The organism is Kerstersia similis, from assembly GCF_965139615.1.
Classification (GTDB): domain Bacteria; phylum Pseudomonadota; class Gammaproteobacteria; order Burkholderiales; family Burkholderiaceae_B; genus Kerstersia; species Kerstersia similis.
The window spans coordinates 227,440-284,731 of record NZ_CBCSIQ010000002.1; the positions used below are offsets into that span (position 1 = coordinate 227,440).

General features: G+C 60.0%; 51 protein-coding genes (2 of these 51 running past the window's edge). 20 read left to right on the top strand and 31 right to left on the bottom strand.

Translation table 11 applies throughout. The features are described 5' to 3' along the window. Together ACNA1V_RS02335 and ACNA1V_RS02340 are read right to left on the bottom strand one after the other, a co-directional pair. Window positions 1-2,036 carry the 5' portion of a hypothetical protein gene (locus ACNA1V_RS02335; RefSeq protein ID WP_415831968.1) on the bottom strand. 616 nt of this gene lie to the left of the window's left edge, so the window shows 2,036 of its 2,652 coding nt (coding positions 1-2,036); the start codon lies at window positions 2,034-2,036; the stop codon falls past the left edge of the window. Window positions 2,037-2,195: 159 nt separating this feature from the next. After that, window positions 2,196-3,470: a hypothetical protein gene (locus ACNA1V_RS02340; RefSeq protein ID WP_415831969.1), complete on the bottom strand. Its 1,275-nt coding sequence runs from the start codon at window positions 3,468-3,470 to the stop codon at window positions 2,196-2,198. 319 nt (window positions 3,471-3,789) lie between these two features. Here ACNA1V_RS02340 and ACNA1V_RS02345 point away from each other — a divergent pair, with 319 nt between their 5' ends. Beyond that, complete coding sequence (locus ACNA1V_RS02345; RefSeq protein WP_415831970.1) at window positions 3,790-4,266, top strand: hypothetical protein; 477 nt, start codon at window positions 3,790-3,792, stop codon at window positions 4,264-4,266. A gap of 48 nt (window positions 4,267-4,314) precedes the next feature. Here ACNA1V_RS02345 and ACNA1V_RS02350 read toward each other — a convergent pair whose 3' ends face one another. Beyond that, the gene (locus ACNA1V_RS02350) at window positions 4,315-4,731 is read right to left on the bottom strand and encodes a helix-turn-helix domain-containing protein (RefSeq protein WP_415831971.1); all 417 of its coding nucleotides are present in this window, start codon (window positions 4,729-4,731) and stop codon (window positions 4,315-4,317) included. Between the two features lie 141 nt (window positions 4,732-4,872). Here ACNA1V_RS02350 and ACNA1V_RS02355 point away from each other — a divergent pair, with 141 nt between their 5' ends. From ACNA1V_RS02355 to ACNA1V_RS02365, 3 genes are all read left to right on the top strand, one after another. Next, window positions 4,873-7,533 carry a FepA family TonB-dependent siderophore receptor gene (locus ACNA1V_RS02355; RefSeq protein ID WP_415831972.1) on the top strand — a complete coding sequence of 887 codons (2,661 nt, stop codon included), beginning with the start codon at window positions 4,873-4,875 and terminating at the stop codon, window positions 7,531-7,533. A 179-nt stretch (window positions 7,534-7,712) separates the two neighbouring features. After that, window positions 7,713-10,349 (top strand): [protein-PII] uridylyltransferase, encoded by a 2,637-nt coding sequence (locus ACNA1V_RS02360; RefSeq protein ID WP_415831973.1) that lies wholly within the window; start codon window positions 7,713-7,715, stop codon window positions 10,347-10,349. 78 nt (window positions 10,350-10,427) lie between these two features. After that, a complete protein-coding gene (locus tag ACNA1V_RS02365; protein WP_415831974.1) occupies window positions 10,428-10,907 on the top strand; it encodes a disulfide bond formation protein B in 480 nt (159 codons plus the stop codon). On the opposite strand, the gene ACNA1V_RS02370 is transcribed toward ACNA1V_RS02365, so the two are convergent. Beyond that, window positions 10,908-11,366 (bottom strand): Lrp/AsnC family transcriptional regulator, encoded by a 459-nt coding sequence (locus ACNA1V_RS02370; RefSeq protein ID WP_415832030.1) that lies wholly within the window; start codon window positions 11,364-11,366, stop codon window positions 10,908-10,910. It lies immediately after the preceding gene. A gap of 165 nt (window positions 11,367-11,531) precedes the next feature. Between ACNA1V_RS02370 and ACNA1V_RS02375 the strand changes: the two genes are divergently transcribed. Then, window positions 11,532-12,428, top strand: a complete 897-nt coding sequence (locus tag ACNA1V_RS02375; RefSeq protein ID WP_415831975.1) for an EamA family transporter — start codon at window positions 11,532-11,534, stop codon at window positions 12,426-12,428. Window positions 12,429-12,571: 143 nt separating this feature from the next. On the opposite strand, the gene ACNA1V_RS02380 is transcribed toward ACNA1V_RS02375, so the two are convergent. The 8 genes from ACNA1V_RS02380 to ubiA form a co-directional block, all read right to left on the bottom strand. Beyond that, window positions 12,572-13,624: a hemin-degrading factor gene (locus ACNA1V_RS02380; protein WP_415831976.1), complete on the bottom strand. Its 1,053-nt coding sequence runs from the start codon at window positions 13,622-13,624 to the stop codon at window positions 12,572-12,574. Between the two features lie 243 nt (window positions 13,625-13,867). Beyond that, window positions 13,868-14,842, bottom strand: a complete 975-nt coding sequence (gene epsC, locus ACNA1V_RS02385) for a serine O-acetyltransferase EpsC (RefSeq protein WP_415831977.1) — start codon at window positions 14,840-14,842, stop codon at window positions 13,868-13,870. Window positions 14,843-15,001: 159 nt separating this feature from the next. Continuing rightward, complete coding sequence (locus tag ACNA1V_RS02390) at window positions 15,002-15,703, bottom strand: ABC transporter ATP-binding protein (protein WP_415832031.1); 702 nt, start codon at window positions 15,701-15,703, stop codon at window positions 15,002-15,004. After that, entirely contained in the window at window positions 15,703-16,470 is a 768-nt protein-coding gene (gene livG / locus ACNA1V_RS02395; RefSeq protein WP_415831978.1) for a high-affinity branched-chain amino acid ABC transporter ATP-binding protein LivG, read from the bottom strand. The genes ACNA1V_RS02390 and livG overlap by 1 nt, the downstream gene beginning before the upstream one ends. Beyond that, complete coding sequence (locus ACNA1V_RS02400) at window positions 16,467-17,690, bottom strand: high-affinity branched-chain amino acid ABC transporter permease LivM (protein ID WP_415831979.1); 1,224 nt, start codon at window positions 17,688-17,690, stop codon at window positions 16,467-16,469. The genes livG and ACNA1V_RS02400 overlap by 4 nt, the downstream gene beginning before the upstream one ends. After that, window positions 17,690-18,613: a high-affinity branched-chain amino acid ABC transporter permease LivH gene (gene livH, locus ACNA1V_RS02405; RefSeq protein WP_415831980.1), complete on the bottom strand. Its 924-nt coding sequence runs from the start codon at window positions 18,611-18,613 to the stop codon at window positions 17,690-17,692. The genes ACNA1V_RS02400 and livH overlap by 1 nt, the downstream gene beginning before the upstream one ends. Window positions 18,614-18,801: 188 nt before the next feature. Then, window positions 18,802-19,623, bottom strand: coding sequence for a pyrroline-5-carboxylate reductase (gene proC / locus ACNA1V_RS02410; protein ID WP_415831981.1), 822 nt, complete (start codon window positions 19,621-19,623; stop codon window positions 18,802-18,804). A 40-nt stretch (window positions 19,624-19,663) separates the two neighbouring features. Continuing rightward, complete coding sequence (ubiA, locus tag ACNA1V_RS02415; protein WP_415831982.1) at window positions 19,664-20,548, bottom strand: 4-hydroxybenzoate octaprenyltransferase; 885 nt, start codon at window positions 20,546-20,548, stop codon at window positions 19,664-19,666. Between the two features lie 302 nt (window positions 20,549-20,850). Between ubiA and ACNA1V_RS02420 the strand changes: the two genes are divergently transcribed. Then, a complete protein-coding gene (locus ACNA1V_RS02420) occupies window positions 20,851-21,807 on the top strand; it encodes an NAD(P)H-dependent flavin oxidoreductase (protein WP_415831983.1) in 957 nt (318 codons plus the stop codon). A gap of 161 nt (window positions 21,808-21,968) precedes the next feature. Here the strand turns inward: ACNA1V_RS02420 and ACNA1V_RS02425 are convergent, their stop codons facing one another. Continuing rightward, window positions 21,969-23,081, bottom strand: a complete 1,113-nt coding sequence (locus tag ACNA1V_RS02425; protein WP_415831984.1) for a branched-chain amino acid ABC transporter substrate-binding protein — start codon at window positions 23,079-23,081, stop codon at window positions 21,969-21,971. 342 nt (window positions 23,082-23,423) lie between these two features. On the opposite strand from ACNA1V_RS02425, the gene ACNA1V_RS02430 reads away from it, so the two are divergent. From ACNA1V_RS02430 to cysW, 4 genes are all read left to right on the top strand, one after another. Continuing rightward, a complete protein-coding gene (locus ACNA1V_RS02430; RefSeq protein ID WP_415831985.1) occupies window positions 23,424-24,023 on the top strand; it encodes an RBBP9/YdeN family alpha/beta hydrolase in 600 nt (199 codons plus the stop codon). Window positions 24,024-24,105: 82 nt separating this feature from the next. Next, window positions 24,106-25,122: a thiosulfate ABC transporter substrate-binding protein CysP gene (cysP, locus tag ACNA1V_RS02435; RefSeq protein WP_415831986.1), complete on the top strand. Its 1,017-nt coding sequence runs from the start codon at window positions 24,106-24,108 to the stop codon at window positions 25,120-25,122. Window positions 25,123-25,187: 65 nt separating this feature from the next. Continuing rightward, complete coding sequence (gene cysT, locus ACNA1V_RS02440) at window positions 25,188-26,030, top strand: sulfate ABC transporter permease subunit CysT (protein ID WP_415831987.1); 843 nt, start codon at window positions 25,188-25,190, stop codon at window positions 26,028-26,030. A 3-nt stretch (window positions 26,031-26,033) separates the two neighbouring features. Next, window positions 26,034-26,870 carry a sulfate ABC transporter permease subunit CysW gene (gene cysW / locus ACNA1V_RS02445; protein ID WP_415831988.1) on the top strand — a complete coding sequence of 279 codons (837 nt, stop codon included), beginning with the start codon at window positions 26,034-26,036 and terminating at the stop codon, window positions 26,868-26,870. Between the two features lie 123 nt (window positions 26,871-26,993). Here cysW and ACNA1V_RS02450 read toward each other — a convergent pair whose 3' ends face one another. The 5 genes from ACNA1V_RS02450 to ACNA1V_RS02470 all read right to left on the bottom strand — a co-directional run bounded on the left by ACNA1V_RS02450 (window position 26,994) and on the right by ACNA1V_RS02470 (window position 32,159). Then, window positions 26,994-27,488: a Dps family protein gene (locus tag ACNA1V_RS02450; protein ID WP_415831989.1), complete on the bottom strand. Its 495-nt coding sequence runs from the start codon at window positions 27,486-27,488 to the stop codon at window positions 26,994-26,996. 159 nt (window positions 27,489-27,647) lie between these two features. Further along, on the bottom strand, window positions 27,648-28,595 hold the full coding sequence (locus tag ACNA1V_RS02455; RefSeq protein WP_415831990.1) for a LysR substrate-binding domain-containing protein: 948 nt from the start codon (window positions 28,593-28,595) through the stop codon (window positions 27,648-27,650). A 155-nt stretch (window positions 28,596-28,750) separates the two neighbouring features. Then, window positions 28,751-30,841, bottom strand: a complete 2,091-nt coding sequence (gene recG / locus ACNA1V_RS02460; RefSeq protein WP_415831991.1) for an ATP-dependent DNA helicase RecG — start codon at window positions 30,839-30,841, stop codon at window positions 28,751-28,753. A gap of 21 nt (window positions 30,842-30,862) precedes the next feature. Further along, complete coding sequence (locus tag ACNA1V_RS02465; protein WP_415831992.1) at window positions 30,863-31,249, bottom strand: Rid family detoxifying hydrolase; 387 nt, start codon at window positions 31,247-31,249, stop codon at window positions 30,863-30,865. Between the two features lie 130 nt (window positions 31,250-31,379). After that, window positions 31,380-32,159, bottom strand: coding sequence for a ferredoxin--NADP reductase (locus ACNA1V_RS02470; RefSeq protein ID WP_415831993.1), 780 nt, complete (start codon window positions 32,157-32,159; stop codon window positions 31,380-31,382). A gap of 235 nt (window positions 32,160-32,394) precedes the next feature. Between ACNA1V_RS02470 and ACNA1V_RS02475 the strand changes: the two genes are divergently transcribed. Then, entirely contained in the window at window positions 32,395-32,856 is a 462-nt protein-coding gene (locus tag ACNA1V_RS02475) for a GatB/YqeY domain-containing protein (protein ID WP_415831994.1), read from the top strand. Between the two features lie 186 nt (window positions 32,857-33,042). Here ACNA1V_RS02475 and ntrC read toward each other — a convergent pair whose 3' ends face one another. The 6 genes from ntrC to rph all read right to left on the bottom strand — a co-directional run bounded on the left by ntrC (window position 33,043) and on the right by rph (window position 39,860). Continuing rightward, a complete protein-coding gene (ntrC, locus tag ACNA1V_RS02480; protein ID WP_415832032.1) occupies window positions 33,043-34,527 on the bottom strand; it encodes a nitrogen regulation protein NR(I) in 1,485 nt (494 codons plus the stop codon). Continuing rightward, entirely contained in the window at window positions 34,527-35,585 is a 1,059-nt protein-coding gene (gene glnL / locus ACNA1V_RS02485; protein ID WP_415831995.1) for a nitrogen regulation protein NR(II), read from the bottom strand. The genes ntrC and glnL overlap by 1 nt, the downstream gene beginning before the upstream one ends. A 61-nt stretch (window positions 35,586-35,646) precedes the next feature. After that, the gene (glnA, locus tag ACNA1V_RS02490) at window positions 35,647-37,056 is read right to left on the bottom strand and encodes a type I glutamate--ammonia ligase (protein WP_415831996.1); all 1,410 of its coding nucleotides are present in this window, start codon (window positions 37,054-37,056) and stop codon (window positions 35,647-35,649) included. Between the two features lie 167 nt (window positions 37,057-37,223). After that, complete coding sequence (gene hemW, locus ACNA1V_RS02495; RefSeq protein ID WP_415831997.1) at window positions 37,224-38,444, bottom strand: radical SAM family heme chaperone HemW; 1,221 nt, start codon at window positions 38,442-38,444, stop codon at window positions 37,224-37,226. A gap of 25 nt (window positions 38,445-38,469) precedes the next feature. Continuing rightward, the gene (rdgB, locus tag ACNA1V_RS02500) at window positions 38,470-39,123 is read right to left on the bottom strand and encodes an RdgB/HAM1 family non-canonical purine NTP pyrophosphatase (RefSeq protein WP_415831998.1); all 654 of its coding nucleotides are present in this window, start codon (window positions 39,121-39,123) and stop codon (window positions 38,470-38,472) included. After that, complete coding sequence (gene rph, locus ACNA1V_RS02505) at window positions 39,120-39,860, bottom strand: ribonuclease PH (protein WP_415832033.1); 741 nt, start codon at window positions 39,858-39,860, stop codon at window positions 39,120-39,122. Before rph ends, rdgB begins: the two co-directional genes overlap by 4 nt. 118 nt (window positions 39,861-39,978) lie before the next feature. On the opposite strand from rph, the gene ACNA1V_RS02510 reads away from it, so the two are divergent. Continuing rightward, window positions 39,979-40,902 (top strand): YicC/YloC family endoribonuclease, encoded by a 924-nt coding sequence (locus tag ACNA1V_RS02510; RefSeq protein WP_415831999.1) that lies wholly within the window; start codon window positions 39,979-39,981, stop codon window positions 40,900-40,902. 376 nt (window positions 40,903-41,278) lie between these two features. Continuing rightward, window positions 41,279-42,199, top strand: a complete 921-nt coding sequence (locus ACNA1V_RS02515; RefSeq protein WP_415832000.1) for a LysO family transporter — start codon at window positions 41,279-41,281, stop codon at window positions 42,197-42,199. Window positions 42,200-42,311: 112 nt separating this feature from the next. On the opposite strand, the gene ACNA1V_RS02520 is transcribed toward ACNA1V_RS02515, so the two are convergent. From ACNA1V_RS02520 to ACNA1V_RS02535, 4 genes are all read right to left on the bottom strand, one after another. Further along, the gene (locus tag ACNA1V_RS02520; protein ID WP_415832001.1) at window positions 42,312-42,956 is read right to left on the bottom strand and encodes an OmpA family protein; all 645 of its coding nucleotides are present in this window, start codon (window positions 42,954-42,956) and stop codon (window positions 42,312-42,314) included. Window positions 42,957-43,125: 169 nt separating this feature from the next. After that, window positions 43,126-43,491 (bottom strand): pyrimidine dimer DNA glycosylase/endonuclease V, encoded by a 366-nt coding sequence (locus ACNA1V_RS02525; RefSeq protein ID WP_415832002.1) that lies wholly within the window; start codon window positions 43,489-43,491, stop codon window positions 43,126-43,128. Then, a complete protein-coding gene (locus tag ACNA1V_RS02530) occupies window positions 43,488-44,102 on the bottom strand; it encodes a response regulator transcription factor (protein ID WP_415832034.1) in 615 nt (204 codons plus the stop codon). The genes ACNA1V_RS02525 and ACNA1V_RS02530 overlap by 4 nt, the downstream gene beginning before the upstream one ends. Window positions 44,103-44,184: 82 nt before the next feature. After that, complete coding sequence (locus ACNA1V_RS02535; RefSeq protein ID WP_415832003.1) at window positions 44,185-46,254, bottom strand: sensor histidine kinase; 2,070 nt, start codon at window positions 46,252-46,254, stop codon at window positions 44,185-44,187. 121 nt (window positions 46,255-46,375) lie between these two features. Here ACNA1V_RS02535 and ACNA1V_RS02540 point away from each other — a divergent pair, with 121 nt between their 5' ends. From ACNA1V_RS02540 to ACNA1V_RS02555, 4 genes are all read left to right on the top strand, one after another. Continuing rightward, window positions 46,376-47,368 (top strand): TRAP transporter substrate-binding protein, encoded by a 993-nt coding sequence (locus tag ACNA1V_RS02540; RefSeq protein WP_415832004.1) that lies wholly within the window; start codon window positions 46,376-46,378, stop codon window positions 47,366-47,368. A gap of 91 nt (window positions 47,369-47,459) precedes the next feature. Further along, window positions 47,460-48,077, top strand: coding sequence for a TRAP transporter small permease (locus tag ACNA1V_RS02545; protein ID WP_415832005.1), 618 nt, complete (start codon window positions 47,460-47,462; stop codon window positions 48,075-48,077). After that, the gene (locus ACNA1V_RS02550; RefSeq protein WP_415832006.1) at window positions 48,074-49,399 is read left to right on the top strand and encodes a TRAP transporter large permease; all 1,326 of its coding nucleotides are present in this window, start codon (window positions 48,074-48,076) and stop codon (window positions 49,397-49,399) included. Before ACNA1V_RS02545 ends, ACNA1V_RS02550 begins: the two co-directional genes overlap by 4 nt. A 176-nt stretch (window positions 49,400-49,575) precedes the next feature. Further along, on the top strand, window positions 49,576-50,274 hold the full coding sequence (locus ACNA1V_RS02555; protein ID WP_415832007.1) for an aspartate/glutamate racemase family protein: 699 nt from the start codon (window positions 49,576-49,578) through the stop codon (window positions 50,272-50,274). A gap of 153 nt (window positions 50,275-50,427) precedes the next feature. Here ACNA1V_RS02555 and ACNA1V_RS02560 read toward each other — a convergent pair whose 3' ends face one another. Then, entirely contained in the window at window positions 50,428-52,056 is a 1,629-nt protein-coding gene (locus ACNA1V_RS02560) for an acyl-CoA synthetase (protein ID WP_415832008.1), read from the bottom strand. Between the two features lie 529 nt (window positions 52,057-52,585). On the opposite strand from ACNA1V_RS02560, the gene ACNA1V_RS02565 reads away from it, so the two are divergent. Together ACNA1V_RS02565 and ACNA1V_RS02570 are read left to right on the top strand one after the other, a co-directional pair. Next, complete coding sequence (locus tag ACNA1V_RS02565; protein ID WP_415832009.1) at window positions 52,586-53,239, top strand: response regulator transcription factor; 654 nt, start codon at window positions 52,586-52,588, stop codon at window positions 53,237-53,239. Between the two features lie 95 nt (window positions 53,240-53,334). Then, the gene (locus tag ACNA1V_RS02570) at window positions 53,335-54,312 is read left to right on the top strand and encodes a hypothetical protein (RefSeq protein ID WP_415832010.1); all 978 of its coding nucleotides are present in this window, start codon (window positions 53,335-53,337) and stop codon (window positions 54,310-54,312) included. 105 nt (window positions 54,313-54,417) lie between these two features. On the opposite strand, the gene ACNA1V_RS02575 is transcribed toward ACNA1V_RS02570, so the two are convergent. Beyond that, window positions 54,418-55,665 (bottom strand): MFS transporter, encoded by a 1,248-nt coding sequence (locus ACNA1V_RS02575; protein WP_415832011.1) that lies wholly within the window; start codon window positions 55,663-55,665, stop codon window positions 54,418-54,420. Between the two features lie 183 nt (window positions 55,666-55,848). Further along, window positions 55,849-56,346, bottom strand: coding sequence for an Lrp/AsnC family transcriptional regulator (locus tag ACNA1V_RS02580; RefSeq protein ID WP_415832012.1), 498 nt, complete (start codon window positions 56,344-56,346; stop codon window positions 55,849-55,851). Window positions 56,347-56,544: 198 nt separating this feature from the next. Between ACNA1V_RS02580 and ACNA1V_RS02585 the strand changes: the two genes are divergently transcribed. Continuing rightward, window positions 56,545-57,292, top strand: partial view of an alpha-keto acid decarboxylase family protein gene (locus ACNA1V_RS02585; RefSeq protein WP_415832013.1) — the start only. The gene runs 1,043 nt beyond the window's last position; only the first 748 of its 1,791 coding nucleotides appear in the window; the start codon lies at window positions 56,545-56,547; the stop codon falls past the right edge of the window.

Sequence of the window (57,292 nt, forward strand, 5' to 3'; positions counted from 1 at the left end):
GCAGCATTACTGGCATGTGCAAGCGCTACATAACTATTTCCAGACGTAAACGTCCCGGCCCACGGACCATCTGTCTGCTGCCAGACGGCATTCTGTTGCCCATGGGCGGCCGGTGCGCTCTCCAGAGCAATACCCCGGCCGGACTTACCACCTGCCTTGTCATTCAGATGAAAGGCATAGGCGATCACCAGGCTGTTGTCTTCATCCAGATAGAAATCCGCGTGGCCCGAAAGCCCATTGCGATTGAAATTGCCCTGGGCATCTAGCGGACTTTTCAGCGGTGTGCCTATGCCGCTCAGCACGGCATATACCGCGCCGTCCGCGACCTCGAAGGTCAAGTCCAGGTTGGTCGTTATCCGGTTGCAGGTATTCATCACATGCCGGACATCCTTGGTACTACGCCCCAGCCGTCCGGCCGCATCCAGTTTGCGCAAGCTATCGTGCAGCAAAAAGGTGGTATTGGCATCCAGCTGGCTGTCCATTTCAAGCGGCCAGTCACTCATCATGGTATCCATGTCGCACACGGCAAAAGCCACATCCTTGTAGGCCACGCTGCGCGTCACTCGGCGAAACTCACCTGTCTCATCCTGGGGCCGGAACCAGGCCAGCTTGTTGAAGCGCCGTGCCGCCGCGTAGGGCTTGCTGCTGCCGTCTGCCTCCACGGAATGCCAATGAGGCGTCCGGGTGAAATCGGTGGACACGATTTCACCGGGTGCATTGGTACGCAGCCCCACATGGCTGCCTGAAGCATCACGGTAGCGGTATAGAGCCAGCAAATGGCCTTGCCGGTTATGGAAAAGGCGCACTTTGCCAGACGCAGCGGCATCCCCGAAGCTGCCATCCTCAGCAACGTCATAGCTTTTTTGCTGACCAATGAGGACTTGTGTACGCTGGTTGCTTACCTTCACCTGCAATGCCATTTCATTGCCAGGCTGGCAGCCGTCCAGCGCACGCGCCAGATTTGCATCAGCGACAGCTGCCGCTTGTGGCGCCAGTGCCTGAGCATGGCGCAGATAGAACACCTGATTATCCGCCAGCGCAGGCTGGCCAGGGTCCGCCACCAAATAATTGGCCGGCTGGCTGCAGGCCACATATGCGATATCAGCAATTCCCTGGGCATAGCTGGCATCGCTCCCCACGGGTAGCCGCGTGGGCGACAAGGGTTCCATGGCGTGTTCCAGCATATAGCCCAATGGCTGCCGATCAGCACCCAGCACCGGGTGATAATCCAGCAAGGTGCGTTGCAGCTGCGCATTCCAGGATTGATAACCGCTGGTATAGCGATTACTGACACCGGCACTCTGCGCGCCCTGCCCCTGGTCGAACAGCACGACACGCCCGAATTTACTGCTGCCCCTGTCCAGATAATGCATGGAGATGACGGCTGCCAGCTGGCCGCTTTGCGGATGGCGGTAAAACTGCACATACCCACTGTTCTGGCCGCGGTTTTCATAACCGTAGCTGCCTGAATAACGGCCATCCGCGTCTATGGCATAACTGCCGAATTTCAATACGCCGGCAACATTGGTAATGCGGCGGCCGAGGTAGCCGCTGTCTTCGGTGCTCAAGGCCGCCGCATCGTCGCAACTGACCAGCAAAGGGTCGGCCAAGGTAAAGTCCGGCGGCAAGTCACCCGCGGCAATCGGCGGACCATAGGCCAATATGGCGTTCTGCTTTGCCGTTGTCGAGTTGACGCGGGTACTGGATCCGCACAGCGTATAGACCAATCCCGGCAGTCCGGCATATTCCCGGACGCCTTCTACCTTGCCGCTGCCAGTTTTTGAAAATTCGATGGGACGGCCTGCATCTTCTTCATCGAAGCTGAGTTCGTAAGCGCGCGCCACGCCCTGGGCATCGTAAAGATCCCTGGGCTCAAAGACACTGTGCCAACCTTCATACTGCGAGCTTTCAATGGCCAGATCGTTATTCTCTGGATCGCTGACGCTGCAAGCCTGCAATAAGCAGCAGACCAGCAGAAGGCCCATGGATCGTTTGAAATTTGGCTGCAAGCGGGCCTTGTCGCTCAAGTAAGCCATGGAGGAAAGCCATTCAGGTGTGCCGAGCCGCCGGGCACGCGACCGCACACGCCCCGGCAGAGAAAGATGAACCATTTTGTATTCTCCGTGCACCGCTGTAGCCACCGTGGCAAGCGGCGCCTGATACCGAAAGGCCGATGCCTTCCGGCCTGCGTCTGCTTAGTGCATCCGTGGTACCAGTCGGCCTTGCTCCAGGCTCAACTCAGGGTCATAACGCTTGTTCAATTCATTGGTCACGGATTGCATCCAGTGCCTGGCCGAGCCGAATGTCAACGAATTGTGTCTTCCGGTATAGGACCAGACGGCATTTTTTGTATAAGTTGCCAGACTGGATAGATTCGATATGTCCACCGCCTCGTAGGCCGCCCATTGTTCCTGTATGTCCGTATATTTTTTTGTCACCAATGAAATGTAACGATCGGTGTTCGGGTCTTGTGCAGCATTCTGAATATATTCATTAAGAAAGGCCACGCCTTCCGCCAGGCTGGGATTATTGATTGTTGTTTCAGTTGGCACATTGATGACAAACCAATCATTTTCCTTCCATTGAACCAGGCATTGCATGCTTTCCGTACGTACATTGGGCACCTTGGTACCTTTCTTCGCAATGGAAAAACGATTCTGACACATCATGGGGTAAGTTTTGTTTGTTTCCTCCAGTACATCAGAGTCGTAAATCATAAAGCCTGTATATACAAAATCTCCCAGAGAGAAGTCGGTTCCATTGCTGCCAGAATAATTATTATTCCAATCACCCTGGGTAAAATAACGCCCATACAATGAATACCCTTCCCGTGAATTGTCGGCTGCATCAGTTTTGAATAAGATAGCCTCATCAATTGCCCAGCCATCCCGAAATACACTAGGGGTCCGTGATAATTGCCTAACATCTTGCGATAGGATGATGAAAGGTAAATTCAGGTAGGTTTCATTTACCCCTTCTGATTCATTTTGTTTTCTTTGAACGCGCGGATAGCCTACTAATATGGCACCGTAATCTGCGACGAAGGCACGGCCTGACTCATCAAGCTTCAATGCGGAGTCCCGCGTTTCATAAAAAAATGGGATTCCTGCTGTCTTTAAAGCAGGATATGGCATTTCATAATATCCATCAGGATAAACAAAAGGGGCATAGATATTTAAATCCGCAGGAATGCAATCCTCTCCGCATGTCACAAGCTTCGGCGGATTAATATAAGAATCCAGCGTCCAATCCCCCAGCTTGCTGATATTCCCCACCCCCAGTTGCTCGACGCAATTGCCAACAACGTTTTTGCAGGCACCCACACTGACAGGGGCTTCTGGTTCCGGTTTTCCCGGTTCCTCCGTACCCGGCCCGATAGGGTTGGCGGTATCACTATCGCCACCGCCTCCGCAGCCATATAGAGCCACTGCCGCCACACTGGCAAGCGCCAACCGGGTGAAATAAGACATTTCGAGTTCTCCAAAAGGATTTCCAGCCGCAGGCGGATCCGGCCTACGGACGTCACAACGAAATGCATTATCATTATTACGATTGATTAATCCAATCGTAAAAACGATTATCAACAAAAAACGGGAAAACTCGCTGCTTCGACGCTAATGCGAGGTGAGAAAACTCCGGGCTTTTAGGGGCGGCGTTGGCGGACGGCCAAACAGAAATATACTGGATACAAAACCAGTCATTGAGGCCTGAACCATGCCGCCGTCTATGCAGCTATCCACTCGCGCCGCTCTGCGGCAGGACTATCTTCCTTCCGGCAAAGAAACCATCATGATCAAGCCCTCTTCGCCCTCCTTGCGTCCCTGCCAGCGCAAAGTTTTACCAGCGAAAGCCCTGGACATGCCAGTTGCCAATCGCCAGATACGCAGCCGGGATGACCTGTCCTTTACCCGCCGAGATGCCGGCGGACGGCTGATCAACTGGATGGTGCCTCAGCGCGCCGGCGAGTGGCATGCGCACTATGGCATCGGGGAAAACTGGTTCGACGAAATCGTGCAACTGGCGCGCCACGACCCGGAAGAAGCCTATACCGCGCTGCGCATGGCCGGGCCATTGCTGCTGCCATACATGAATTTCGGCCATGCCGAAGGTTTCTTCAATAGCATGGCTCAGTGGGCGGTTGCAGGCATACTGACGGCACAAGGCCAAGATCCAGCCTTGCCTTTCAAATTGCCGTCGCTGGGGGATACCGTGCATCCCGGCATGCCCTTCTATCGCCAGTCGTCGCCTGACACGCCGGCGCCATAGCGTACCGGGCGGGCAGTCACCTGCCCGGCCACGACCGCCGGTTTGCAATTATTCCGTCTTGCCCGTGGACGTACGCTCAACTGCGGCCACCAAGCCATCCACGATGCCGGCCAATGGCTCGGCCCATGCGGGCACAGGTTCTTTGGAACGGCGCAATACCAATTGTGCAAGCCTGCGCTGCGCCTCACTCGCGCTGTCATAGTGATCCAGCAGGTCATCCTGCTCCGGTGTCAGAGGCAAACGGCTGCTGGCGCCCTCTTCCTCGTTCCTGACACCATCGAGCAGCCAACGTATGGGGACGCGATACAGCGTCGCCAGGCGCGGAATGAAGGTCGAGGTCGGCTGCTCGCCGGTTTCAAGCGCAGACAACGTGGACTGCGCCATGCCTGCACGATCGGCCGCCTGTTTTTGCGAATAGCCCGCTTCCAGCCTGGCGTCGCGCAGGCGTTGTCCAAACTTGGTCATATCGGAATCCTGATCGAAATTTCCGAAATTATTGATATCGGGATTCTGATAGGAACAAAAGCCGCAATGGCGATTGGATGATAATCATTATTCCGATAGCATGGGGAACGCAATTCAGTTAAGAAACCGTTCCAGGCCAATATGTCATCCACCACTTCCCTGGCGCCGTCAGCCACTCCCCTGCTCAACACCCTGGCGGCGCTCACTGCTGCAACGCTGCTCAGCGCGACCTCACAGGTTCGGGCACAAGCTGTCGTGCCGGACCCTGAAACCGTCACCGATTTACCTTCAGCGATCCAGCCCGAGCACACACCGGCTAACCCTGCCAATCCTGCGGTATCGGGCGTCACCTCGAATCACGGCGTGACGGAACTGGACAGCGTCACCGTCGAAGGGCTGTATCAGCGGCGCCAGACGACTGGTCAGTCCGTCATTTCTTCCGAGGACATCCGCAAGATGCCAGTGACCAACGACCTGGCCGAGATCATCCGCAAGCAACCCGGCGCAGCCCTCACCACGGCTTCGACTTCGGGCCAGTATGGCAACAAGCGGCAGATATCCTTGCGTGGCATGGGGCCGGAAAACACCTTGATCCTGATTGATGGCCGCCCTGTGCTCAGTCGCAATGCTGTACGCATGGGATGGCGCGGCGATCGCAATACACGGGGTGACACCAATTGGGTGCCAGCAGAAATGGTCGAGTCGATTCGTGTCATACGCGGGCCGGCGGCGGCCATTTATGGCAATGGCGCCGCAGGAGGCGTCGTGAACATCATCACCAGGAAAGCCGGTGACACCTGGAATACCTCGCTTTCCACCACGCACACACGGCCGCAGGATGGCAAGGAAGGCGATGGGCAGCGCTACAACTTCAGCCTGATGGGTCCGTTATCGGACACACTCTCGCTACGCCTGTACGGCAACTACAACCGCATCGAGGAAGATGCCTGGGATATCAATCGCGAACATGAGGGCGACCGCAGCGAACTGCTCAAAGGTACGCATTGCGACGTCTATGGCAACCATTGCCGTACGGGCTACTACTCCTACGTCAAAACCTTTACCGCAGGCCGGGAAGGCCTGGTCAACAAGGATGGCGATATCCTGTTGAGCTGGCACCCATCGGCCAGCCAAACCGTGGCTGCCGGGTTTACCTATGGCCGGCAGGACAATCTCTATTCCGGCGAATCTGCCTACAACAATATTCAGAATGGCCAGATCGTCATCGATGGATTCAAAGACCCGCGTTACAGCCAGTATGGCGGCAAACAGGTGTACTACATGGGGACGGATGTCTCTGATCTGCTGGGCAAGACGACCAACAGCACGACGCGCAAGGCCTACTCCCTGAGCCATGATATCCGCTGGGATCATGCCAGCTTGCGCAGCTTCGTGCAGGTAGAAGATACCGATATCGACCGGTTGGTCGAAGGCCTGGCTGGCGGTGGTGCCGGCTCCCTGTTGTCCAGTACCACCAGCATCAGCCAAAAGGCGCTGACTTCGCGCACCCGCAGCAGCCTGCGCAGCACCACTCTGAAAAGTGAATGGTCCCGGCCTTTCGCACTGCTGGGCATGTCGCATTTCTTGACGGCCGGCATCGAATACCAGCACAGCCGCTTGACCGACCCCGAATCCATGTCGCAAAGCCTGCAGAACCTCAAGTTCAGTTTCAATGTCCCTGGATTTGACCCTGACCGTGCGCGCAGCCCACATAGCGCCGCATCTATTTGGTCCGTTTTCCTGTCCGATGAAATCGAACCCTGGGCAGGCGCCTTGCTGACCCCGGCCGTGCGCTACGATCATCACAGCCTGATCGAGAGCGCCATCAGCCCATCGCTCAATCTGCAACAGCAAGTGGGCGGCGGTTTTACGCTGCATGCCGGTGTTGGCCAGACGTACAAGGCGCCGAACCTGTACCAGTTGAACCCCGACTATCTGCTTTACAGCAATGGCAATGGTTGCTTCCACTTGCAACGCCGCTCCTATAGCGGCCAGGAACAGGTATATCGCTCACCCTGCTTCCTGCAAGGCAACGACAAGCTCAAGCCCGAAGCAAGCATCAATCTGGAACTTGGCCTGGCCTATCAAGGCGAGCGCTTGTCCGGCACCTTGACCTACTTCCACAATGATTACCGCAATCGCATCGAAGCCGGCACCAACCGGCGGCATTCGGAAAATACCTATACGCCTGACGGCCTGCTGGATCTGCTCAGTATCGACATCTATCGCTGGGTCAATGTCCGCAAGACCTTGCTGGAAGGCCTGGAAGGCTCCGTTCAATGGGACATCACTGATACGCTTCAGTGGAACAACGCGTTCAGCTACATGCATCGCTTCGAGACCTTTGACAAGGATCTGAGCAACGCCTATTACACTGCGGCGATCGAAAACACCATCAACGAAGGCAGGGCCTCCGACCTGATCGCCGTGCTGCCCAAATACACCCTGGTCAGCAATCTGAGCTGGCAAGCCAGCCCGGCGCTGATGCTATCTGTCACCGGCAGCTTCTATGGCAAGCAGAAGCCCGCACAGCTCAATGAGCACAACGTGGGAGACGGCTACTTCGCGCAAGATCTGGGGCGCGACGACCGTCGGGCGTACATGATCCTGGACTTCGCCGCCTCCTATGATTGGAGCCGCTACATGACGGTGTCCGCAGGCGTCAAGAACATGCTGGATCGTCGCCTGTATCGCCTGGGCAATGCAAACAGCTATAACCTGGCATCGGTTCGTGGCGCTGGTGCCAACACCTATAACGAACCTGGGCGCGCTTTCTATATGGGCCTCAATGCCCGGTTCTAACAGGCCGCCGGCTGCACCGCATTGAAGCAGAAAACGCACTGCACCGGCGCATCGCTGCGGCCTATTGGTGCAGGCCCGGGAATTCTTCAAGTCTGCAGCCGATTGAGGTAATTCCGGGCCAAACCCGCTGGCCGGGCTGCTTTATGATGACAGGCATGTCGCGCTCGGAATCTGCCACCATGCCTGCCCAACCTGACCTGTCTTCGATCAAAGAACGCCTGCTCGCCAGGCGCGCTGCTGCCATTGCGTCTTACCGCGAACATCGTCGCCCCGATGATCTGCTGCATGAGCTCCGGCTGATTGTTGACCAGGCTTTGCGATCGTTGGCAAAGGTATGCCCCTTGCCTGCGGATGCAACGCTTGCCGCAGTCGGTGGCTATGGACGAGGCGAACTCTATCCTTTTTCCGATGTGGATCTATTGCTGCTGCTTCCTCAGGCGGCCAGCGCCGAGGATGAGGAAAAGCTGGCTCATTGGGTGGCGGCACTTTGGGACATAGGCCTGGAGCCTGGGCACAGCGTGCGTACCGTCGAAGAATGCTGCAAAGAGGCGGCCAGCGACATCACCATTGAAACCTCCATGCTGGAATCCCGCTTTCTGCTGGGCAGCCGTCCCTTGATGCGCCGCTTCGAGGAGGCCATCCAGCAACAACTGGATCCGCGCCGTTTCTTCCAGGACAAACAACTGGAAATGGAACAGCGGCACAGCCGCTATCAGGATACGCCTTACGCCCTTGAACCCAATTGCAAAGAATCTCCCGGGGGGCTGCGTGACCTGCAGGTCATTCTCTGGATGGCGAAAGCGGGAGGATTTGGCGACAACTGGCGCGCCATCGCACGCAATGGCCTGCTGACCGACACCGAGGCCCGCGATTTGCGGCGCGCAGAATTGGCCTTCAAGGAACTGCGTATCGAACTGCATTTGATCGCTGGCCGCCGCGAAGACCGGGTGCTGTTCGATTACCAGGCGAAACTGGCCGAGGCCTATGGCATTGGTGCCCATGGCATGCGTCGGGCCAGTGAAGTCCTGATGCAGCGTTATTATTGGGCGGCGCGGCTGGTGACCCAGCTCAACACCATTCTGGTGTTGAACATCGAACAGCGCCTGTTTCCCCCCATTGGCCAGCTGTCGGTTCCGATAGACGAAGACTTCAGCAATGAAAACGGCCGCCTGGCCATTCGTCGTCATGATGCGTTTGAACGCAAGCCCGCCCTGCTGCTGCGCGCCTTCCTCTGCCTGCAACAACACCCCGAGCTTCACGGCATGACCGCCGCAACCTTGCGGGCGATCTGGCACAACCGCGACCGCATCGACGCCCAATACCGGCGCAACCCGGTGAATCGTCGCTTGTTCCTGCAGATACTGCAGCAACCTCGCGGTATCGTGCATGCGCTGCGTGCCATGACCATGCTGAATATCCTGCCACGCTATCTGCCGGTATTCCGCCGCATTGTCGGCCAGATGCAGCATGATCTTTTCCACGTTTATACGGTCGATCAGCATACGTTGGCGGTTATCCGCTACCTTCGGCGTTTCACCATGGCCGAGCATGCCCAGGAATACCCCCTGGCCAGCCAATTGATCGCGACGCTGGACAGACACTGGCTGCTGTATGTTGCAGCCCTGTTCCACGATATCGCCAAAGGCCGGGGCGGCGACCATTCGGAACTGGGGGCGCGCGATGTCCGGCGCTTTGCCATCGATCACGGCCTGGATGGCGAAGATGTCGAACTGGTGGAATTCCTGGTGAGACAGCATTTGCTGATGTCCACCGTCGCCCAGAAACGGGACTTGTCAGACCCAGAGGTCATCCGGGCGTTTGCCCAGCAGGTTGGCTCCGTTCGACGCCTTAAGGCGCTTTACCTGCTAACCGTTGCGGATATCCGTGGCACCAGCCCTAAGGTCTGGAACGCCTGGAAAGGCAAACTGCTGGAAGACCTTTACTACCGCACCCGCGAAGCGCTCGGCGGCAAGGATCCCGGCGATATCGACGCCGCCTTGGCACGCCGGCGCCAGGCTGCCATCGCCATCACCCAGGAAGCCGGGCTGCCCGATGCTGCGCGGGAGAATTTCTGGCGGCAACTGGATGTTGCCTACTTCCTGCGACACGACGCGGATGAAATTGCCTGGCACGCCATTCAGCTGCATGACCACGTTGCCGATACGCAAAGCATTGTCCGGGCACGCCCCGCCACCGGTGACGAAGGCCTGCAGATCCTGGTCTATACGCCCGACGGCAATGATTTGTTCATGACCCTGTGCGCTTACTTCGATACCAGCAATTTCAGCATTCAGGACGCACGCATCCATACGACACGCCAGGGCTGGGCACTGGACAGTTTCATCGTCCTGTCTGCCTTTCCGGAACATGATCTGCAAGCCCAAGCACGCCATGTGGAAAAGGAACTGACCGCCTGGCTGTCGCGTCGGCGTCATGAAGACTTGGCGGCCCCGTCATGCTCGCTGCATGGCAGATTGCGGCAATCCCGCCGGTCGCAAGCCTTCCCTTTGCGGCCCCATATCGAATTGCAGCCCGACGAGCGCAGCCAATCCTGGCGGCTGAGCCTGGTAGCCGCCGATCGTCCGGGCCTGTTGCATGATCTGGCCCAGGTATTCAGCAGGCACGAAATCAACCTTCAGACAGCGAAAATCATGACTTTGGGGGAACGCGTCGAAGATATTTTTGTCATTGACGGGGCGACGCTGGAAAGCCCGCGCAGCCAGATGCGTTTTGAACGTGATTTACTGGATATGCTGGGTGGCCGCTCTCATACTCGGTCACAGGAAACCGCACTGGAGCTTCCCGGCACGCGTTAAGCTGCGCACTGCGTGGCGCTATCCAGGCCCGCCCTGATCGTTCTGACGGAACACTTTCCACCTTTCGCATCACTGATTATGAAACTCTCATCACGCTGTCTGCTGCTTCTTGTCGCCGTGTTATCTTTTGCTGCGGTCGGTGCAGCGCTGATCGCCCAATACATGTACGACCTGCAGCCATGTGCCTGGTGTTCCATGCAGCGTCTGATCTACCTGGTGCTGGGGGTATTTGCCTTGATCGGCGCCTTGATCCCGGGCCAGGGCGTGGGCCGCCGTATCGCCGGCACCGCCGCGGCACTGCTGGGAATTGCAGGCATCGTGGCAGCCTGGTACCAGCACAGCGTGGCGGCACAGATGTTTTCCTGCGACCGTACCTTTGCCGATCGGCTGATGATTGAATCCGGCCTGGAAGAAGGCGCCAGCTGGCTGTTCGGCATCTATGCAAGCTGCATGGATGCGACGGCCTATGTCTTCGGAATAGAATTCGCGCTCTGGAGCCTGGGATTGTTTGTCGTACTGACCCTGGCGCTGATCTGGGCCTTGTTCAAACGTACTTGATCAGGCCTTCAGCGGTATCTGTAAACCCAATTTCAGGCAACCGAGCGCTACGGAAGTCCGAAAACGCCGTACGTTTTCGTCTCCACCGAACAGGCGCTCGGTAATCGCCTCAAAATCAGCCATGGTGGATGCCGTCAGCACCAGCAGATAATCGGCTTCCCCGGTAATGCTGTAGCACTGCTGCACTGCCGCTTCGGCCTGGATACGGCCACGCAAGCCCGCTGTTTTGGCGGGATGTTCGTCATGGACATGCACCTCTACCATGATGGTCAGGGGGCGCCCGAGCAAGCTTGCATTCAACACCGCTGTTTCCGCCAGGATTACCCCGCTATCACGCAAACGTGCAATACGCCGCTGCACCGCAGGCGCGGAAAGGTTCACGGCCTGGGCGATCTCCCGCTGTGCGGTCGTATTGTCGCGTTGCAGGATATCAAGAATGGCCAGATCAAAATCATCCATGCTCAGGTTGCCGCTATCCCGCGGGACGGAGGCGCTCGTGCTTTTTACGGAAGACACCGTAGTCGGTGTGGAAATCTTGTTTAACGGTGCCATATCGAGTGAAAGTTGCATGGGGCAAGGCTAATTAGAGCCGATATTTCCAGTATGGCGCAATAAAATTGCGTCATGTCCCAATCTCGTTACTCCGCCTTCCTGCCCCTGCTGGCCATCCTTGGTTCTGTCGCCTGCCTGGGCATAGGAACCTCATTGGCCAAGCGTACCCTGTTCCCTTTGATCGGCGCACAGGGAACAACCGCCATACGCGTCGGTTTTGCCGCCGTATTGCTATTACTGTTCTGGCGTCCCTGGCGCTGGCGCCTGACACACCGCGATACCCGGGCCATCATCTTTTACGGCCTTGCCCTGGGTGCCATGAACCTGTGCTTTTACCTGGCGCTGCGCACGATTCCATTCGGTATTGCCGTGGCGATTGAATTCGCCGGGCCGCTGGCGATTGCCATGCTGGCCTCGCGGCGGCTGCAGGATTTTCTTTGGGTCGCGATGGCCATTGGCGGGTTGTGGCTGCTGCTGCCATTGGGCCATGATGTCAGCAAGCTCGATCCCGTTGGTGTGATGTACGCTTTGGCCGCTGCATTCTTCTGGGCCACCTACATTGTTTTCGGCAAGCGTGTCGGCCATCTGCATGCCGGCCTGTCCGTGCCGTTGGGCCTGGCTGTTGCCACCTTGCTGGTGGTTCCGGTTGGTGCGGTGCATGCAGGCCTGGCACTGCTATCCCCTTGGGTGCTGCTGATCGGCCTGGGCGTAGCGCTGATTTCCAGTGCCATACCGATGATGCTGGAAATGGTGGCGCTCAAGCGTCTGCCCTCCCAGGCCTTCGGCATCATGATCAGCATGGAACCCGCGGTGGCTGCCTTGCTGGCGCTGATCCTGCTGGATGAACACCTGACGGCCCTCCAATGGCTGGCTATCGCCATGATCATGTCGGCCTCCATGGGATGCGCCTATTCCGCGCATCAGCAACGGCGCAAAACCGTCCCTGAAGCGGGGCTCTCCGCACCTTGACACGCAGCATGCCCACGGTTTTCAGAAGGCCTGTATCTTGACGCAAAAAACCCGGCAAAGCGCAAGGCTTTGCCGGGCGGATGCTAGCCTTGCTGCCCACCCCCAGAAAATTCCCGGGCATGGACGCAAGCAATGCGGACGGTTCAGGCAGCCAGGGGTTCGGGCGCCAAGGATACCAACAGCTCACGCCATGCAGCCAGTTCCGGCTTGCCCGGTTTACGGGCACCGAAGAACTGCGCAATGATTTCGCCGTTGTCGGCGTACAGTTCGAGCGAAGTCACCCAACCGTCGCTGGTCGGCTTGTTGACGATCCATGCCGAGGCGATGGCCGAGGTCTTCAGGTGCAGGTTGAAATCGGGATCCAGCACGTTGTACCAGTCGCCCATGGTCTTCAGGTTATGCACCGGGCCGCTGTGGATCTGGATCATGCCATGGTTACCCACGAAGCACATGATTTCCGTTCCGGTAGCCGCCGAGCCTTCCAGCACGCGCTGCAGCGTATCGGCCGGCACTTCCTGGGCCAGATCCTTGCCTGCCGCATGCAGCGCACCCAGGCGGCTGACCTTGAAGCGCTTGAGCAAGGGGAAAAATTCGTGCGTGTCTTTCATGTCCAGCCAGGCGCTGCGCAAAGCCGCTGCATCGCTGACGGTATCCGGTTCGACCGGCGTTTCGATAGCGGACAGCTGCGGCCACACCGGTTCGGCTGCACGGAACTTGGCGACCAGGGCTTCATACGCCTGAACATCGCTTTGCGGCTGCAGATAGACCTTGTGCACGGCAACGCCAGCGCGGTCAAAGAACTGCAGGCTGCGCAGTTCACCTTGCTTGACATCCCAGGCCGAGGCCCAGTCTTTGAAGAAGACGCGCAAGTCGATATCCGGGCCCAGCACCAGGCCAACGGGGCCTTCCGCCTTCACATCCAGATAGCTGCCTTTGCGCTCGTGCACGCACCAGTCATTGCGCGTCAAGGCCATGACGCGGCCCAGGCTGCCCAATTCGCGGAAAACATCTTGCGGACGTTCGTAAGACAGCATGGTGCTCTCGACACCACCAGCGCCAGCGGCGACCAGCTCGACTTCAGTAACGCCCAGTTCCGTCGCCATATCACGCGCGCGCAGTTGCGGCCGCGCCTGCTTGAGTTCGTCGTAACGGGCGCGCAACGCCTGGGCGCGAGAGGAAAAATCAGTATTGGTCATAGGATTTCCTGAAACAAACACAGCTGGGATGGGGCCGGAAGCCAGTCGTGCAGGACTTTGGGCAGCCTGCCCCATCCGCGCTTCCGAACCATGCCCTGAATATGGCATGGCAGCATTCTACCCAAGTAATCAGTGGCGGCGGCATTCTATGTGCGCACCGCCGCAGGATGCCGGAAAACATCCCGGGACAGGCTCAGGCCGCAACATGGGCTGCGGCCCGTGTACAGGGCGTTTCCGGCGTACTCATTCTTTGCGTGTGCCGTCTGAATCTGCATTGATGGCACTGGCCTGCGTGATATTGCTGCCAGGCGGCACGCTATTCGTCAGCCAGACGTTGCCGCCGATAATCGAGGCCCGGCCAACGGTAATCCGGCCCAATACGGTCGCCCCGGCATAGACCACGACATCATCTTCCAGAATCGGATGGCGTGGCAGGCCTTTCTTGAGCGCGCCGTCCGGCGTGGCCGGAAAACGTTTCGCGCCCAGCGTGACGGCCTGGTACAGACGCACCCGTTCGCCGATGATGGTGGTTTCACCGATCACCACGCCTGTGCCGTGGTCAATGAAAAAGCTGCCGCCAATCCGGGCACCCGGATGAATGTCTATACCGGTATCCGCATGGGCGATTTCAGCGATGATCCGGGCCACCAGCGGCGCATCCAGGCTATACAGCACATGCGCGAGCCGATGATGAATGATGGCCTTGACGCCTGGGTAGCTCAGCAGGACTTCATCCACGCTGCGCGCCGCCGGGTCGCCCTGGAATGCGGCAATGACATCGGTATCTATCATGCGGCGTACCTCAGGCAGGCTGGCCGCAAACTTACGGGCGACATGATGCGCCTGATGCGCCAGTTCTTCGCACGGCGCATGGCGCTGACGCGCCAGATAACTCAGCTCCAGCAGCACCTGACGTTCCAGCTGCCGCATCGCATTGGCCAATGTCAGCTGAACATAGGCGTCCTCGTTATCCTCGTGCAGGTCCAGGGGTCCCAGGCGCATGGGAAACAAGGCGCCGCACAGCATATTGACGATGCCGCGAATCTCTTCCACGGAGGGAAACTCGCGCGCGCCGCCCACTTCGCGCAAGCGCCCGCTGCGGCTGCGCCAATCCCGGCGCGCATCGCGCAGGCTGGCAACGATCTCTTGCAATTCCCAACCGCTCTCTTCCTGGCAGGGCGATTGCCGGATCTCTGGTTTGTCGGTCGATACACTCATGGGTATATCGTGCTCCCTATCTGCTACTCGGGCCATTAGCCGTCATGGATTGCCATCTGCCAGCCGGAACCGGCAGATGTTTGAAACAGCCATCGTAATGACTCTCGGGCCCCTGAAGGATTGAAACCCTGCCGCCGGCAAGGGCAAGCCCCCCCGATGTCAGGCGCCGAGATAAGCTTTGCGAACCTCGTCGTTGGCCAGCAAGTTGGCGCCGCTGTCAGCCAGCACGATGCGCCCGTTTTCCAGCACATATCCGCGATCCGCGACCTGCAGCGCCTTGTTGGCGTTCTGTTCGACCAGGAATACGGTAATCCCCTCTTCCCGGATGGTACGAATGATGTCGAAGATTTGGGCGATGATCAATGGCGCCAGACCCAATGTCGGCTCGTCGAGCAACAGCAATCTGGGCCGGGACATCAGCGCGCGGCCGATGGCCAGCATCTGCTGCTCGCCGCCGGACATCGTACCGGCACGCTGGCCGGCGCGTTCCTTCAAGCGGGGAAACAGAGAGAAGGCATGCTCTATCCCTTCATGCATTTCGTCCCGATTGGCAAAAAAACCGCCCATCTTGAGGTTGTCGAGCACGCTCAGATCGGGAAAGACTCGCCGTCCTTCCGGCGAAATGGCAATACCGCCACGCATAATGCGGTGCGTTGGCTCTTTGCTGATATCCCGGCCTTCGAAAAGCACCCTGCCGGATGTCGCTCGGGGCGTGCCGCAAATCGTCATCAGCAGCGTCGTTTTGCCCGCGCCATTGCTGCCGATCAGCGTCACGATCTCGCCCTGCGCAACTTCCACGCTGACATCGTCCAAGGCCTGGATGGCGCCATAGTGGGTATGGATATTCTCAAGCTTTAACATCATTCCTCACCCAGGTATGCCTTGATGACGCGCGGATCGTTGCGAACTTCGTCAGGCAGGCCGGTAATAATGGGTTTGCCATGCTCCATGACCAGGATGCGGTCAGAAACGCCCATCACCAGCTTCATATCGTGTTCGATCAGCAGCACTGAAACATTGAATTCCCGGCGCAGCCGATTCACCAGCCCCTGCAGCTCGACCTTTTCCTGCGGATTCAGGCCAGCCGCAGGCTCATCCAGCATCAGCAAGCGTGGCTTGGTAATCATGCAGCGTGCGATTTCCAGGCGGCGCTGGTGCCCGTAAGCCAGGTTGCCTGCCTCGCGGTTGGCGTACTGCAGCAAGCCCATGAATTCGAGCCAATACACTGCGCGCTCCTGCGCTTTCTGTTCCGCACGCCGATAGGACGGCAGCTTGAGCAGCCCGCGCAGCAAGCCGTTTTCGACCTGGGTATGCTGAGCCACCAGCAGGTTTTCCAGCACCGTCAGCTGCTTGAACAAGCGCACGTTCTGAAAGGTACGCACCAGGCCATACCGCGCCACCTTATGACTGGGCAGGCCTGCAATTTCCTGTCCCTGCATCTGCACGCTACCGCTGGAAGGCCGGTAAAAACCGCCAACGCAGTTGAACACCGTCGTCTTGCCGGCGCCGTTGGGGCCGATGATGGCGAACACTTCTTCCGGCTGGACATCGAAGGCAACGCCATCCACCGCCAGCAACCCGCCAAAGCGCATGCTCAGGTCTTGGACACTCAACAGAGGCGCGCTCATTTCTGCAACTCCACATGCGGACGTTGCACCGGCAGCAAACCTTGCGGACGCCATATCATCATCAACACCATGACCAGACCGAACAGCAACATGCGGTACTCGGCAAACTCCCGTGCCACTTCCGGCAGGATCGTCAGGATAATGGCCGCCAGGATGACGCCGATCTGCGAGCCCATCCCCCCCAATACCACCACCGCCAGAATCAATGCGGACTCGATGAAGGTAAAGGACTCCGGATTGACCATGCCCTGACGCGCCGCATAGAACGCACCGCCAAAGCCGGCGAAGGCCGCGCCCAGCGTAAATGCGGACAGCTTGATGCGGGTCGGATTCAAACCCAGTGAGCGGCAGGCGATTTCATCCTCGCGCAACGCTTCCCACGCACGCCCGACAGGCATGCGCACCAAGCGGTTGGAGACATACAGGGTGATCAGCGCCAGCACCAGCGCCATCAGATACAGATAGATCATCATGTGCTGGGAATCGAAATCCCAACCCATCATCTGATGGAAGCTTTCTCCTTCGCCTTTCACCCTGCGCGTCATTTCATAGCCGAACACGGTGGGCTTGGGAATACCGGAGATACCGTCAGGGCCGCCGGTCAGCGTGGTCATGTTGACCAGCAGCAAACGGATGATTTCACCAAACCCTAGCGTTACGATCGCCAGATAGTCACCGCGCAGCCGCAACACGGGGAAACCGAGCACAAAGCCGAACAGGGCGGCCATCACTCCGGCAAGCGGCAAAGCCTCCCAGAACCCCCAGCCATAGAAGTGATACAGCAAGGCGTAGGTATAGGCGCCCACCGCATAGAAGCCGACAAAGCCCAGATCCAGCAGGCCGGCAAAGCCCACCACAATATTCAGCCCCAGGCCCAGCATGATGTAGATCATCACGACGGTACCGATATCCACCTGGCTGCGATTGCCGAAGAACGGCCAGATAAAGGCCAGCAATATCAGCAGAATGCCCAGCCAGCGCTGGCCGCTAGCCGGCAAGACAGGCATGCTGGGCGTCTTGACGCCGCCAAACAGACGCGCCAGCAAGGGCTTGAATAAATGAAAAACGAAAACGATGCCGCAGCCCAGTACCACCAGATCCCATTCCGGGTTCAACGTCATCCCGGCCCCCTGGCGCACCAGCTGCAGGCCGAACACCGGCGTAATGATGACCGCCGTCATCAACGCCGCAATGATTGCGTTCTTGAAGGAGTTTGCCATCAGACTTTTTCCACTTCCGGTTTACCCAGCAGTCCGGTAGGACGGAACAGCAACACCAATACCAACAGTCCGAAAGCGACAATGTCCTTGTATTGCGAGGACAGGAATGCTGCAGCAAAGGTTTCCGCCAGCCCCAGGATGACGCCGCCCAGCATGGCGCCAGGTATGCTGCCGATGCCACCCAGCACGGCAGCGGTAAACGCCTTGATGCCAGCGATAAAACCAATATAAGGGTTGAGCTTGCCGATGGTAATGGCGATCAGCACCCCGCCTACGGCGGCCAACATGGCGCCCAGCACAAAGGTGAAGGAAATCACCCGATTGGTGTCTATCCCCAGCAGATTGGCCATGCGCATATCCTGCGAGCAGGCACGCGAGGCTCGGCCCATCCGGGAATGCTTGATGAACAGCGTTAACCCGACCATCATCACGACAGTGACCACAATGATCAGGATGCGCGAGTACGGCAACATGACGTCAAAGCCGGACAGATGGAACTGCAGCCCGCCGGAAATCAGCGCAGGCACGGCCATATCGCGGGAGCCCTGGCCCAAGGCGACCCAGTTCTGCAGGAAAATGGACATACCGATCGCGGAAATCAGGGCAACCAGCCTGGGCCCGCCACGCACCGGCCGGTAAGCAATGCGCTCGACGGCGAAGCCATAGGCGCCTGTTACCGCAACCGAAACAATCAGCATGATGGCAATCACCAGATACAGCGGCATGCCTGTCTGTGTACCGATGGCCGTCAAGGTGACCAGACCGACATAGGCGCCGATCATGTAGATTTCGCCGTGGGCGAAGTTGATCATGCCGATGATGCCATACACCATGGTGTAGCCAATGGCGATCAGCGCATAGATCGCGCCCAGCGATAAGCCGTTGAACAGCTGCTGGACAATTTGTGGGAGAAGGTCGGACATAGGAAAAAACTCAGCCTGCGCAAACCCCGGCACAAGTGCATGCAAGGGTTTGCGTGCGGATGGAAACGATTGGAAGCAACGCAAGCTGCGATGCCAAAACGGCAATTCTACATTCCCCTACTGCCATTGCCGTCTTTCAACAGGCCAATGAATAGCAGGTTTAGTAGAAACCCTTAAACAAACGTTCCCTAAGAACCCTGGCTGAGTTCTTCGGCACGACGCGCCGCAGCGGCCATGGCGTCGGCCACGATCGCGGGCCATTCGCGCTGCTCGAAAACCTGTAGGGCGGCCGCAGTCGTACCGCCAGGAGAAGTAACGCGCTGGCGCAGCACGGCAGGCGTTTCACTGGATGCAGCAGCCAGTTGCGCAGCACCCAGCACCGTCTGAATGGCCAGCGCCTGGGCATCCGCTTGTACCAGTCCCAGCCGCTCACCCCCAGCGGTCAAGGCTTCGATCAGCAGGAAAATATAGGCCGGTCCGCTACCGGACAAAGCCGTCACGGCATCCAGCTGTGCTTCCTGCTCGACCCAGGTCACAGTTCCCACGGCAGCCAGGATGGATGTCGCCAAATCCCGCTGCGCCTGCGGTACCGCTGCGCTGGCATACAGCCCGGAGGCCCCGGCACCGACCAGGGCCGGCGTGTTGGGCATGCAACGCACGAGCCGCAAGGCCTGCGCGCCGGCCAGCCATTGCTCGAAACGCGCCAATGTAATCCCGGCCGCAATGCTGATCACCAGCGTGCCGGGCGCCAGCCATGGACGCGTGGCCTCGACCACCTGCGCCATGACCTGCGGCTTGACGGCATAGATCCAGACATTGCATGACCGCAAGGTTTCGTCAGCACTGGCTGCCGCCGTGCTGCCCAGGCCTTGCCAGCGCGCGCGGATGTCTTCGTTGATATCAACGACATGGATATGATCAGCGGGACACAGCTTGCCCGCCAGCCCGGCACCCAGCGCAGCGGCCATATTGCCGCCGCCGATAAAGGCAATTCGCAAATCGCTAGACATGAAACACTCCCCCTCTTCCTGCCCCCGGCAGGTGCTAGTGTTATCCCAGCATGGTTTCCAGGAAAATCCCGGCAAAGACCGCAAAGCCGAACCAGGTGTTATTGAGAAACGCGCGGAAGCAGGCTGCACGATCGCGCCCGCGTATCCAGACCAGATGGCGCAACGCAATCATGGCCGCGACGGCCAGACCCGCCCAGAACCAGCTCTGATAGCCCTTCATGCCGCCGAAAATCCCCAGCAATGACAGTGTCGCCGCATAAAAGAACGCCACCATCGTCACATCCCAGGAGCCGAAGGTCACGGCCGAGGTCTTGAGTCCGAGCTTGATATCGTCCTCGCGATCCACCATCGCATATTCCGTATCGTAGGCAATCGCCCAGCAAACATTGGCAGCCAGCATGATCCAGGCTTCCAGCGGCAGCGCATTCTGCACCGCAGCGTAGCCCATGGGAATGCCAAAGCCGAAGGCAATCCCCAGATACGCCTGTGGGATGGCAAAAAAACGCTTCATCAGCGGATAGGTCACTGCCAGAAACACCGCGGGCAAGGACAACCACAGCGTCAAGGCATTGAGCGGCAAAATCAGGATCAACGACACCAGCGCCAGCGCGGCGGCAACCAGCAGTGCCTCTTTGCCGCTGATTTTGCCTGTGGTCAGCACCCGCTCCTGCGTACGGTCAACATGCCGATCGAAATCACGGTCGAAGTAATCATTGACGGCACAACCAGCAGAGCGCATCAATACCGTGCCGATAACGAAAACGATCAGGATGTACCAAGACGGCCGGCCTCCGCTGGCGGCCCAGAGCGCCCACAAGGTGGGCCATAACAGCAATAGCGAACCGATAGGCTTGTCCAGCCGCGTCAGCCGGGCATACAGGCCCAGCCGCTGGAAAAAATCAGGCTTCAAGGCTTCCATGGTCATCGAATAAATCCCCCTCCGGCACGGCACGGCCCGCATTTTTCGAACGATTTCATTGCGGTCAGCGCCAGTGAAGCGCACATTGTAACGGCTGCCCGATGATCGTTCAGCGCCGATTCAATGCTGAGCCTGACGCGACATGTCCGACGGAACGTTACGATGCGGATTGACGCGACGGCATCCACGCCCGGATCCGCGCACGGGTCGTTCAGCGCTGCATAATCGGCCACAATCCCGCACAGAAGCAAAGGCAGGCCAGCCCATCCCTGATGCTGTGTCCGCGCCCATGACAAGGAGAGAGATAGATGTCACAGCTGCCCCCTGTGCTCAGCCGGCTGAGCCTGCCCGTCATTGCATCACCGATGTTCATCGTCAGCACGCCCAGGCTGGTCATTGCACAGTGCAAGGCCGGCATCGTCGGATCCATGCCTGCGCTCAATGCACGGCCAGCTGCGCAGCTGGAAGATTGGCTGGCAGAAATCACTGAAAGCCTGGACGCCCATAACCGGGCCCATCCAGATCAACCGGCGGCTCCGTTCGCCATCAATCAGATCGTCCATCGTAGCAATGAGCGGCTGGAACACGACATGGCTTTGTGCGTCAAGTACAAGGTGCCCATCATCATCACCTCCCTGGGAGCCCAGCCGGAGATCAATCAGGCCGCCCATGGCTATGGCGGGATCGTCCTGCATGATGTGATCAACAACACCTTTGCCCGCAAGGCCATCGCCAAGGGTGCCGATGGCCTGATTGCCGTGGCCAGTGGCGCGGGCGGACATGCCGGCACCAAGCATCCGTTTGCATTGATCGAAGAAATCCGTGCCTGGTTCGACGGGCCGCTGGCGCTATCTGGCGCCATCTCCACCGGTAATGGCATTCTGGCGGCCCAGGCTATCGGCGCAGACTTTGCCTATATCGGTTCGGCTTTCATCGCCACCGAGGAAGCCCGGGCTGCCGACGCGTACAAGCAAGCCATCGTCGCAGGCAGCTCCGACGACATCATCTATACCAACTACTTCACCGGCATTCATGGCAACTACCTGAAACCGTCGATCATTGCGTCAGGCCTGGACCCCGACCACCTGCCCGTCAGTGACCCGACGCACATGAATTTCGGCGCAGACCGGGCCGCCAAGGCCTGGAAGGACATCTGGGGTTGCGGCCAGGGCATAGGCGCCGTGCAACGCGTGCAAACCGCCGCCGACTACATCGCCCAGCTGCAACGCGAATATGACCAGGCGCGGCGACGGTTGGCGCTCTGACACGCCCGGCACCCTGAGCGCCAAGTCGCCGGGCCTGTGCCCAGACACTCGGGGCGTCAGCAGAAGTTAGCGCATCCCCATGAAAAACCCCTCGACCGCCTTCGCATGGCGGTCGAGGGGTTTGCTGGTTTGCGTCCCCCCTTGGCGGAGGGATGCCAGGCTTACTGCACCAGCTTCTGGCTGCCGTCGGAGTGCCAGGAATAAACGGAGAACTTGAAGTCGTTCAGGTCGCCTTGCTTGTTCCAGGAAATGTCGCCGATCGGTGTCTTGAAGCTGTTGGCGTGCAGGTACTTGGCGATGACCTCGGGGTCTTCGCTCTTCGTTGCGTTGATCGCATCAAACAACGCCTGCGTGGCGGCATAGGCCTGCAGCTGGAAAGCGCCGCTGGGATTGCGACCCTTTTCCTTGAAGAGACGCACCACTTCCGCATTGGCCGGATCCGAGCTGAAGTCGGCCGGCAAGGTCAGCAACATGCCTTCGACCGCTGGGCCGGCAATGGCGTTGATATCCGGGTTGCCCGCGCCCTCAGGGCCCATGAAGCGTGCCTTCAGGCCTTGCTCCGCCGCCTGGCGCAGCAACAGGCCGAGTTCGGGGTGATAGCCGCCGAAATACACGAAATCAACACCCGCCGACTTCAGCTTGGTAATGACGGCGGAATAATCGGTGTCGCCAGCATTGATCCCTTCGAAGACGGCCACATCAATGCCACCGGCCTTGACGGTATCGCGTACCGCAGTAGCAATGCCCTGGCCATACGATTGCTTGTCATGCAACACCGCAACCTTCGAGGGCTTGAGCGTTTCGACAATAAACTTGCCCGCAGCCGGGCCTTGCTGGTCGTCACGACCGATCGTGCGGAAAATGAATTCATAGTCCTTGCCGTCGGTCAGCGCGGGCGCCGTGGCCGAGGGCGAGATCATGACCACGCCTTCGCTGTCATAGATATCGGCGGCGGCAATGGTGGCGCCGGAGCAGACGTGGCCCACGACGAAACCGATACCGGCATTCACCACGTTATTGGCCGCGACCGGGCCTTGCTTGGGTTCGCAGGCGTCGTCGATCACTTGCAGTTCGACCTGCTTGCCGTTTACGCCACCCTTGGCATTGTATTGCTCGACCGCCGTGAACACGCCTTCGCGCACCATATCGCCATACTGCGTCACCGCACCCGTTACAGGGCCGACAACGGCAATTTTCAGCGTATCCGCATTCGCGGCAGCCGCCAAACCAAACAAGGAGAACGCAATCGGTGCCAGTTTGAATACAGCTTTCATGTAACGGTTCCTCTAGTGATGCAATAGGGATGCGATGGAAGGAGCAGGCCACCTTTTGCGCGAGAACGCGCCGCGGGGCGTCCCGCCTCATGGTTTGAGCATACACGATGCCACGGCCACGCGGACGCCCGGCCTAACCCTAAGACTGTCGATTTCATGTAAAGCAATGTGGATAAACGCCGGGCTCGCCTACCCTCGGAACCAGGAAAGCCGCGCACCTCGGCTAACTTGTGGCCAGCCGCGAAACCCTGGCAGTAGCCTCTTCCATATATATCTTTGAAGCATATACAAAGGGCGAATTATTCGTTTGAGTTGCGTTCCCCGGCCTGCATCATGATCGGCATGCGACTTCAGACCATCATCATCCCCGGCTGGCGCAACTCTGACGCCGGCCACTGGCAAAGCCTCTGGGAAAGCCGACTTTCCAATGTCGTGCGTTTGCAGCAGGCAGACTGGGACACGCTTTCGCCGGCGGCCTGGGTGGAAACACTGGCGCGAGCCATCAGTGATTCGCCCACGCCTGCGCTGCTGGTTGCGCACAGCCTGGGCTGCATCACAGTGGCTCATTTGCCTGCCAGCCTGCAACGCCGTGTGGCGGGTGCCCTGCTGGTTGCGCCCGCCGACATCGAACGGCCCGGTGCGCATGAATCCTTGCGCCAGTTCGGCCCGATCCCGCTGAATCCATTGCCCTTCCAGAGCGTCGTCGTTGCCAGTGACAACGACCCCTACTGCACCCTGGATCGTGCCCGCCTGTTCGCCGACGCCTGGGGCAGCCGCTTGAATATTCTCCCGGAAGCCGGCCATATCAATAGCGCTTCCGGTTTCGGCAGCTGGCCCCAGGGCTTGAAGATACTGACGGCCTTGCGCCGCCGCGCCAGCTGGCGCCTGGTGCCTCCGGCCCCGAGAATTCCGCCCGTACCGGATCGTACGGTACACACCTAAGCCGCCGGCAGCCCTGCCGCCGCAGGCTGCTTGTCTTCCCTACTTTCATCTGCCGTATCCGCCTCTAGACTGGACCCACCACATGCTGAAACGACTCCTGACCCGCAGCCTCGCCATCGCCCTGCTCGGCGCCACTGCCGCCGCCGGCGCACAAACCAAACTCGGTACGGCCTCCTACGATATTTCCCGGGAACTGTTTGGCGCGATCAATCCGCTGTTCGTCGCTCACTGGAAAGAAACCAAGGGCGAAGACTTGAACATCGAACCTTCGTTCGGCGGCACTACCGCTCAGGCCAACGCCATTTTGCAAGGCCTGCCCATCAGCGCCGTCAGCTTCAATCAGGTCACTGACATCAACCTGCTGGCCAACCGTGGCTTTGTGGCCAAGGATTGGCAACAGAAATTCGCCAACAACAGTTCCCCTTACTACAGCACGATTGCCTTCCTGGTGCGCAAGGACAACCCCAAAAACATCAAGAATTGGGATGACCTGGTACGCGAAGACGTCAAGCTGGTATTCCCCAACCCGAAAACCTCAGGCAATGCCCGCTACACCTACCTTGGCGCCTGGCTCTACGCCAATGAAAAATTCGGCGGCGACGAAGCCAAGACGCGCGATTTCGTTTCCAAGCTGCTGGGCAATGTCGAAACCTTCCCCACCGGCGGACGCGGCGCCACCACGGCATTTGCAAACGAACAAGGGGATGTGCTGCTGACCTTCGAATCCGAAGTGAACAATATCGCCAAGTCCGAAGAGTTCAAGGCAAAAGGTTACGAAATCGTGGTGCCGCCGGTCAGCGTATTGGCCGAGTTCCCGGTAGCCGTCGTGGACCGTGTCGCCAAGCGCGAGAAAACGGAAGAAGTGGCACAGGAATTCTTGCAATTCCAATACACCCCGGAGATTCAGGCGCTGCTGGCCGACTACAATTACCGCGTGCATGACCCGGAAGTGGTCAAGGCTAACGCCGAACGTTTCCCCGAGGTTCGCCTGTTGAACCCGCAGGAAGTGCTGGGTGATTGGGACAACATCCAAAGCAAGCACTTTGCCTCCGGCGGCGTGCTCGACGAATTGCTGGCCCAGGCCGCCAGCAAACGCTGATCTCCGCACCGTCTGAAAGTCGATACTGACAAGGCGCCGCATGATGCGGCGCCTTTGCGCCTTACATGCTGCCAAAATTCTTCAATCGCCCTCCTTCGCTGCCCGGCTTCGGCCTGAGCTTCGGCATCAGCGTTCTATACCTGTCCCTCATCATCCTGCTGCCGATCGCCGGCTTGCTGATTTATGCCTCGGGCATGAGCTGGGCCGAATATTGGCGCGCCATCAGCGATCCGCGCGTGGTTGCCAGTTACAGGGTGACCTTGTACGGCGCATTTCTGTCCACGGTTTTCGCGACCCTGTTCGGCCTCCTGCTGAGCTGGATCATCGTGCGCTACGAATTCCCCGGCAAACGGCTGCTTGATGCACTGGTGGACCTGCCCTTCGCCTTGCCTACCGCTGTTGCCGGTCTGACGCTGGCGCTGCTGCTCTCCCCCCCGGGCTGGCTGGGCCAGTATTTTTCCGCATGGGGCATCAAGGTCGCCTATGCCTTTCCCGGGCTGGTCATTGCCATGGTGTTCACCAGCCTGCCGTTTGTGGTGCGTTCGGTCCAGCCCGTTCTGGCGGACGTCGGCCCGGAATATGAAGAAGCGGCGAGAACGCTGGGCGCGCGCGATGGGCAGATCCTGCGGCGCGTCATTCTGCCCGCACTGCTGCCCGCCATCATGACAGGCGCTTCACAGGCATTCATTCGCAGCCTGGGAGAATTCGGCGCGGTGGTAATGATCGCCGGCAACCTGCCATTCCGTACTGAAATCACTTCTTTGATGATTTTCATGCGGCAAGCCGAGAACAATTACCCGGCGGCGGCGGCCATTGCCACCGTCGTGCTGTTTGCTTCCCTGCTGCTGCTGTTTGGCCTGCGCATGGCCCAGAAGTGGCTGCTGCCCTGGTATCGGACGGAGGTTTAAGCCATGGTGCGCAATCAACAAGGCTGGAAAGCCTGGACCCTGATCACGCTGGGCGTTGTCGGCGCCGTGCTGCTGCTGGTGATGCCGTTGGTACTGATCTTCACGCAGGCATTGTCGCTGGGCTGGACAACCTTTGTCAGCAACGTGCTGGCTCCCGACACTGTCCATGCCATCAAGCTGACGCTGCTGATCGCCGTCATTACCGTACCGGTCAACCTGATTTTCGGCATCATGCTCGCCTGGTGCGTCACGCAGTACCGCTTTCGCGGGCGCCAGTTCCTCATCACATTGACGGACATTCCCTATGCGATTTCACCCGTCGTGGCCGGGCTCTGCTACTTGCTGGTCTATGGCCTTGAAGGGCTGTTCGGGGAATGGCTGTACGAACATGACATCCAGCTGATTTTTGCCTGGCCAGGCATGGTGATGGCGACCATGTTCGTCACAGCTCCTTTCGTGGCGCGCATCCTGATTCCCTTGATGCAGGCACAGGGCAATGACGAAGAACACGCAGCACTCACGCTGGGCGCCAGTGGCTGGCAGATCTTCCGCCGTATCACCTTGCCCAAAATAAAATGGGGCCTGCTCTATGGCGTGGCCATCACCAATGCGCGGGCCGTCGGTGAGTTTGGCGCGGTCTCCGTGGTGTCGGGGGTGATCCGCGGCAAGACCCTGACCTTGCCCCTGCTGATCCAGCAGCTCAATGATGACAACAAAGCCGTCGCCGCATTTACTGCCGCTGCGCTGCTGACCACCATCGCCCTGGTCACGCTCGCCGCCAAAATCATCATGGAACGCAAGGACGTCCTGCTGCGTGCCCGCAGCCCCGGCAAGCCATGACGCGGGCGGCTGCGCCCCGCCGCCCCACATCCCCGCTGCTGAAAAAAATGCCCCAGCCCGTGAATTCATCAGGGCTGGGGCATGCACACTCACTCGCCCGGCGGCGCCAGGCTCAGGCTTTGTTTATTGCAGCAGGCTACGCAGCATCCATGCATTTTTCTCATGAATATCCAGGCGCTGCGTCAGCAGGTCAGCCGTGGGCTGGTCGTTGGCTTCGTCGGCAATGCTGAAAGCCTTGCGAGCCGTCTTGGCTACCGACTCATTGCCCTTCACCAGCAAGCGCACCATTTCCAGCGCTTCCGGCACATCATCCGGTTCGGCGATGGAAGCCAGCTTGGCGAACTCGCGGGTGGTGCCCGGCGCATAAACGCCCAGTGCACGGATACGCTCGGCAATGTCATCCAGCGCATTCCACTGTTCAGTGTACTGATCCATGAACATCGTGTGCAGCGTATTGAACAACGGCCCGGTCACGTTCCAGTGAAAATTGTGCGTCATCAGATACAGCGCGTGGGCATCCGCCAGCACCTTGGATAGTTCCTGGGCGACGGCCAGACGGTTTTTCTCAGAGATGCCGATATCAATACCGGGGGCTGCAATTTTTTTGGAACTGGACATGCGTTTCTCCTGGTTCAGATGGCGTTTCCGCCGTTTCGCGCGTGGCCGGCAGCTCGCCCGCTACGCGCCCTGATGACAGAAACAGCATAGCAGAAAGCCCGACTCGCCGGCTTGATGCCAAGCAAGCCGGGCTTTCCGGCAAAGCTTGCGACCACCTGATCAGACTTGCTCGATCTCGCTTTCTTCCAGCATTTTCACGTTGGGCATGCCGCACTCGTAAACGGTATGCGCCAGCGCATCGACGGCGGCCTGACGCGGGAAGCTACGGCGCCAGGCCAGCACGACACGACGATCCGGCACCGGCGAACGAAATGGGATGTAGCGCAGCAAAGGCGTACTGGACGTATCCTTGGGTACAGAAGTAATGGGCAGCACCGTGATGCCTATGCCGGAAGCAACCATATGACGAATGGTTTCCAGCGACGATCCCTCGAAGGAACGCTGGATGCCATCTGCCGCAGCCGAGAAGCGCGACATTTCCGGACAGACACCCAGCACCTGATCACGGAAACAATGGCCATGCCCCAACAGCAGCATGGTTTCCTGTTTCAGATCATTGGCATCAATCGAATCACGGTTGGCCCAGGGATGGCTGACCGGCACGGCCACGACAAACGGCTCGTCGTACAGCGGCCGCGTCATCAAGCCTGCCTCGGGCAGCGGCAATGCCATGATGGCGCAGTCGATTTCCCCCTGGCGCAGCAACTCGACCAGACGGACGGTAAAGTTCTCCTGCAGCAGCAAGGGCATCTGCGGGATGCTGGAAATATGGCGCGGCACCAGATAAGGCAGCAGGTACGGTCCTATCGTATGTATGACGCCGACACGCAATGGCCCGGAAAGCGGGTCATGACCTTGCTGGGCAATTTCCTTCAGGTAGGCGCTTTCTTCCAGCACTTTCTGCGCCTGGGCGACAATGCGTTCGCCCAGCGCCGTGACGCCGACTTCCGAACTGCCACGCTCGAAAATTGCCACGCCCAGCTCATCCTCCAGCTTGCGTATGGCCACGGAAAGCGTGGGCTGGCTTACGAAGCACGCCTCGGCAGCGCGCCCGAAATGACGCTCTCTGGCAACTGCGACGATGTACTTCAACTCGGTCAAAGTCATTGAAAATTCCGCTATCTCATTCTTGATCGCTGATGAAACGACGCTGCGATCATCTCTATCGCCGTTCCCTACCCACATGATATGGCATCTGGCGGGATCAGGCGCCAAGACTGGTACAAAACACCGTAAAGCCTCTGCCGCTACCACCCCAAATGCTATGTCCTCAGAAAATCTTCCCTTCCTGACATCCAGCGATCCAGGTGAGCATGGGCCACTTCCGGCGCGTCCCGCAACAACAGCCGCGCCGCATCCCTGGCCTGCTCGGCCAGTTCCGGGAATTGTTCGGTATCGCCATAGCGCAGCATTGCCATGCCGGATTGGCGCGTGCCGAGGAATTCGCCCGGACCGCGTTGCTCCAGGTCGCGCCGGGCAATCTCAAAGCCGTCGTTCGTCTCGTACATGGCTTTCAGGCGATCCCGGGCATGGGCCGAAAGCGGGCCTTGGTACAGTAAAACGCAGACTGACTGCGCCGCGCCGCGCCCCACCCGCCCGCGCAGCTGATGCAACTGTGCCAGGCCAAAGCGCTCGGCATGCTCAATCACCATCAACGAGGCATTCGGCACATCCACGCCGACCTCGATGACGGTCGTTGCCACCAGCAGGTCGATGTCACCCTTGCGAAACCCATCCATCACCACGGCTTTTTCCGCTGCGCTCAAGCGCCCATGCACAAGCCCCAGGGTCAGATCGGGCAAGGCGGCGCTCAGGACGGCATGGGTATCGACTGCCGTCTGCAGCGCCAAGGCTTCGCTTTCCTCCACGAGCGGACAGACCCAATACGCCTGGCGCCCTTCGCGTACCGCCTGGGCGACCAGCGCAATGACCTCTTCGCGCCGCCCTTCTTCCACAAGCTTGGTACGCACGGGCGTCCGGCCGGGCGGCAACTCGTCAATCACCGATACATCCAGATCGGCAAAATGCGTCATGGCCAGGGTGCGCGGGATGGGCGTGGCGCTCATATTGAGCAGATGCGGCACTTCCACCGCGGCATCGTCTTCGCCTTTGCGGCTCAGCGCCAAGCGCTGCCCCACACCGAAGCGATGCTGCTCATCCACGATCACCAGGCCCAGGCAATCGAAATCGACATGATCCTGCACCAGTGCCTGGGTGCCCACCACCAGCGGCGCCTGGCCAGCCGCAATGGCCTGCAAGGCCTCGCGGCGTGCCTTGGCTTTCTGGCTGCCACTCAGCCATGCTACCGGCACGCCCAATGGTTCCAGCCAGTCCACCAGCTTGCGGAAATGCTGTTCGGCCAGCAATTCTGTCGGGGCCATCAAGGCCACCTGCGCACCCGCATCTATGGCTTGTGTTGCTGCCAGCGCAGCGACAACCGTCTTGCCGCTGCCCACATCGCCTTGCAATAAGCGATGCATGGGGTGCGTGCGCCCCAGGTCGGCGGAAATTTCAGCCACGACGCGTTGCTGGGCGGCGGTCAAGGCAAATGGCAGGCGCGCCAGCAAACGGCGGGTCAGGGAATCCGCTTCGCGCCGCAGCGCCAGGGGCCGGGCCCGCTTGGACAGGCGCGCCGCCCGGGCGGCAGCCATTGAAAGCTGGTGCGCCAGCATTTCATCGAACATCACCCGCCGCCATGCCGGATGGGTGCGGAACTCCAGGGATTGCACAGGCGTGCCTGGGGTCGGCGCATGCAAAAACATGACCGCCTCATGCAGATCCATCAAATCCAGCGATGCGCGCAAGCTGGCCGGCAGGATGTCTGCCAGATGAGCACGCGGCAAGGCCTCGGCAATGGCCTTGCGCAGCACCAGCTGCGACAAGCCTTCCGTGGTGGGATACACCGGTGTCAGGGTCTGCGGCAGTTCGCGTCCAGCGGCGACGATACGCGGATGAATGATTTCCTTGCCGAACAGATTTCCGCGCACCTCACCGATCGCGCGGACCTCTGCCCCTTCCTCGACCTGTTTGCGCTGATTGGGGTAGAAATTCAGCCAGCGCAGCGTCATGCTGCCGCTGTCGTCCGTCAAGGTCACGCTCAGTTGCCGCCGCGGGCGCAGCAGCACTTCATTGCGCGTGATCGTGCCTGATACCTGCGCCACCGCACCAGGACGGGCCTGGGCAATGGAAACGACCTGGGTTTCGTCTTCATAGCGCAGCGGCAGATGCAGCGCGAAATCCTCAGGACGACGCAAGCCCAGGCGCTCCAGGCGCCCGGCAACCGTTGCCGCCGAAGGACGCCCGCCCCGAGCGCCCTGACGCCCTTTTTTGCCAGACGATGCTTCTGTCTGCATGGAAACGGTGGCGGCTCCCGTTCAGATGACGAGAATGGCCTCGACTTCGAATTGTGCGCCCTTGGGCAGGCTGGCGACGCCAACCGTGGAACGGGCCGGGAACGGCTGCGGGATGATTTCCGCCATGATGGCGTTGGCGGCGGCAAACCGGCTGAGATCCGTCAGGAACAAGGTCAGCTTGACGATATTATCCAGCGTACCGCCGGATGCCTCGATGACCGCCGACATATTGGCAAAAGCCTGGCGAACCTGGGCTTCGAAGTTTTCTGAAACCATTTCGCCGGTACCCGGCTCAAGACCGATCTGGCCGGACAGGAAAACGGTGCGGGTGCCGCTGGCGGCAACTGCCTGGGAATACGGACCGACCGCTGCCGGGGCGGCATCGGTATGAATGATTTGCTTGCTCATGTTTTTCTCTCGCGTAGCTGCAGGTCTCCCCCCGGGAGCCTGACAGATTGGAAGCTGCCAGCACTGCCGGCAGCCAGACGATTATATATAAGACCGGCGCAAGGGCCAGAACGCAAGCAGGCCGGCGAGCTTATTTCTCGACGAAGGCACGTTCCACGACGTAATCGCCGGGCTGGCCCACTCCCGGAGAAATGACAAACCCCCGGCTATCCAGCATGGCGCTGACATCTTGCAGCATGGAGGGGCTACCGCAGATCATGGCACGGTCCACGGCCGGATCCAGGGGCGGCAGGCCGATGGTTTCAAACAGCTTGCCGTTTTCCACCACTTCCGTCACCCGGCCCTGATTGCGGAACGGTTCACGCGTGACCGTCGGGTAATAGATCAGCTTCTCACGCACCACATCTCCGAAGAATTCATTCTCCGGCAGTTCCTTTTCGATGTAATCCGCATAGGCCAGTTCGCTGACCCAGCGCACGCCGTGCAGCAGCACGACCGTTTCAAAGCGCTCATAGACCTCGGGGTCTTTGATGATGCTCATGAACGGCGCCAGCCCGGTGCCGGTGCCGAACAGATAAAGATTGCGGCCATTCGGGCGCAGATCATCGGCCACCAGCGTACCGACCGGTTTCTTGCTGACGAGCAAGGTATCGCCGGGCTGCAGGTGTTGCAAGCGCGAGGTCAGCGGGCCGTTCTGCACCTTGATGCTGAAGAACTCCAGATGCTCTTCGTAGTTGGCGCTGGCAATGCTGTAGGCGCGCAGCAGCGGCTTGCCCTCAACCTCCAGGCCGATCATGACGAAGTGGCCATTGTGGAACCGCAGGGCGGGATCACGAGTGGTACGGAATGAAAACAAGGTGTCGTTCCAGTGATGCACACTGAGCACGCGCTCGTTGTAGAAGGCTGCCATGTTGTTGACGAATAACCTTTGCTGCCACACAGCGAATTGATGAAAGTGCGGGCATTTTATCAACTTACGCGCCGCCGGTTGGGAATAAGAATGGTGCGCAATAAGCATATTCGCCCTGCATCTAAGGCACATGCCTGCGGCCTGGCGAAAAGCGTGCCTTGCCGGCATCTGCTGCGCTGCCTGCGCCGGTAGTATGATGCTGTCTTGAACCATCACAGACACGACACCTATCATCATGTCAGCATTGCTCAAAGCCCGGATCATGGATGAAATCAAGGCGGCCATGCGCGCCAAGGACAGCGCCCGCCTCGGCACCCTGCGTTTTCTGCAGGCAGCCATCAAGCAGGTCGAAATCGACACCCGCGAAGACCTCGACGACGCCGCCATTCAGCGCATCGTCGAAAAGCAGGTGAAACAGCGCCGTGAGTCGATCACTGCGTTCGCGCAAGCCGGCCGTACCGAGTCCGCCGCGCACGAAGAAGCAGAATTGCTGGTGCTACAGGAATTCCTGCCGCAACAGGCTGATGCCGCTGAAATTGAAGCTGCCGTCGATGCCGCCATCAAGGACGCCCTGGCGCAAGGCGCAAACGGCCCCGCCGCCATGGGCAAGATCATGGGTACGCTGAAGGCCGCACTGGCCGGGCGCGCTGATATGTCGCAACTGTCGGCAATGGTAAAAGCCAAGCTGGCCAATTAACCATGATGCGGCCTCCTGGCCGGGTTTATGCCACTTCAGGCCCGATGCGTTCGCGCTTCTGGCCAGGCCCAGCCAGAATGAACAAAGCACCTTTGCAGGTGCTTTGTTCATTTGTGCGGTCGGCGGTTTGTTCGGCGATGGCGCAAGCTATCGCATGCCAGGCGGAACCACCGGGTCGAGGCGTATTCATTCCAGCCCCACCTCTTCCCAGTCCTTGAGTTTGCGCGTCAGCGTGTTACGGCCGATGCCCAGGCGCGCCGCCGCTTCGATGCGTCGTCCCCGGCATGCGTCGAGTGCTGCCTGCAACAGGATTTCCTCGAATTGCCGCGTCAGTACCGCCATGATGTCGAACTCGCCACGCGCCAGGCGCTGCTTGACATCCTGCCTCAGGCTGGCGTGCCAGGCGCCTGCTGCCAGCGGATCACTGGCCGGGCTCGATGGCAGACTGGCATGCAAGGCCAGCGCCTCGCCCTGCACTTGCTGTTGTGCCTGCTGCACCCTGGCGGCACTGATTTCGGGTGGCAAGTCCTCCAGGCCGACCATCTGCCCTGGCGCCATGACCGTCAGCCAGTGGCAGAAATTTTCCAGTTGTCGCACATTGCCCGGAAAATCGAAACGACAGAAGGCGTGCATCGCGTCTGCGGTCAGGGTTTTCGGCGCAACACCCAGCGTACGTGCGCTTTGAGCCAGAAAGTGTTCGGTCAGCGCCGGGATGTCCTCGCGCCGTTCGCGCAAGGGCGGCAGGCGCAGGCGAATCACATTCAGGCGATGAAACAGATCCTCCCGAAAACGCCCTTGCGCCACCAATTGCTCCAGCGGCTGGTGGGTCGCCGCAATGATGCGCACATCCACCTTGACGGGCTGCGCACCACCGACACGATAGAAACTGCCCTCTGCCAGCACACGCAACAAGCGGGTTTGCAATTCCAGGGGCATGTCGCCGATTTCGTCCAGAAACAGCGTTCCGCCGTCCGCTTCTTCAAAGCGTCCCCGACGCAACTGGCTGGCCCCCGTAAACGCACCGCGTTCATGGCCAAACAGCTCGGCCTCCAACAGATCGCGAGGGATCGCGGCAGCATTCAATGCCACGAATGGTGCCGTGGCACGCGAACCGTGACTGTGCAGCGCACGTGCAATCAGCTCCTTGCCGGTGCCTGATTCACCCGTGATCAATACTGTGGCACGCGATTGCGCCAGGCGGCCTATCGCCCTGAATACTTCCTGCATCGCGGTGGAGGCCGAACGCATCATCATGACGCGTTGATCCACCGGCATGGTTGCCGAGTCGCCCAGCGCAGGCTGCGCCCGCCTGTTGTCCTGCGTTGCACGCTGAATCAACGCGACCGCGTCATTGACATCGAAAGGCTTGGCGAGATAATCGAACGCGCCATGCTGAAAGGCGGAAACCGTACTTTCCAGGTCGGCATATGCGGTCATGACAATGACCGGCAGCGCCGGATAGCTGGCCTTGATCTGGCCCAGCAGTTCCAGCCCATCGCCACCAGGCATGCGGATATCAGATACCAGCGCATCGGGCTGCTCCTGCTCCAAGGCCTGCAATACCCGTTCCGGGCCGGAAAAACTGCGCGTTACGATACCCGCACGCGCCAATGCTTTTTCCAGTACCCAGCGAATGGCCTGGTCATCATCTACTATCCAAACCGATTTCATCACGCTAGCTCCATGGGTAGCACCAGACTGAATTCAGTGTTGCCGGGTTCTGAACGGAACTCGATCACACCATCATGCTGCTGGAGAAAGTCCTGTGCCAGACTGAGGCCCAGCCCCGTACCGCTGGCACGGCCGGTGACCAGGGGATGGAACACTCTGTCCTGGATGTTTTCCGGCACACCCGGGCCGTTGTCGATCACCGATACCGCCAGCGCCATGCGTTCCTGCCTGCCGCCGATGATGACGCGCCGCATGACACGGGTGCGCAAGGTGATTCTGGCTCCCGGGGTGGGCACCGGTTGTGTCAGCGCTTGTGCCGCATTGCGCATGACATTGAGCAATGCCTGTATGAGGCGCTCGGAATCGGCCATGATTTCCGGCACCGATGCATCGTAGTCACGCTGCAGGATGACGGCATCACGGAATTCCGCGCTGATCAAGGCACAAACCCGCTCACAGACCTCGTGAATATTGGTCGGTGTGCGCCGTACGGCAGCAATGCGTTGCGATGCCGCCAGGCGATCCACCAAGGCCTGCAGTCGGTCTGCCTCGGAAATAATGACCTGGGTGTACTCCTGCAGCGCCGGATCAGGCAGCTCTGCTTCCAGCAGCTGCGCCGCGCCACGCAGGCCACCCAAGGGGTTCTTGATTTCATGCGCCAGATTGCGCAGCAGTTCGCGCTGGCCTTGCAGGCTGGCATGAATCTGGCTGTTGCGGTCAGCCAGCTGCGCCTGGGTCACTTCCCGGACTTCCATCAGGGTCGGCCAGGGCTGTGCCGTCAAGGTCAGGACGGTGACAGCTACAGCCGGCGTTTCCGTCAGGCCACGGCGCGCCTGCAAGTGCAGACGCAGATCCGCAAAACCATCTGCCTGAGAGCTGGCCACAGCGGCGCGGATATCTGCCGTTTCGACGAACAGGTGTTCGACCGGCATTCCGGTCAGACGCCTGCGCGCCCGCCCGAAAACGTCTTCCGCAGCGCTGTTGGCGTGCGCCACCTGCCCCTGGGCGTCAATCAATAACACCGAGCAGGCCAGCAGATCCAATGCGTCAAGATTCATGATGGACGGCTCCTCGGGGCGATGGCGCGGCGGCACGCAACAGGCGCGCCGCCGGCCGGTTTTACAGGCTGTAGTACATATCGAACTCGACCGGATGCGCCACCATGCGCAGACGGTTGACCTCGCCTTGCTTCAGACCCAGGTAGGCGTCGATCATCGCATTGCTGAACACACCACCGCGCGTCAGGAATTCGCGGTCGTTATCCAGCGATTCCAGTGCCTGTTCGAGCGATGCGCAAACCGTCGGGATCTTCGCATCTTCTTCCGGCGGCAGATCGTACAGATTCTTGTCGGCAGGATCGCCGGGGTGAATCTTGTTCTGCACACCGTCCAGACCCGCCATCATCAATGCGGAGAATGCCAGGTACGGATTGGCCAGGGGATCCGGGAAGCGCGCTTCGATGCGGCGGCCCTTGGGGTTGGCCACATACGGAATACGGATCGAGGCAGAACGGTTACGTGCCGAGTAGGCCAGCTTGACCGGTGCTTCATAGTGCGGCACCAGGCGCTTGTAGGAGTTCGTGCCAGGGTTGGTGAAGGCATTCAGTGCACGAGCGTGCTTGATGATGCCACCGATGTAATACAGCGCGAATTCAGACAGGCCGGCATAAGCATTGCCCGCAAACAGGTTCTGGCCATCTTTCCAGATGGACTGGTGCACGTGCATGCCGGAACCGTTATCGCCCATGATGGGCTTGGGCATGAAGGTTGCCGTCTTGCCGTAGTTGTGCGCCACATTATGGATCACATACTTCATGATCTGCGTCCAGTCGGCGCGCTGCACCAGCGTGCTGAACTTGGTGCCGATTTCCAGCTGGCCAGGGCCTGCCACTTCATGGTGGTGCACTTCGACCGGGACACCCAGCTCTTCGAGCAACATACACATTTCGGCGCGCATGTCGTTGAAGGAATCCACCGGCGGCACCGGGAAGTAGCCGCCCTTCACGCGAGGACGGTGGCCGTAGTTGCTGCTGGCATCGTTGGAACGCGACCAGGCGCCTTCATCGGAAGCAATCTTGTAGAACGCGCCCGAAGGGCCGTCGTCCCAGGATACGCCGTCAAACACGAAGAACTCGGGTTCCGGGCCGAAAAATGCCGTATCGCCCAGGCCACTGGATTTCAGATACGCTTCGGCGCGGCGTGCCAGCGAACGCGGGTCGCGTTCGTAGCCTTTCATGTCTGCGGGGTCGATCACATCGCAGGTCAGGATCAGCGTGGTTTGCTGCGTGAACGGATCGAGGTGAGCCGTCGAAGCATCGGGAATCAGCACCATATCGGAGGCTTCGATGCCCTTCCAGCCTGCAATCGACGAGCCGTCGAAAGCCTGACCCGTCTCGAAGGTTTCTTCTTCTACGCGATGCGCTGGCACCGAAACGTGTTGTTCCTTGCCCAGCGTATCGGTAAAGCGGAAGTCAACGAACTTGACATCGTTTTCCGCAATCGTCTTGAGCACATCTTGAGGCGTTGCCATGTTATCTCCAGTGTAGTGAGTTCCGCGCGCCGCCACGCTGCGCGTTCAGTCCGTACTAAGCAATTAGCGTGCCAACTTTTTTGACTGGCAACGCAGGCTTTCATGTTTCCATATGCACCATATCAGTGCAAGCCAAGCACCAATATGGATCACTGCACCGGATTGGATCACTCCGGCAAAAACATTTCCAGTAAATCGTTCAAAAACTGCCACCCCAGAGGGGATGCGCGCAACACTGCTGGATCGGCATCCAGTAATCCCTTGCTCATCGCACGCCGCAATTGTGCGTGAATGCTCGCTAACGGCAAACCTGTGCGCGCACTGAAGCTGGCGCTGGGCACCCCGGCGCGCAAACGCAGGGCATTGAGCATGAATTCAAAGGGCAAGTCATGGGCCTGCAACACCTCGCTGCTGGCAATATGGGAACCATCACCCGCCAAAGCGCGCTGCATCCATTGCTCAGGACTCCGGGTACGTGCCTCCCGCAGAATACGGTCGTGAAAGGACACCTTCGCATGAGCACCCGGCCCAATCCCCAGGTAATCCCCGAACTCCCAGTAATTGGTATTGTGCTGACAGCGCTGTCCGGCCTTGGCATAGGCCGAAACCTCGTATTGATCGTAGCCGGCTTGCGCCACGCGATGCTGCAGCATCTCCTGGATGGCTGCGGCGACATCATCGTCGGGCAAGGGAGGCGGATACTTTGCAAAGACTGTATTGGGTTCCAGCGTCAGGTGATACAGCGACAGATGCCCGGTGCCGAATGACAGCGCAGTATCAATATCCTGGCGTGCGCCAGCCTCGTCCTGCCCGGGCAACGCGAACATCAAGTCCAGATTGACCCGAGGCACGGCATCCAGCGCCAGCGCAATCGCTGCGCGTGCCTGCCTGCCGTCGTGGATGCGCCCGAGGGCGCGCAGACAGGCATCATCAAAACTTTGCACGCCCAAAGACAGTCGATTCACGCCACTGCGCGCATAGGCCTGGAAACGCCCGGCTTCGACCGTGCCGGGATTGGCTTCCATCGTGATCTCGGCATCTGGCAGCAGCTTCAGATAGGCACGCACCATGCCCAGCATTTCATCGACGGCGCCCGCCGATAGCAAGCTGGGTGTGCCACCACCGATAAAGACAGAAATGACCTGGCGTCCCCAGACCTGCGGCAAGGTCTGCTCCAGATCGCTGCGCAAGGCCGCCAGATACTCTGCCTCCGGCAGCACGGTCGGCGCATTGTGGGAATTGAAATCACAGTACGGGCATTTACGCACGCACCACGGAACATGGATATACAGTGCCAGCGGCGGCAGCGCCTGGAGGACGGTGGCTTGCGCCTGCCGCAGCTCGCGCCGCGACAGGCCTGCAGGCATGATGGGAATGACGGTAGCCATGAAAACGAACGATTGCCTTCAAGGCTCAGGCATGGGCCAGCCGGGCAGCCAGCGCTTGCCAGGCCAGTGCTCGATGGCTGATGCGGTTTTTAAGTTCGGGCGCCATTTCTGCGGCCGTCAGGTTTTCCTGCGGCAGGAAAAAGTGCGGATCGTAGCCGAAGCCGTGCTCGCCACGCGGTATATCGACGACTTCGCCATGCCAGACGCCATCGGCGATCAGCGGATGCGGATCTTCGGCGTGGCGCACCAGCACCAGCACAGCCACATAAAATGCGCGGCGATCCGTCTGCCCGGCCAAAGCCTGCACCAGGCAAGCATTATTGGCCGCATCGCTTTTTTCTCCGCCCTGCATTTGCGCATAACGGGCGGAATACACCCCAGGTGCGCCGCCCAACACCGGCACGCACAGGCCCGAGTCATCCGCCAGTGCCGGCAAACCTGTCAGCTTGCTGGCATGGCGCGCCTTGGCCAAGGCATTTTCAATAAAGGTGCAATGCGGCTCCGGCGCCTCAGGCACATCCAATTCCCCCTGGGGAATCAGATGGATTCCGTACGCCTCGAACAGACGGCGAAATTCACGGATCTTGCCGGCATTGCCGGACGCCAGCACGATGCGATCCATGCCAGCAGGCCGCTGCGGCCGGGCCTGCGCTGCGGTGGGCGATTCCCCCTGGCTCATGCGCCGCTCCTGGATGTACGCTGGATTTCAAACAGCTGGCCGATTCCCAACTCCGCCAGATCCAGCAGCTCATTGAATTCACGGCGATTGAATGCCTCGCGCTCTGCCGTGCCCTGCACTTCCACGAGGCACCCTTGCCCGGTCATGACGACATTGACATCGGCATCACAACCGGAGTCTTCGGGATAGTCCAGATCCAGCAACGCCCGGCCATCAACACGACCGACCGACACGGCAGCCACCTGACTCGTCACGGCAGAGCGCTCGATTTTCCCTTCGCGCAGCAACCAGTCCACCGCATCGGCGGCAGCGATCCATGCGCCCGTGATACTGGCGCAGCGCGTGCCGCCATCGGCCTGGATGACATCGCAATCAAGATGCAGGGTGCGCTCCCCCAAGGCCTCCAGATCGAATACCGCTCTCAGGCTGCGACCGATCAGGCGCTGAATTTCCTGCGTGCGGCCGCTCTGCTTGCCGCGTGCGGCTTCGCGATCACCGCGCGTATGGGTCGCACGCGGCAACATGCCATATTCGGCCGTGACCCAGCCACGCCCCTGTCCACGCAGGAACGGCGGCACTTTGTCCAGCACACTGGCGGTGCACAATACATGCGTACCCCCCATGCGTATCAGCGCCGAGCCCTCTGCATAAGGGGAAAAACCGCGCTCGACCGAAACCGGACGCAGCGCGTTTGCCTCACGGCCAACAGGACGACGCGCCAACAGGGAAGACGATATCTCTGACACCAGAACACTCCAACAGATAGAATTCCCTACATTGTAGATGTAGAAGCCCCTGCTCCCGCCTGCATCCCGCCGGCATGGCAGGCCATGCATTTTTTCAAGGTAGTCCCGCATGATCCAAAGTATGACCGCCTTCGGCAGCGCCAACGCCGAAGCCGCCACCGCTACCCTCTCGGTCGAGCTCCGCAGCGTCAACAGCCGTTTCCTGGACCTGCATTTCCGCATGCCGGACGAGCTGCGCCAGATCGAAGCGCCGTTGCGCGAACAAATCGGCAAGACGCTGCAGCGTGGCAAGGTCGAAATCCGGGTCGCTTACGCCCGCCGCGCCACCCATCGCCATAACGCCCTGGACCCGGATTTTCTGGCTCAGGCCGCGGCACAACAGGAACGGGCGCGCCAGTATTTCCCGGCACTGCGCGAACCCGGATTGAATGATCTTTATGCGCTGCAGAATCTGCTACATGCTCCCGCCGCACCGGATGAGCAGGACTGGCCTGCCGTGGCCCTGGCGGCGGCAGCCGAAGCCCTCGCTCAGCTCAGCCAGAATCGCCAGCGGGAAGGCGAGCGCCTGCGTGCGATCATGCAGCAGAACGCTGCAGCCATCCGCACGATTGTCGGCCAGGTGGAAACCACCATGCCCGGCATTCTGGAGAACTACCGCCAACGCTTGAGCGACAAATTGCGTGAAACCCTGGAAAATGCGGCCCCCGGGGGCTTTGCACAAATCAGCGGCGCGGAACTGAGTGAACGGCTGGCGCAGGAGACCACGCTGTTCAGCCTGCGTGTGGATGTGGCAGAAGAGCTGGCGCGGCTGAATACGCATCTGGCTGAACTGGAAGACATGCTCTCGGGCCGCCACGACGCCGCGAACAAACGCGGCAGCCTAGGCAAACGACTGGACTTCCTGTTCCAGGAAATGAACCGCGAAGCCAATACGCTAGGTTCCAAGGCCGGGGACATCAGCGTGACGCGTGCCGCCATGGATCTCAAGCTGTTGATCGAACAGCTGCGCGAACAGGCCGCCAATCTGGAATAATTCCGCCGCACTTGCCTGTCGCTCGTGTATCGCTCAACCGCTGTGCCCCGAGTTGCAGGGCCGCAGGCCTGCCTGCGGCCCGCCCCTGGCGCACGCCCTTGATGGCCTGCGCTGCGGCGGATATCTCGCCAATGGCTATCCCGCCCAATGCGGGTATGCCGATTGCACTGCATAAACTGTCTTTTTCTTCTGCTATCTTGATAGCCCGCTCCATTTCCGGTGGTTCGCTCCGCCATCCCATGACCTTGTCTGCACTCTCCTTTTCCCCCTGTGGCTCCAGCAGTCACGTGCCGTACCGGACACTCCCTCCAGGCCCTGTCCTGCTCTCTCCCGCCCCCCGGCATACCGCCAGTTTCGTTTGCACGGCGGCACGCCCATGACTGCCCTATCCTCATTGATGCCGATTGTTGGCGCACTCGCTGGCGGCTGGGCGGCAGGCCATGTCCTGCCGCGCGTCCTGCGCGCCTGGCTGATCCGCATGATCGGCCCGCTGGTCTGGCTGCTGCTGTTTTTGATCGGGATGGAGTTCGGTGCCGTTCTCTCCTCGGCCCAGGCGCTGGGCAGCGCGTTCTACAAAGCCAGCCTGCTCGCCCTGTTCACCACGCTGCTGCCTTGTGTTCTGATCTGGCTGCTATTGCGACGTAACAAGGGGAAGGCCCCTGCTGCCGCCCCCCGCCAGGCCGACAACGCCACATTCTGGAAACCGGTGAAAGAATGCAGTATCGCACTGGCCATGGTAGCGCTGGGCGGACTGGCCTTCGCCTGGCTGCCTGCAGACCTGGCGCAGGCCCACCCTTTGCCATCGAGCTGGACACTGCTGCTGATACTGATCGTTCTGGTTGGTATAGACCTCGGCCAGGTCGATTTGAAAGGCAGGCTCTGGTCGTTCAAGGCCTTTGCCATTCCCTTGCTGGTGGTGCTGGGCTCGCTACTGGGCGCCTGCGCCGCCGCCTGGGCGACAGGAGAAAAACTTCAGGTCGCGCTTGCCCTATCCTCCGGTTTCGGGTGGTTTTCCCTCTCCAGCGTCATGATTGGCGACGCATTGGGACAGGATTACGGCACCATTGCCCTGATGACCGACCTGCTGCGTGAATTGCTGGCAATCGTCATTCTCTATATGGCTGGCATGCGCTACCCGCTGCCTGCGGTAGGCAGTGCAGGCGCAACGGCCCTGGACACAACCCTGCCTATCGTCAAACAGACCTGCGCCCCCGATGTCGTCCCCTTGGCGCTGATCAGCGGCTTTATCCTGACGGTACTGGCACCGCTGATGATCATGGCATTTTTGGCACACTGACGCTGCGCACCCTGCCGCCGCGCGCTGAGCGCCTGAGCGCCGGGGTGCTTAGACGGGTGCGCGACTAAAACCCGTTGCGCCCGCCTGTCATCAGCGGGTGCAACGGCCGCCATCACTGCACGGCGTACAGATAGATTTCTACACGGCGGTTGGCTGCGCGGCCTTCCGGCGTATCGTTGCTGGCAACAGGGTCGCTGAACCCTCGGCCTTCGATCGTGAGATCCGCCGGCACAACACCACGCTGTTGCAGATAGGTGGAAACACTTTGGGCGCGCTCCACCGACAGCTTCTGGTTAAAGGCAGCTGACCCGGTGTTATCCGTATTGCCAATGATCTTGGCGCGCACCTCGGGATGCTGCACCAAAGCGCGAGCCACGCTGTCCAGCACCGGCAGCAAGGCCGGCTGCAAAGCCGCGCTGCTGGAGCTAAAACCGGCGCTGGCCGGGATGTTGACCTTCAAAGTGCCATTGGGCTGTTCGGTGACGTCGATCCCCAGGCTCGTTGCCCCCGACTGTTCGACATCGTTCTTGATGCCGCCCCAGTTGTAGCCGACCACGCCGCCAGCGACAGCGCCAATACCGGCGCCGATCAGGGCAGCCTTGCTGCTGTCGCCGATCAGCGCACCCACGCCCGCACCCAGCGCAGCCCCAGCGCCCGATCCCAGCAAAGTATTGTTCTGCTGCTGTGAGGCACATCCCGCCAGCAGGATCGCCGCCAGTGCCGCAGCGGCAAGTTTACCGTTATGAGTGTGTTTCATCGCGTAGAGCTCCTTAGCCAATAAGAGCCGGCATGCAGGCCTGCGCACCGGCAGCAGATGCTCCCCCAAGGATACCCTGATCTGCCATGACGCCAAGGTGCATTGGCCGCATCTGTTCACCAAGTTTCACATTTGCTGAACATACCCGCCCGCGCGCGATGGCCCGGACTCAGCCACCACGCTCTTTGATGCGTGCCCGATTCAGGGCAAGGGCCTCGGCATCCGGGCGCCAGTCGCCCCAGCAATCTGCTGGAATATCCGCATGCACCTCGCGCAAACTGGCAGTGAAATTGGGTTTGTAGCCACGGGCCTGCATTTCGCGCACGAGCGCATCGTAGCGATCCGCCAGATATCCCAGGCGGCGATAGAAAAACAGCACGTGCCCCGCCCCCAGGACATAACGGTTCTGTCGTCTGGGGTCGTCACGCTCGCGGGCCTTGCGCGCCAACCCGAAAACACGCGGCAACTCCCGGTACTCTGCCACCAAATGCTGCTGCGTCAGCTCCTCAACGGGCACGCAATTAATGCGCGTCATGCTCCCTGCTCCTTGTCTTGCCAATCATCGGCGCCAAACAAGCGCGCCAGTTCCACCACATTGCGCGCACCCATTTTTTCCAGGATGCGGGCGCGATGGACTTCCACCGTCCGCATGGAAACGCCCAATTCGTCTGCGACCTGCTTATTCAGCAGACCGGCCAGGATTTTTTCCAAGACCTCGCGCTCACGCAGGGACAGCGTCGCGACTTTCTGGTCTCGATCCAGTGCCCGCAAACGCTGTTCGCGCTGACGCCGGCCGTGCTTGATGGCATCGAGCATGCGATCCACGAGGTCATTGTCATTGAAGGGCTTTTCAATGAAATCCACTGCTCCGCGCTTGAGTGCATCCACCGCCATGGGCAGGTCGCCATGGCCGGTCAGGAATACGACCGGCTGCAAGGCGCCCCTGGCCTGCAAGTGATCGAACATTTCCAGCCCCGACATGTTCTGCATGCGGATATCCAGCAGGATGCACCCCTCCAGCATGGGCGACCAGGCCTCCAGAAAGGCTTCGCCCGAACACCAGGTCTGAGTCGCAATCCCGCGTGAATAGAACAGCCAGGCCAACGAATCACGAATGGCCGCGTCGTCATCCACGATATGTACCAGCACATCCTTCTCCTCTGATGAAACGGGAAGCAGGCTCACGCCGGTAGCGGCATCGCTGTCCTGTCTGTCATTCATCCCGCTTTCACGCATCTACCCCGACTCCTGTCTTGCCTGCTTCCGAATTGCCCATCGTTGCCTCTTCGTCCCCTGCGGCTGTCCTGGCATCCCGCCAGGCCGGCAGCGAAAACAGAAATACCGCTCCGCCGCCTGCGCGCGCCTCAAACCAAAGTTGTCCATGATGCTGTTCCAGAATGGAACGGCAAATATTGAGCCCCATCCCCATGCCGGCTTTTTTTGTTGTGGCAAAGGGGGTGAAGATTTTTTCCATCATTTCCGGGGCAACGCCCGCACCGTGATCGGCCACCGACACAATACAGCAATCGTCTTGATGTTCCAGTGCGATATCGACCACGCCATCCTGGCAACCATATTCCAGCGTGGCTTCGATGGCATTGCGTATCAGGTTCAACAGCACCTGCTCGATCAGCACGGGATCAACGCGCACCAGCATCGGTGTTGCCGGTGCCGGCATGCAGCGCAACCGGACGCCCTGGCGCAAGGCATCCGCTTCAGCAAAACCCACGGTATCGCGAACCAGACGCACCAGATCACCTTCTTCGCGCACAGGTTCGCGCTTGCGAACAAAATCATGGATACGCCGGATGATCAGGCCGGCACGCCGGTTCTGAGAAGCCAGATTTTCCAGCAGGGTCGCCAGCAGTTTGCCATCCGCCCCACCCTTGGCCAACAGGTTCTGGCAACTGGCGCAATAGCTGGCAATGGCAGCCAGCGGCTGATTCAACTCATGCGCCAACGTTGAGGCCATCTCTCCCATGGTGATCAGCCTGCCGGTCTGTTGCAGCCGGTCCGCCTGCCGACTGGCCTGCGCTTCGGCCTGGCGGCGGTCGGAAATATCCAGGATGGACGCCATCCAGCCGACATGCACCCCCTTGTCGTCGATCAGCGGCGCTTCATACACCATGACCTGAATCGACACACCATCCCGGCGTTGGAAAACGGTCTCGAAGCTGTGCGCACGAGGCACCGTATGTTGCGCCAGGTGACGCTGCTGGATTTCGTTGAGCATATCCGGCCGCCACCAGGGCATAGGCGGCATCATGCCGATGATTTCCTCGGCCGGCCAGCCCACCATGCGGCAAAACGCCGGGTTGGCAAATAGCAGGCGGCCATCCAGCCCGCGCGCCCGCAAGCCAACGGTCACCGAGTCCTGCATGGCCTGGCGAAACAGCTGCTCATTGCGCAGCGCCTGCTCCGCCTGGCGCCGGCGCTTGAAGTGCAGGGCCAGCAAACCCAGATTGACGACCGTCAGCAAGGCCAGGCCCACAATGCCGGCAATCAACAGCATGTGCAAAGGATTGCGTGGCGCCCGATAAGGCGCCAGGGTCAGGAAAATGCCATGAAAGGGCGGATCAAACGACATGGAGTGCTGCTGGCTGCCCGCCTGCTCACCCACGGCATTGGATTTCTTGACTAGCGGTTCCCCATCCAGCCCGGTCAGCGATACCTGGTAATGCTCGGCGATCCACCAGGGCACCTGGGTGGCCAGCAGCTCATCGAGTGCCAGGGTGGCCTCAAGCAATTCGGTACTGCCGTCCTCGCGGTTCACCGGCAATCGCAGAAACGACAACAACCTGCCGTCCTGCTTGCGTGGCGGGCTCCAGGCGGGGGCCGCCACACCCAGGAGCGGCCAGGCCTCGGGCAAGGGCCGGTTGCTGCTGGCCCCGGCGTCCGCCTGCCCATGCGGCGGAACAGCGGCGCGAACCCCACCCTCGGCATCCAGCCAGGTAATCTGCAGCAATTCCGCGTGATTTGCCACCAGGTGACGCATGCGCGACAAGGAATCCTTGTCGATCACCGGCGCCTGCACCGCCAGATCCGCCGCCAGCCGCAACAGATTGTCCTGATGCGTGCCCAGCTGGAAACGCAATGCCTGCTCTACCCACAGGGTATCGCGCAGCAGATTGATATGCAGTTCCTGGCGCCGTTCTTTCTCCGTCATCCACAGAAACAACCCGATCAGCACGCTGATCATCAGGATGGCGACCAGCGGCGCGGCGGACGCCAGCCCGTCCATGGGCCGTCGCCCCAACCAGCCGGACAGCGAGGGAAACAAGGGATCTTGTTTAGACACTTCGGAAATCCACAATAGCGACGGAAAAGTGATCCTTTTATTCTCCCCCACTATCCCCGTTTGTTTCAAAACATAAATTCAGGGAAACCCGTCACCGGGAACAATAACCAAGGAGGAAACAATGAAAATGCGCCTTTCCATCGCCTTTGCGGCGACCATGATGTTTGCCAGCATGGGCGCCTATGCCCAGGCTCCCATCACCATCAAGTTCAGCCACGTTGTCGCACCGGATACCCCCAAGGGCAAGGGCGCAGATCGGTTCAAGGAACTGGCCGAGAAGTACACGGATGGAAAAGTAAAGGTTGAAGTCTATCCCAACTCCCAGCTCTACAAGGACAAGGAAGAACTGGAAGCGCTGCAATTGGGCGCCGTCCAGATGCTGGCCCCGTCGCTGGCCAAGTTCGGCCCGCTGGGTGTGCGCGAATTCGAGATTTTCGACCTACCCTATATCTTCCAGAGCAAGGAAGACCTTCGCAAGATCACCGATGGCGAAGTGGGCAAGGACCTGCTGGCCAAGCTTGAACCCAAGGGCATCACCGGCCTGGCCTACTGGGATAACGGCTTCAAGGTCATGAGCGCCAACAGCCCGATTCACACGCCTGACGATTTCCTGGGCCTGAAGTTGCGCATCCAATCGTCCAAGGTACTGGAAGCCCAGATGAAGGCGCTGGATGCCGTGCCGCAGGTCATGGCGTTCTCCGAGGTCTATCAGGCACTGCAGACGGGCGTGGTCGATGGCACGGAAAACCCGCCTTCGAACATGTACACCCAGAAAATGCATGAAGTGCAGAAGCACGCCACGCTGTCCAACCACGGATACCTGGGCTATGCCGTGATCGTCAACAAGAAGTTCTGGGACGGCCTGCCTGCCGATGTCCGTGAGCAGCTCGAGCGTGCCATGAGCGAAGCCACGACCTATGCCAACGATATCGCCCAACAAGAAAACGACGATTCCCTGGCTGCCATGAAGGCCTCCGGCAAGACCACGTTCTACGAACCCACGGCCGAAGAACGCCAGCTGTGGATCGACACCCTGCTGCCGGTGCACAAGGAAATGGAATCGCGCGTGGGCAAAGATACGCTGGACGCCACCTACAAGGCCCTGGGCCGTTGATTTTCCTCAGCGGCGCTGGCGAACGCCAGCCGCCGCCTGAATGCGCCGGGGTCACCCGGCGCTTTGATTCCAGGTTCCCTGGGAGTTCTCCATGTTTCTACGCCTACTCGACCGTTTCGAAGAAGCTTTCGTGTCGTTCCTGATGGTGGCCGCCGTGCTCATCATCTTTGTCGCTGTCTGTCAGCGCTACTCCGTCGGCCTGGTCGCCGATGTCGTGGCCTGGGCGCGCGCCAACGACTACCCCACCCTGATGTCCAATGCCCGCTCCTTGTATCGCTCATTGACCAACATCAATCTGCTCTGGGCACAGGAACTTTGCATCTACCTGTTCGTCTGGATGGCCAAATTCGGCGCTGCCTATGGCGTACGCCTGGGTATCCACGTTGGTGTCGATGTACTGGTGACCAAAGTGTCCGAGCCCATGCGCAAGACCTTGACCGTCATCGCCCTGATGTCGGGTGCGCTGTTCACTTTCATCGTCGCCTGGATCGGCGCCAGCTTCACCTGGGATATCGGCCACACCAATCAGGTCTCGGCCGACCTGGAAGTCCCGATGTGGATTGTGTACCTGGCCGTACCGCTGGGTTCGTCGCTGATGTGTTTCCGCTTCCTGCAGGCACTCTACAACTACCTGCGTACCGGCCAGCTGCCGCACCATGTGCCCGGCCACGATGACGAGAACGACAGCCCCGAAGGAGCCGCTGCATGACCACCTTCATCATTTTCGCGCTGCTGATCGTTCTGCTGCTCACCGGCATGCCGGTGTCCATTGCGCTCGGCCTCACGGTGATCACATTCCTGTTCACCATGACCAACGTGCCCATGGACAGCATTGCGCTCAAGCTGTTCACCGGCATTGAGAAGTTCGAGATCATGGCGATCCCGTTCTTCATTCTGGCTGGCAGTTTCCTGACACACGGCGGGGTCGCAAAACGGATGATACGTTTCGCGACCGCCATGGTCGGCCATCTGCCTGGCGGCCTGGGTCTGGCAGCCGTGCTGGCATGCGCCCTGTTCGCGTCCATTTCCGGCTCCTCGCCAGCCACCGTCGCAGCCATTGGCTCCATCATCATGCCGGCCATGGTCAAGCAGGGCTTTCCGCCCAAGTTCGGCACCGGCATCGTGGCCACTTCGGGCGGCCTGGGCATTCTGCTGCCGCCCTCCATCGTGATGGTGATGTATGCCGTTGCCACCAGCGGCATGATGGTAGAAGGCCCGGATGGCGCACGTATTGCCTCGGCCTCCATCGGCCAGCTCTTCATCGCCGGCGTGATTCCCGGCCTGCTGCTGGCCCTGATGCTGGGCATCACGACCATGTACCGCGCCTGGAAGTACAAGTACCCGCGCCAGGACAAAGCCAGCTGGAAGGAACGCTGGATTGCCTTCCGCGATTCGATCTGGGGCCTGATGCTGGTTGTCATCGTCATGGGCGGCATCTATACCGGGGTCTTCACGCCGACTGAAGCGGCGGCCATGAGCGCGGTCTATGCCTTCATCATCGCCATGTTCGTGTACAAGGACATCAAATGGCGTGACCTCAAGCGCATCATCCTGGAATCGGCGGGCATGAGCGCGATGCTGCTCTATATCATCACCAACGCCGTGATGTTCGCCTTCATCCTGACCTCGGAACAGATCCCGCAGAACATCGCGGCCTGGATCGTGGAACAAGGCCTGGGCATTGTCGCTTTCCTGCTGTTCGTCAACGTGCTGCTGCTGATCATCGGCATGGTGATGGAGCCTTCCGGCCTGGTGCTGATCATGGCGCCCATCCTGTTCCCGGTCGCCATGAAGCTCGGCATCGACCCGGTGCACTTCGGCATTATCCTGGTCGTGAACATGGAAATCGGCCTGGCGACGCCACCCGTCGGTCTCAACCTGTATGTCGCCTCAAGTATTTCCAAGCTCGGACTGACGGATGTGACCAAGGCCACCTTCCCCTGGCTGATCACCGGTCTGATCTTCCTGATGATGATCACCTTCATCCCGGAAATCACGCTGTGGCTGCCGCGCCTTACCGGTTGGCTATAAGCCTCCGCCTTTGAAAGCACCCGCCTCTGAACGGCCTGGCCCGCCGAGCCGTTCAAGCCTTATCCAGACCCCGCCGGCGCACCTGCCCCGCGGGGTTTTTTCTGTGCCGCCAGCCGGCATAATACGGATTGCTACCGCAGCGATCCGCAAGCCCCGCAACCCACAAAAGGAGAAACATGAAAACCCTAGGCCTGATTGGCGGCATGAGCTGGGAATCCACCATTCCCTACTATCGGCAGATCAACGAAACCATCAAGCAGCATCTGGGCGGCCTGCACTCGGCGCGGATCGTTTTATGGAGCGTGGATTTCCAGGAAATTGAAGCACTGCAACGCAGCGGCCAATGGGAACAGGCCGGCCAGTTGCTGGCCGATGCCGCGCAACGGCTGGAAGCTGCCGGCGCGGACGCGCTGGTGCTGTGCACCAACACCATGCACAAGGTGGCTCCACAGATAACGCAAGCCGTGCACATTCCGCTGCTGCACATTGCGGACCCCACCGCAGAGGCGATCAAATCGGCAGGCCTGTCTTGCGTCGGCCTGCTGGGAACCCGTTTTACGATGGAGCAGGATTTCTACCGCGAACGTCTCATCACGCAGCATGGGCTGGACGTCCTGGTTCCCGATGAGGACGACAGGGAAACCGTGCATCGCATCATTTACGACGAACTATGCCTGGGGCAAGTGCACGACGCCTCCCGCGCCGCCTATCAAGCCGTCATCGGCCGTCTGGTGGAACGCGGAGCGCAAGCCATCATTCTCGGCTGTACGGAAATCTCGCTCTTGATCCAGCCTGCCCATGTAGGCACGCCGCTGTTCGACACCACGCATCTGCATGCCGTCCATGCGGCCAAGTGGGCGCTGGCCAGCCGCTGAGTCACGAATTCCTCTCTGTGCCGGTCGGCCCGATCCGCGCTCTTGAACCGGCCGCATCGCAACAGACGCCATGACAGGCCCCCAAAAGCTTGGAGGAATATCCAACTTTCGGGGCACCGTTCACACGACACGGCCAGCCTTCCGCCGTCTGGCCTACAGCGTTTTGGCCCGGTCGCTCAGCACGAATTTCTGGATCTTGCCGGTTGAGGTCTTGGGCAGTTCCGCAAACACCACTTTGCGCGGCACCTTGAAGCCCGCGAGATGCTCGCGGCAAAAAGCGATCAGTTCGCTTTCGCTGACGCCTTCATGATTGGGCTTGAGCGTTATGAATGCGCATGGCGTCTCCCCCCACTTTTCATCGGGACGCGCCACCACTGCGGCTTCCAGCACCGCCGGATGCCGATAAAGCACGCCTTCGACCTCGATCGTGGAAATGTTTTCACCGCCGGAAATGATGATGTCCTTCAGCCGGTCGCGGATCTCCACATAGCCGTCAGGATGCCAGACTGCCAGATCTCCCGTGTGGAACCAGTCCCCGACGAAGGCCTCGGCCGTGGCGGTGGGATTCTTCAGATACCCTTTCATGACCGTGTTGCCGCGCATGAAGATTTCCCCCATGGTCTGCCCATCGCGCGGTATCGGCGCCATTGTTTTCGGGTCTGCCACCATGACGCCTTCCATCGTGGGGTAACGGACACCCTGGCGCGCCTTGATCACGGCGCGCTCTTCCAGCGGCAAGGCATCCCATGCCTCGTGCCAGGCACACACGACTACCGGGCCATAGACTTCCGTCAGGCCATAAACGTGTGTCACGCTGATGCCCATTTCTTCGACGGCACCAATTACCTTGGCGGGCGGCGCCGCGCCGGCGACCATGGCTTTCACCGGATGATCTATGGCCGCTTTGGCCGACTCCGGCATATTGACCAGTGCATTGAGAATGATGGGCGCGCCGCATAAATGCGTGACTTGCTCATCACGGATCAGGGTCAGGATTTTCTGTGGGTCCACGCGCCGCAGAAACACATGGGTGCCCGCCAGCGCCGTCACTGTCCACGGGTAGCACCAGCCATTGCAATGAAACATGGGCAAGGTCCACAGATAGACCGGATGATTGCCCAGATTCCAGGTCATCTGGTTGCCCATGGAATTGAGGAAAGCGCCACGATGGTGATACACCACCCCTTTGGGATTGCCGGTGGTGCCGGAGGTGTAGTTAAGCGAAATCGCCTGCCATTCATCCTCGGGCCACTGCCAATCAAAAGCCGGGTCGCCTTCGGCCAGCAAGGCTTCATAATCCAGGCCGCTGACTGGCTGCCCCTCGCCGTATTCGGGGTCATCCACATCAATGACCAAGGGCCGCCGCGCAGGTGCCAGCATTCCCAGCGCGACATGCACCACCTCATGATATTCGCGGTCAGCAATCAGTACCTTGGCTTCGCCATGTTGCAGCATGAAGGCAATGCTTTCGGCATCCAGCCGGACATTCAGCGTATTGAGCACGGCACCTATCATCGGCACGCCGAAATGCGCTTCGAGCATCGCAGGAATATTGGGCAGCATGACGGCTACCGTATCCCCCCGCCCCAGGCCGCGCCCCGCCAGCGCGGAAGCCAACCGCCGGCAACGGGCATAGGTTTCGGCCCAGGTCCTGCGAATGGCGCCATGCACGACAGCAGGATAATCCGGATAAATGCTGGCAGTGCGCTCAATAAAGCTCAAGGGACTCAGTGCAATATGGTTGACCGGATGCGGCGCCAGGCCATCCTCGAAAATCGACATGCTCAACTCCTCCAGGGAATGGATCCTGCCCGTCAGCACCAGCGGTGTTGCGTCAGGAATAGTTCTGGAAAAGGTTATATACCCCTTGGCAAGAATATGATATTAGTACCAGTACCATATAGAACAACATCCATATATATTGATAAAAAATAGACGGATATGGAAGAAACACCAGATAAGCTTGGCCGAATCTGACCGAATGACGCAGGAACGGCTGAGCCCGCACAGGCGCTGCCGGCATCCATTGACGCGCTGAAACCGGTGCCCGGCGCAAGCGCTTCCCTGTGCATACCGGCACGCAACCATGATCCGGGCGCGCGCTCTGCCGCACGGGAAAAAGTGCTTACGCCGTTCTACGCTCGCCAGCCGGCAGCCCTGCGGCCTGGCCTAGCGATGAGCAGGAATCTGCGGGAAGGCTTTGGCGCCGAGAGGGATATCGTGGAAAATGGCCCCTCGGGACTGGCCATGGCGTGCCACCTGCCCTTGCGCCAGGAACCGGCGGGACAATCAAAATAAGGAGACGGCCGGAATGCCGGAAGCCGCAACACAAATCGTCTATGTCGTGGATGACGACCAGGGCATGCTCGACTCTACCGTCTGGCTGCTGGAGTCCGTCGGTTTGCAAGCCCTGCCCTTCACCTCCGGCCAGGCCTTCCTGCAAGCGTGCCGGGCGACAGACAACGCCTGCGTCCTGCTTGATGTGCGGATGCCGGGCATGGGTGGTCTGAGCGTCCAGGACGAACTGCGCAAACGCGGCATCCAACTGCCTGTGATCTTCGTCAGCGGGCATGCCGACGTCCCCATCGTGGTGCGGGCCTTCCGTGCCGGTGCTTTCGATTTCATAGAAAAGCCGTACAACGAACAGCTATTGCTCGATAGCGTCCAGCAGGCGCTCAGCCGGCAGCCCGACACGGCAGCCAGCCCGGGCGATGCTGCGGCGCAAGCGCATCTGCACACGCTTCTGAAAAGCCTGACGCCCAGGGAGCGGGATGTTTTCCTGCCGCTGGCTCAAGGCTATAGCAACGGCGAAATCGCCCGGCAGCTCAATATCAGCATCAAGACCGTCAATCTCTATCGTGCTCGCGTGATGCGGCGCATGCAGGCTCAGTGCCTGCCGGACATTGTCGGGCAGGCCATCGCGGCCGGCCTGCTGGATCCTTTGAATCTGCGCGGCCGAACCTGAGTGCCTGGCGGCTTGGCGGCAGTGACATGCCGACTGGCCAGAGTGCGGCGGTATAGAATCGCCCTCACTCACCCCACTGGTAGGACAATACAGATATGGAATGGCTTTCCCGGGTTCAGATCGGCGCAGACATCGCGACCGGCCTGACCATTATTGGCGCGTTGATTTCATGGCTGATCAAAAGCCGCGCGGATGCACGCAAGGAGCGCTTGCGCGGCATTAACGATGCGGCACGGGCCGTGGCAGTACAAAGTATTCAGCAGGTCTTGAGCGATCTGGCGCGCGACTTCAACAAGATTGTCGTCAGTGCCAGCACGGTGGAACGCCGTATCGACTTCAGCATGGATCAAGGCATAGAAAAATGGCAGCATTCGCTGGCGCTGCGCCTGGAACAAGGCCAGTTGCGGCTCGATGCTATCCTCGCGGATCTGGAACAGATCCGCACCCAGGTGTCCGAGTTCTATGAATTTGCCGCGTCGTCGCGCTATATCCTGTTTCCCGCGCTATCTTCGCTGCCGGAAAGCTCGGAAGTCATCAGCCGTTTCAAGGAAGACTACGAGCGCATCGGCGAGGTTTACAACACCTTGTCAGGCGGACGCATGGCCTTGTTGCTGGCACTGAAAAAACTGGTATCCGACATTGCGGCCTACCGGGCCGCCCATCCCGGCGCAGACACGGGAAAATTTGTCGAACAGTTCCAGGGACAGGTCGCCGCCATCGTGCTTGACCCGGACTACAGCCATTGGGTCTCGACCTTCCTGCCCCAGGCGCACCGCGAGGAATTCCTGCGCCGCGTCGAATCCAGGGACTATGCCGACAGTGAACTGATCAGCCAGGCCATCGCCGGCGTGCTGAGCGGTGCCGTCTCGCGCGGCAATGTTTTGCTCGCCCAGATTCTGATCTTCACCAGCTCCGAACTGCAATCGGCACGCCGCCAATGCAAGGAGTTCATGATCATGCTGGCCGCCATTTCCAGCCGTCTGCAATCCAAGGACAACGGGCAGTCGGTACCCCAACTGATAGAAATCCTGCGCAGCGACGCGTATTTCGCCATCGAGCGGGAAGTCCGCTGAGCTCGCCGCCCTGGCCGCGCCATCAGGCCAGGGCGATGCCCCGATGCCCCCCCAAGGGGCGCCGCCGTGCCTGTTGTTGCCCTGGCCTTCCGGCCTGCACCACGCTCACGCTGCCGGGCCGCGCAGCAACCCGCGTATCACCCAAACCATCCAGCCCATCAGGGCCAGCAGGAATACCAGCAGCGGCCACCAGCCGCCATGTTCCCAGAACCATCCACCACAAGCCCCCACCACGCTGGACCCCAGGTAATAGGCCAGCAGGTACAGCGAGGCGGCATGCCCCTTGTTCTCGGTAGCAAGGCGACCGACCCAGCCGCTGGCCGTCGCATGCGCTACGAAAAAACCTATGGTCAGCAGGATGATGCCCAGCACGATGGCTGACAGCCAGGGCAAACCGGTGCACACCAGGCCCAGCGCCAGAAAGCCCAGCCCCCCTGCCAGAACACGGCCACGCCCGAGGCGGTCCGCCAGCCAGCCGGCCATCGGGGACACGAAAATGGCAAAGATGTAAGCCAGGAAAATCAAGCCGATTTCACTCTGGCTCAGGCTGTACGGGGGCGCCAGCAGACGAAAGCCGACATAGTTATATAGCGTCACGAAGACGCCCATCAGACAGAAACTGGCAATGAACAGCTGGCGCAGCCGGGGCTGGCGCCAGTGGCGGCCCCATGCCTGGAAGTGATGTTTCATGCCGGTTCCCGTCCGGCGCACGAAATTACGCGAACGTGGCAACAGCAGCAGAAATCCCACGGCAGCCAACAGATCCAGCACACCGACCGTGACCATGGCCGAGCGCCAGCCATACATATCAGTCAGGAAACTCATGAATACCCGGCCCGCCATACCGCCAAAAGCCGTTCCGCCGACATACAGCCCCATGGAAAAACCCAGGCCGCGCGGATGCGTCTCTTCGGCCAGGTAAGCCATGGCCACCGCCGGCACGCCCCCCAGCAGCAGGCCGACCAGCGCCCTGGCAGCCAGCAGCGCGGGCCACGAAGGCGACAAGGCCGCCAGAATATTCAAACCGGCGGCCAGCGCCATGGAGGCAAACATCAGCCCGCGCCGGCCCCAGCCTTCCGAGAGCGCACCGGCGAAAAGAATGGCGAATGCCAGGGTTGCGGTGGATAGCGACAACGCCAGCGCGCTGACGGCCGGGCTGACCCCGAACTCCAGGCTGAATTCAGGCAACAGCGGCTGTACGCTATAGAGCAGCGAAAATGTCGCAAAACCGGCCAGGAACAGGCCGATGCAGATGCGCCAATAGGCACTGGAACCGGGCTCTGCCCATGTCTGGGCCGATGAGGGGGAAACAGATGCTGCAGCATCTACAGGGGGGCGGCTGGCGGGGTTCATGGGAGCACAACAGCATAGGGGCAACCCTGCCATTCTCTTCCGTTTGCCCCACCCTGTCCATGCTGCCACCGGCCTGAACCCGCCGTTTGCCGAACAAAGCACGCGCGAACAGCGCCTGACTAAGCATCTCTTGCCAACTACCTAGCCACCCGTGCCGCTTACGCCTCGTGCCGGGCGTGTCGCCTAGGCCCCGGCTGGCGGAGTTTTACGCACTTCGCGTCCCAGCCATTGCGTCGGCAATTCGCTGGTCTGCTTCATCTGCCGCAGGACCACATGCGATTTGACATGGGAAATCGCGCCGTTGGCCAGCAAGGTATTCATGACGAAACTGGCGAGCTGCTCCAGATTGCGCGCCACCACTTTCAGCAGGTAGTCTGCATCGCCGCTCAGCAAGTGGGCTTCCAGAATCACATCATGCGTTTCTACCAGCGTCTGGAAAGCGCGGATGGACTGGTTGTCGTGCGCATGCAGGCTGACATGCACAAAGGCCAGCACATCCAGGCCCAAGGACTTGCTATCCAGACGAGCGGCATAGCCATTGATGATGCCGGCTTTTTCCAGTGCCGTGCGCCGCCGTGAACACTGCGATGCCGATAACCCGATCTGCTCGCCCACCTCCTGATTGGTCAAGCGTCCATCGGATTGCAGCACGCTGAGCAGCTTCCAGTCGTAGATATCCATGTTTCCAATCACCTGTTTTCATGGGTATGGGCATATCGCGCACGAATCATGCGCACTTCAGGGTTTTCATGCCAAAAGACGCACACACCATGCGCTTATCACGCACTATATTTTACTCCTATCGCCGCTAATGCAATGCCAGGCGAACCACCATTGAACGGCCACCCACCACCGCGGCCCACCCCAAGGAGAAAAACCATGAGAATGCAGATCGGGGAATTCCTGATCCGGCGCCTGAACGAAGCCGGCATACGTCACCTGTTTGGACTGCCCGGGGATTTCAATCTCTCCTTTCTGGAGCAGGTCGAGGCATCCGGCACGCTGGAATTCATCGGTAACTGCAACGAGCTGAATGCTGCCTACGCGGCCGACGGCTATGCCCGCACCGCCGGAATCGGTGCATTGCTGACGACGTTCGGCGTCGGCGATCTGGGCGCCATCAGCGGTATCGCGGGGGCTTACTCGGAAAACGTCCCCATGGTGCACATCACCGGCGCACCGCCTTTGCATTCCATCAACAGCCGCGCCCTGCTGCATCACACGCTGGCGGATGGTGCCTACGGCAACATTGGCCGCTGCATGGCGGAATTCACTGTTGCGCAGGCGCGCATCACGCCCGCCAATGCCGTCACCGAAATCGACCGCGTGCTCAAGGCCTGCTGGCAAGAGCGCCGCCCCGTTCACCTGCAGCTCCCCTCAGACATTACTCACCTGAGCATCGAAACACCGGACGAGCCCCTGGTGCTCGCCGACCCTGCCAGCGATCCGGGCCAGCTAGAACGCGCCACGGCGCGCATCTGCGCCGCGCTGCAGGAAGCCAGCCACCCCGCCATCCTGATAGATGCCGACGCCGGCCGTTTCGGCGTGGCCGACATCATTCAGGAACTCAGTGAAAAATGCGCCATTCCCTGCGCTTCGCTGCCGCCGGCCAAGGGCGTGCTGGATG

What these genes read in the sequence shown, in the direction of transcription:
- ACNA1V_RS02340 (WP_415831969.1), bottom strand. Translation starts at nt 3,470, where the DNA reads ATGTCTTATTTCACCCGGTTGGCGCTTGCCAGTGTGGCGGCAGTGGCT.
- ACNA1V_RS02345 (WP_415831970.1), top strand. Translation starts at nt 3,790, where the DNA reads ATGATCAAGCCCTCTTCGCCCTCCTTGCGTCCCTGCCAGCGCAAAGTT.
- ACNA1V_RS02350 (WP_415831971.1), bottom strand. Translation starts at nt 4,731, where the DNA reads ATGACCAAGTTTGGACAACGCCTGCGCGACGCCAGGCTGGAAGCGGGC.
- ACNA1V_RS02355 (WP_415831972.1), top strand. Translation starts at nt 4,873, where the DNA reads ATGTCATCCACCACTTCCCTGGCGCCGTCAGCCACTCCCCTGCTCAAC.
- ACNA1V_RS02360 (WP_415831973.1), top strand. Translation starts at nt 7,713, where the DNA reads ATGCCTGCCCAACCTGACCTGTCTTCGATCAAAGAACGCCTGCTCGCC.
- ACNA1V_RS02365 (WP_415831974.1), top strand. Translation starts at nt 10,428, where the DNA reads ATGAAACTCTCATCACGCTGTCTGCTGCTTCTTGTCGCCGTGTTATCT.
- ACNA1V_RS02370 (WP_415832030.1), bottom strand. Translation starts at nt 11,366, where the DNA reads ATGGATGATTTTGATCTGGCCATTCTTGATATCCTGCAACGCGACAAT.
- ACNA1V_RS02375 (WP_415831975.1), top strand. Translation starts at nt 11,532, where the DNA reads ATGTCCCAATCTCGTTACTCCGCCTTCCTGCCCCTGCTGGCCATCCTT.
- ACNA1V_RS02380 (WP_415831976.1), bottom strand. Translation starts at nt 13,624, where the DNA reads ATGACCAATACTGATTTTTCCTCTCGCGCCCAGGCGTTGCGCGCCCGT.
- epsC (WP_415831977.1), bottom strand. Translation starts at nt 14,842, where the DNA reads ATGAGTGTATCGACCGACAAACCAGAGATCCGGCAATCGCCCTGCCAG.
- ACNA1V_RS02390 (WP_415832031.1), bottom strand. Translation starts at nt 15,703, where the DNA reads ATGTTAAAGCTTGAGAATATCCATACCCACTATGGCGCCATCCAGGCC.
- livG (WP_415831978.1), bottom strand. Translation starts at nt 16,470, where the DNA reads ATGAGCGCGCCTCTGTTGAGTGTCCAAGACCTGAGCATGCGCTTTGGC.
- ACNA1V_RS02400 (WP_415831979.1), bottom strand. Translation starts at nt 17,690, where the DNA reads ATGGCAAACTCCTTCAAGAACGCAATCATTGCGGCGTTGATGACGGCG.
- livH (WP_415831980.1), bottom strand. Translation starts at nt 18,613, where the DNA reads ATGTCCGACCTTCTCCCACAAATTGTCCAGCAGCTGTTCAACGGCTTA.
- proC (WP_415831981.1), bottom strand. Translation starts at nt 19,623, where the DNA reads ATGTCTAGCGATTTGCGAATTGCCTTTATCGGCGGCGGCAATATGGCC.
- ubiA (WP_415831982.1), bottom strand. Translation starts at nt 20,548, where the DNA reads ATGACCATGGAAGCCTTGAAGCCTGATTTTTTCCAGCGGCTGGGCCTG.
- ACNA1V_RS02420 (WP_415831983.1), top strand. Translation starts at nt 20,851, where the DNA reads ATGTCACAGCTGCCCCCTGTGCTCAGCCGGCTGAGCCTGCCCGTCATT.
- ACNA1V_RS02425 (WP_415831984.1), bottom strand. Translation starts at nt 23,081, where the DNA reads ATGAAAGCTGTATTCAAACTGGCACCGATTGCGTTCTCCTTGTTTGGT.
- ACNA1V_RS02430 (WP_415831985.1), top strand. Translation starts at nt 23,424, where the DNA reads ATGCGACTTCAGACCATCATCATCCCCGGCTGGCGCAACTCTGACGCC.
- cysP (WP_415831986.1), top strand. Translation starts at nt 24,106, where the DNA reads ATGCTGAAACGACTCCTGACCCGCAGCCTCGCCATCGCCCTGCTCGGC.
- cysT (WP_415831987.1), top strand. Translation starts at nt 25,188, where the DNA reads ATGCTGCCAAAATTCTTCAATCGCCCTCCTTCGCTGCCCGGCTTCGGC.
- cysW (WP_415831988.1), top strand. Translation starts at nt 26,034, where the DNA reads ATGGTGCGCAATCAACAAGGCTGGAAAGCCTGGACCCTGATCACGCTG.
- ACNA1V_RS02450 (WP_415831989.1), bottom strand. Translation starts at nt 27,488, where the DNA reads ATGTCCAGTTCCAAAAAAATTGCAGCCCCCGGTATTGATATCGGCATC.
- ACNA1V_RS02455 (WP_415831990.1), bottom strand. Translation starts at nt 28,595, where the DNA reads ATGACTTTGACCGAGTTGAAGTACATCGTCGCAGTTGCCAGAGAGCGT.
- recG (WP_415831991.1), bottom strand. Translation starts at nt 30,841, where the DNA reads ATGCAGACAGAAGCATCGTCTGGCAAAAAAGGGCGTCAGGGCGCTCGG.
- ACNA1V_RS02465 (WP_415831992.1), bottom strand. Translation starts at nt 31,249, where the DNA reads ATGAGCAAGCAAATCATTCATACCGATGCCGCCCCGGCAGCGGTCGGT.
- ACNA1V_RS02470 (WP_415831993.1), bottom strand. Translation starts at nt 32,159, where the DNA reads ATGGCAGCCTTCTACAACGAGCGCGTGCTCAGTGTGCATCACTGGAAC.
- ACNA1V_RS02475 (WP_415831994.1), top strand. Translation starts at nt 32,395, where the DNA reads ATGTCAGCATTGCTCAAAGCCCGGATCATGGATGAAATCAAGGCGGCC.
- ntrC (WP_415832032.1), bottom strand. Translation starts at nt 34,527, where the DNA reads ATGAAATCGGTTTGGATAGTAGATGATGACCAGGCCATTCGCTGGGTA.
- glnL (WP_415831995.1), bottom strand. Translation starts at nt 35,585, where the DNA reads ATGAATCTTGACGCATTGGATCTGCTGGCCTGCTCGGTGTTATTGATT.
- glnA (WP_415831996.1), bottom strand. Translation starts at nt 37,056, where the DNA reads ATGGCAACGCCTCAAGATGTGCTCAAGACGATTGCGGAAAACGATGTC.
- hemW (WP_415831997.1), bottom strand. Translation starts at nt 38,444, where the DNA reads ATGGCTACCGTCATTCCCATCATGCCTGCAGGCCTGTCGCGGCGCGAG.
- rdgB (WP_415831998.1), bottom strand. Translation starts at nt 39,123, where the DNA reads ATGAGCCAGGGGGAATCGCCCACCGCAGCGCAGGCCCGGCCGCAGCGG.
- ACNA1V_RS02510 (WP_415831999.1), top strand. Translation starts at nt 39,979, where the DNA reads ATGATCCAAAGTATGACCGCCTTCGGCAGCGCCAACGCCGAAGCCGCC.
- ACNA1V_RS02515 (WP_415832000.1), top strand. Translation starts at nt 41,279, where the DNA reads ATGACTGCCCTATCCTCATTGATGCCGATTGTTGGCGCACTCGCTGGC.
- ACNA1V_RS02520 (WP_415832001.1), bottom strand. Translation starts at nt 42,956, where the DNA reads ATGAAACACACTCATAACGGTAAACTTGCCGCTGCGGCACTGGCGGCG.
- ACNA1V_RS02525 (WP_415832002.1), bottom strand. Translation starts at nt 43,491, where the DNA reads ATGACGCGCATTAATTGCGTGCCCGTTGAGGAGCTGACGCAGCAGCAT.
- ACNA1V_RS02540 (WP_415832004.1), top strand. Translation starts at nt 46,376, where the DNA reads ATGAAAATGCGCCTTTCCATCGCCTTTGCGGCGACCATGATGTTTGCC.
- ACNA1V_RS02545 (WP_415832005.1), top strand. Translation starts at nt 47,460, where the DNA reads ATGTTTCTACGCCTACTCGACCGTTTCGAAGAAGCTTTCGTGTCGTTC.
- ACNA1V_RS02550 (WP_415832006.1), top strand. Translation starts at nt 48,074, where the DNA reads ATGACCACCTTCATCATTTTCGCGCTGCTGATCGTTCTGCTGCTCACC.
- ACNA1V_RS02555 (WP_415832007.1), top strand. Translation starts at nt 49,576, where the DNA reads ATGAAAACCCTAGGCCTGATTGGCGGCATGAGCTGGGAATCCACCATT.
- ACNA1V_RS02560 (WP_415832008.1), bottom strand. Translation starts at nt 52,056, where the DNA reads ATGTCGATTTTCGAGGATGGCCTGGCGCCGCATCCGGTCAACCATATT.
- ACNA1V_RS02565 (WP_415832009.1), top strand. Translation starts at nt 52,586, where the DNA reads ATGCCGGAAGCCGCAACACAAATCGTCTATGTCGTGGATGACGACCAG.
- ACNA1V_RS02570 (WP_415832010.1), top strand. Translation starts at nt 53,335, where the DNA reads ATGGAATGGCTTTCCCGGGTTCAGATCGGCGCAGACATCGCGACCGGC.
- ACNA1V_RS02575 (WP_415832011.1), bottom strand. Translation starts at nt 55,665, where the DNA reads ATGAACCCCGCCAGCCGCCCCCCTGTAGATGCTGCAGCATCTGTTTCC.
- ACNA1V_RS02580 (WP_415832012.1), bottom strand. Translation starts at nt 56,346, where the DNA reads ATGGATATCTACGACTGGAAGCTGCTCAGCGTGCTGCAATCCGATGGA.